Here is a 55777-nt window from a genome sequence, read left to right as displayed (position 1 = left end):
GTCGCCCGGAAGTGCAGCCGCCGCAGCAGCCCGATCGGATGCTCCGCGTACGAGGCCGCCGCCCCGGTCTGGAGGTTGGAACTGGGGCACAGCTCCAGCGGGATGCGCTTGTCCCGCACGTAGGAGGCGAGCCGCCCGAGCCTGACGCTCCCGTCGTCCTTGACCTCGATGTCGTCGATGATGCGCACCCCGTGCCCCAGCCGGTCGGCGCCGCACCACTGGAGGGCCTGCCAGATGGAGGGCAGCCCGAAGGCCTCACCGGCGTGGATGGTGAAGTGATTGTTCTCGCGTTTGAGGTACTCGAAGGCGTCGAGGTGCCGGGTGGGCGGGAACCCGGCCTCGGCGCCCGCGATGTCGAAGCCGACCACGCCCAGGTCCCGGTAACGGTTGGCGAGTTCGGCGATCTCCAGGGAGCGGGCCGCGTGCCGCATGGCGGTGAGCAGGGCGCCGACCCGGATGCGGTGGCCCTTGGCCCGGGCCGACCGCTCCCCTTCCCGGAAGCCCTCGTTGACGGCCTCCACGACCTGTTCGAGGCTCAGTCCGCCTTCGAGGTGCTGCTCGGGGGCGTAGCGCACCTCGGCGTAGACGACGCCGTCCTCGGCCAGGTCCTCGGCGCACTCGGCGGCGACCCTGACCAGCGCCTCTCGCGTCTGCATGACACCGACGGTGTGCGAGAAGGTCTCCAGATACCGCTCCAGGGAACCGGAGTCGGCCGCCTCCCGGAACCAGATGCCCAGCTTCTCGGGGTCGGTCTCGGGGAGTTGGGACCAGCCCGCGGCACGGGCGAGTTCGACGACGGTCCCGGGACGCAGACCGCCGTCGAGGTGGTCGTGCAGCAGAACCTTGGGCGCCCGGCGGATCTGGTCCGAGCTCGGGGTGGTGCCGATCCGGTCAGTCTGGCTCGTCATTTCCGCACCTTAACGCCTACGCGCGTAGATCGGCGGCGGCGCACCCGCGCCGATACGTAACGGTGACCGCACGGACCGGTGGCGTACACCACGTCTTCTGACACTGTTCTGTCATGGCACAGCAAGCGACGCCGGTCCGCACGCCCCGGCTGGGGCGTCCACTCGGTCAGGAGACGGCTTCGGTGAGCGGGGTGGTGCTGCTGCTGCCCGGCGGCGAGGAGACCTCCTCACGAAGACCCTCGCCCATGCTCGCGGCCGCCTCCGTAAGGGCGTTGGGGCGCCGTCTGACCCGCGCGGGCCGGGACGAGGGCCTGGCCGCGCACGTCGTCCACTACCGCTGGCGCGGCTGGAACGGGAGCGAGGCGCATCTGGCGCGCGACGCCACCTGGGCCGCGGACGAGGCCGTACGGCGCTACGGGGACGTCTCCGTCTGCCTCGTCGGCGTCGACATGGGGGGCCGGGCCGCGCTGCACGCGGGTGGCCACGAGGCCGTCAACTCCGTGCTGGCCATCGCCCCTTGGCTGCCCGAGGAGGATGCCGCCGCGACACCCGAACCGGTGAAACAGCTCGCCGGGCGCCGGGTGCTGATCGTGCACGGCACGAACGACGAACGCACCGACCCCGAACTCTCCTTCCGGCTGGCGGCGCGGGCCAAGAAGGCGAACCGTGACGTGTGCCGGTTCGAAGTGCACGCGGACGGACACGGGTTGCACCAGTACCGGGAGGAAGTCCACTCGCTGGCCGAGGACTTCGTGATGGGGACACTGTTCGGGCGGACGTTCTCCCGGCCGGTCGAGGACGCCCTGGCGGCCCCGCCCCCGCTGGGTCTGCGGATGCCGCTGGCCGCCGGGTTCGGCAGGTCGCTGCGCCGCTGAGGCGGACGGCGGCACACGGCGCCCGGATCGTCCGACGGCGGTGCCGGCTCGGCGCGGATCGTCGGTCCGGGCCGGGAGACCGCGCCCGCTCGGCACCGGTCGGCCGCCTGGGCCGGGGAGCGGCGCCCGCCCACCCGCGCCCGCTCCGCGCCGACCGGTCACCGGGCGCCGGACCTGGGACGCGGGACGCCGGACGCGGCGAGGGGTCGGACCGGGTCGGGTGGCGGGAGGCGTTCCCGGGTGTCGGACGCCGGACGCGGGCCGCGGTCAGTCGGGGAGCAGGCTGCCGCGGCGGGAGAGCAGGAACTTCTTGAAGGCGGCCACCGGCGCGGTGTCCGGATGGCCGTCCAGCCAGGCCACGCCGATCTCGCGGACCGCGCGCGGGGCGGTCACCGTCAGCTCCACCACCCCCGGGCGGGCGACCGCGGGCGGCGGCAGCAGCGCGACCCCCAGACCCGCCGCGACCAGACCCCGCAGCGTCTCCGCCTCCTCGCCCTCGAACGCGATCCGGGGCTTGAACCCGGCCTCCTGACAGAGGTCGTCGGTGATGCGGCGCAGGCCGTAGCCGGGTTCGAGGGTGACGAAGGTGTCCTCGGCGGCCTCGGCCAGGCGGATCCGGCGACGGGACGCCAGCCGGTGGTCGGCGGGCACGACCAGCCGCAGTTTCTGTTCGTCGAGGCGGCGGGCGACCAGGTCGGGGGCGTCCGGCACGGGCGAGGTCAGACACAGGTCCAGTTCGCCCGCGCGCAGCTTCTCCAGCATCGCCTCGCCGTAGTTCTGGACGAGGCTGAAACGGACCCGGGGGTGATCGGCGCGGAAGGCGTGCAGCAGTCCCGGCACCGTCTCCGCCCCCATGGTGTGCAGAAAGCCGAAGGCGACCTTGCCGGTGGCGGGGTCGGCGTCGGCGCGGACCTCGTCGGCGGCGCGCTCGACCTCCGCGAGGGCGCGCTCCACGGAGGCGAGGAAGGTGCGCCCGGCGGGGGTGAGGGAGACCGTACGGCCGCGGCGGGCGAACAGTTCCACCCCCAGGTCCTGTTCGAGCCGGACCATGGCCCGGGACAGGGTGGACTGCGGGACCTGCATCTCCTGGGCGGCGCGGGTGACGTGCTCGGTGCGGGCCACGCCGGCGAAATGGGCCAGGCGCGGGGCGAGCAACGCGACGATGGCGTCCCTGCCGCCCCTGTCTTTTGTGTCACTGCCCGGTGACAGTCGCTCCTGTGACCTCAGCTCATGCACCATGGGAACGATTATGACGATTCCGTGCATTGGACGGATGAGAAGGGGGTGCCTAGCTTCGAGGTATGTCTCCCGCCAGTACCGGGGCGTCCACCGTCGTGGCCGCCGTCCCACCCGTCTCCGTCCCCGACTCGCGCATCGCCCCCGGCAGCCCCGGCTACCGCCGGATGAGCCTCGCGCTCTTCCTCGCCGGCGTCGCCACCTTCGCCCTCCTGTACTGCACCCAGGCCCTGCTGCCCCTGATCTCCGGCGAGTTCGGCGCCACGGCGAGCCAGGCGAGCTGGACGGTGGCCGCGGCGACCGGCGGACTCGCGCTGTTCGTGCTGCCGATGAGCGCCCTGTCCGAGCGGTTCGGCCGCCGTACGGTGATGACGGCGTCGCTGGCGGTCGCGGTGACGGTAGGGATCCTGGTCCCCTTCGCCCCCTCGCTGGGCTGGCTGGTGGTGCTGCGCGGGCTCCAGGGCGCGGCACTGGCCGGACTTCCGGCGTCGGCGACGGCGTACCTGGCGGAGGAGGTACGCCCCCGGGCCCTGGTCACCGCGATCGGCCTGTTCGTCGCGGGCAACAGCGTCGGCGGGATGAGCGGCCGGGTGATCACCGGCTGGGTCGCGCAGGAGTGGGGCTGGCGCGTCGCCGTCGGCGTGGTCGGCTTGCTCGCGGTGGGCTGCGCGGTGGCCTTCCGGCTGCTGCTGCCCGCCCCGCGGCACTTCACGCCGGGTTCCCTGCGCCCGCGCCTGCTGCTGAGCACGGTCCGCGACCACCTCGCCAACCCGCTGCTGCGCCGCCTGTACGCGATCGGCGCGCTGTTCATGACGGTCTTCGGCGGTGTGTACACGGTCATCGGCTACCGCCTGACCGAGGCCCCCTTCTCGCTCCCGCAGGGCATCGTCGGCTCGATCTTCCTGGTCTACCTGGTCGGCACGGTGTCGGCGTCGACGGCGGGCCGCCTGGTGGGCCGTCTGGGCCGGCGCGGCGCCCTGTACCTGGCCGGCGGCACCACGGCGGCGGGCCTGCTGCTGACCCTGGCCGACACGCTCCCGCTGGTCCTGGCGGGCCTGGTGCTGATCACGACGGGCTTCTTCGCCGGTCACGCGGTGGCGTCCTCGGCGGTCAGCAGCACGGCCACCACCGGCCGCGCCCAGGCCTCGGCCCTCTACCAGTCCGCCTACTACGTCGGCTCCAGCGCGGGAAGCATGGCCGGCGCCGCGGCCTACCACGCGGGCGGCTGGGCCGCGACGGTCTGCGTCGGCGTCCTGGCGGTGCTCGGCGTCGTGACGATCACGCTCCTCGGCACCCGGGCGGCCCGGCTCCAGCCCGCCCCGGCCTGATCCGCCGCCGGTCCCGGGGCGCGACCCGCACCGGGTCGCGCCCCGCCGCCGTTCGAGCCCGACTGGGCCGACCAGGTCTTTTGTCCAGTCCAGGCGTCTTTGTCAGTGGGCTGCGGTAGCTTCCGGAGTGCTGGGGCGCACAGGCGCGTGACAGAACGGCCACAGGGGTGGGTGGACCATGAGTGACGGTACGGCTACGGCGGAGAGCCTCGACATCAGGCTGGAGAGGCACCGCACCGAGCTGACGGGCTACTGCTACCGGATGCTCGGCTCCGCCTTCGAGGCGGAGGACGCGGTGCAGGACACGATGGTCCGCGCCTGGCGCAGCTACGCGAAGTTCGAGGGCCGCTCCAGCCTCCGCTCCTGGCTGTACCGCATCGCGACCAACGTCTGCCTGGACATGCTGTCCGCGGGCAACAAGCGCGCCCGTCCCATGGACCTGACGGAGTCGACGCCGCTGGCCCGGGCGGCGCTCTCGCCCCGCCCGGACCACACCTGGCTGGAGCCGATGCCGGACGCCCGGGTGCTGCCGGCCGTACAGGACCCTGCGGAGGCGGCGGTGGCGAAGGAGTCGGTGCGGCTCGCCTTCATGGCGGCTCTGCAGAACCTCCCGCCGAAGCAGCGGGCGGTGCTGATCCTGCGCGAGGTGCTGGCCTGGCGGGCGAGCGAGGTCGCCGAACTGCTCGACACGACGGTCGCCTCGGTCAACAGCGCGCTGCAACGGGCCCGCGCGACCCTCGCCGAGCGCGAGCGGTCCGGCGCGGACGCGGCCGTCTCCGACCCGCTGGACGAGGAGCAGCAGAAGCTCCTGGAGCGCTACGTGGCGGCGTTCGAGGGGTACGACATGACGGCGCTGACCGCCCTGCTGCACGAGGACGCCATCATGACGATGCCGCCGTTCGACCTGTGGCTGACCGGGCACGACGACATCACGGGCTTCATGACGACGCTGGGCGCGTCCTGCGCGGGTTCGCGCCTGCTGCCGGTCGAGGTGAACGGCCTGCCGGGCTTCGCCCACTACAAGCCGGACCCCGAGGCCGGCGGGTTCACGCCCTGGTCGATCCAGGTCCTGGAGATCTCAGGCGGCCGGCTCACCGGGTTCCACTTCTTCCTCGACACGAAGCGGTGGTTCCCGCTGTTCGGGCTGCCCCTCCACCTCGAAGCGGAGACCGACCAGGTGCAGGAGGGCGTGTAGCGCCGGATCGGGGGCCCGCAGCCGTATGCGGCCCCCGGCCCGCCGGGCGGCAAGCTCCAGCCGCGCCAGCAGGTCCACGGCGCCGAGCCCGGGTGGGCCCAGCCCGCCGACGTCGACGACGGCGACACGGGCCGGGCAGGCCCGTACAGCCGCCCGTACGTCGTCGCACAGCCCCGCGACGCCCTCCCGGGTGACGGGACCGACCGGCACGTATACAGCGGGTGTCATGGCGTCCACGTGCGGTAGACCGGGCGGCGGGCCGTAACTCATCGCGTCGTACCGCGCCCGGCCGTGCCCCGCCGTACGGATCACATTGACCTTGTGGAGGCCGCCGCCGGAGAGTTCGCTGTATGCCCCACATATCGTCTCGGCCGACCCCGTCCACGCAGCCCGCACCACCCGTTCTTCACTCCCCTCTCCCGCCTCCGCCGCCCGCCCGGCCACTGTCCGTGGCGGGGTCCGTCGAGGGGGTCCCGTGCAGGGGGTGCTGAGCGGCTTCGCGGTCATCGCGATCGTCATCTGCGTCGGCTACGTCCTGGGGCGGGGCGGCCATCTCGGGGAGCACGGCCGCGAGGTGCTGACCAAGCTGGCCTTCCACGTGGCCTCCCCGGCCCTGCTGTTCACCATGCTGGCCCGCGCCGACCTGTCGGTGATCTTCTCCAGCAGGCTCCTGGTCACGGCGCTGAGCACGGCCGCGGTGGCCGGTGTCTTCGTCGCGGTGGGGGTCGTACGGCGCTGGGGCGTCGGCCGGACCACGATCGGCGCGCTGTGCTCCAGCTACGTCAACTCCGGCAACCTGGGCATCCCCATCGCCGTGTACGTGCTGGGCGACGCCTCGCTGGTGGCGCCGGTGCTGCTGTTCCAGCTGATCGGTGTCACGCCCGTCGCGCTGACGATCCTGGACCTGTCGGGCGGGGGCGCCAAGGGCCCGCTGTGGCAACGGCTGCTCACCCCGCTGCGCAATCCGATCGCGGTCGGCTCGCTCGCCGGGGTCACCGTCTCGGCGACCGGGCTGAGCATCCCCGGCCCGGTGATGGACCCGCTCACCCTGATCGGCAACATGTCGGTGCCCGCGGTCCTGCTCGCCTTCGGCATCTCGCTGTGCGGCAGCACCCTGCCGGGCCGGGGCCCCGACCGGTTCCCGGTGCTGCTGTCGGTCGCGCTGAAATCGGTGGGCCAGCCGGCCGCGGCCTGGGCGCTGGCCTCGGGCGTCTTCGGTCTGCACGGAGCACGGCTGCTCGACGTGGTGGTGACCTCGGCCCTGCCCGCCGCCCAGAACCTCTTCACCTACGCCTCCAGCTACGGCGTGGGCGAGCGCCTGGCCCGGGACTCGATCCTGCTGTCGACGATGCTGTCGGTACCGGTCCTGGTGGCCGTGGCGGCGCTGCTGGGGTGAGGGGTTCAGGCGACGGGGAACTCGGTGGTGTCGAGTTCAAGGTCGAAGGGCTCCGGCAACGAGATCGTGGCGCCGAACTTACCGGCGCGCAGGACACGGTAAACCGCACCCTGCGGCTCCCCGTACAACGTGATCGTCGGGCCTCCTGGAGCCCAACTGTCGATGAGGAGGTACAACGGGACTCCCGCCTGTGCATACCCCGCAGCCTTCTTGATCCGATCACTACTCGCGTTCGACTTCGAGGTGATCTCCACGATGAGTTCGGCTGCGACCGCCGGAACGTAGTTGCCCGCATGCGCGCGGAGCACTTCCTTCGGTGCCACCGCAATGTCGGGGATGTAGAGCCCACCGCGTGAGGGCACTGCCGCGCCCAGCGTCTGGTAGATGCCCCACGTCTTGGGAATCACCTCGTACAGGCTGCGCTGCACAAGGTCGGCAATATCGTTGTGGGAGTTGGACGGCGGTGGTGCCACGGTGACGATCCCCTCGATGATCTCCACCTTGCAGCCCTCGGGCGCGTCCGTCTCCTGCCAGATCCGGACGAGGTCGTCCCATTCACGGCCGTCGGCCGTCGAGTGGTCGACGGTGAGTGCGCTCATGGCGATCTCCTATCGATGCGTCACCGAGTCCAGCATGCCGAACGGGACCGGCGCAGGTCCACCGATCCCGTTCACCCGAAGGAGGAAACCGCAGGTCAGGCGATACGTTCCAGCACGACCGGCGCCGCCGTGAACGGCGTGCCGGCCGCGGCGACGTCGTACGAGCCCTCGACCGCCTCCAGCGCGTACTCGAAGCGCTCGGGCGTGTCCGTGTGCAGGGTCAGCAGGGGCTGGCCCGCGGTGACCGTGTCGCCGGGCTTGGCGTGCAGCTCGACGCCCGCGCCCGCCTGCACCGGGTCCTCCTTGCGGGCGCGTCCGGCGCCCAGGCGCCAGGCGGCGACACCGATGTCGTAGGCGTCGAGGCGGGTCAGCACGCCCGAGGAGGCGGCCGTGACGACGTGCTGCTCCTTCGAGGTGGGCAGCGGGGCGTCCGGGTCGCCGCCCTGGGCCGCGATCATGCGGCGCCAGACGTCCATCGCCGAGCCGTCGGCCAGGGCCTTCGCCGGGTCGGCGTCCTTCACGCCCGCCGCGTCGAGCATCTCGCGGGCCAGCGCGAGGGTGAGCTCGACGACGTCCGCCGGGCCGCCGCCCGCCAGGACCTCCACCGACTCGCGGACCTCCAGCGCGTTGCCCGCGGTCAGGCCGAGCGGGGTCGACATGTCCGTCAGCAGCGCGACCGTCTTCACGCCGTGGTCGGTGCCCAGGCCCACCATGGTGGAGGCCAGTTCCCGGGCGTCCTCGATCGTCTTCATGAAGGCGCCGGTACCGACCTTGACGTCCAGGACCAGGGAGCCGGTGCCCTCGGCGATCTTCTTCGACATGATCGAGGAGGCGATCAGCGGGATCGCCTCGACCGTGCCGGTGACGTCGCGCAGCGCGTAGAGCTTCTTGTCGGCGGGCGCGAGGCCGTCGCCCGCCGCGCAGATCACCGCGCCGGTGGTGTCCAGGACGTGCAGCATCTCCTCGTTGGAGAGCAGCGCCCGCCAGCCGGGGATCGACTCCAGCTTGTCGAGGGTGCCGCCGGTGTGGCCGAGACCGCGGCCGGAGAGCTGGGGCACGGCCGCGCCGCAGGCCGCCACCAGCGGGGCCAGCGGCAGGGTGATCTTGTCGCCGACGCCGCCCGTGGAGTGCTTGTCGGCGGTCGGCCGGGAGAGGGAGGAGAACTCCATGCGCTCGCCGGAGGCGATCATCGCCGCGGTCCAGCGGGCGATCTCACGGCGGTTCATGCCGTTGAGCAGGATCGCCATGTTGAGGGCGGCCATCTGGTAGTCGGCGACCTCGCCGCGCGTGTACGCGTCGATGACCCAGTCGATCTGCTCGTCGCCGAGCTCGCCGCGGTCCCGCTTGGTACGGATGACGGAGATGGCGTCCATGGCCATGGCTTTCCTTCCGGGGATTGCGAAGAGCGCGGCCCCTCTGCGCTGGTCAGAGGGGCCGCACGGGAGTTACTTGGTGAGGTGGTCCGGGCCGAAGGCCTGCGGCAGCATCTCCGCGAGCGGCAGGATCCCCGCCGGGGTCTCCAGCAGGAGATCCGCCCCGCCGAACTCGTACAGCAACTGTCGGCAGCGGCCGCACGGGACGAGGATGTCGCCCTTGCCGTCCACGCACGTGAAGTGCGTCAGCCGTCCGCCCCCGGTGCGCTGCAACTCCGAGACCAGTCCGCACTCGGCGCACAGCCCGAGCCCGTACGAGGCGTTCTCGACGTTGCAGCCGGAGACCGTGCGGCCGTCGTCGACCAGGGCGGCGACGCCGACCGGGTAGCCGGAGTACGGGGCGTAGGCGTGGGACATGGCGTCCCGGGCCTGCGCGCGCAGCGCCTCCCAGTCGACGTCGGTGGACGGGGTCACTTGCCCTGTCCCTTCCGGTACGGCAGGCCGTCCGCCTTCGGCATCCTGAGGCTCTGCGCGGACAGCGAGAGCACCAGCAGCGTGACGATGTACGGGGTCGCCGTGACGAGCTGGCGCGGGACCTCGTCGGTGGAGGTGTACCAGAGGAACATCAGGGCCGCGATCACCGCGGTGACGACGGCCGGGACGTACTTCTTCTTCCAGGCCAGGTAGGCCGCGCCGAACACCAGCAGGATCGCGAGCAGCAGGATCAGCGCGTGGACGTTGGTCGTGCCGCCGCGCAGGTTGAGGCTGTCGGTGTAGCCGAACAGGCCCGCGCCGAGGGCGAGGCCGCCCGGCATCCAGTTGCCGAAGATCATCGCCGCGAGGCCGATGTAGCCGCGGCCGGCCGTCTGGCCGTCCAGGTACACGTTCGACGCGACGATCGACAGGAAGGCGCCGCCGAGACCGGCGAAGCCGCCGGAGATGATGACGGCGATGTACTTGTACTTGTAGACGTTGACGCCGAGGGACTCGGCCGCCACCGGGTTCTCGCCGCAGGAGCGCAGGCGCAGGCCGAACGCGGTGCGCCACAGCACCCACCAGGTGATCGGCACGAGCGCGACGGCGACGACGGTGAGCGGCGACAGGTCGGTGATCAGACCGCCGATCAGGCCGGCGATGTCCGAGACCAGGAACCAGTGCTTCTCGTTGAGCGTGGTCAGCCAGTCGGACAGGCCGGGGATGTCGAAGGTGCCCAGCGAGTCGATCGGCGGGGACTGCTTGGCGGAGCCCTGCGGAGCGCCCTCGAAGGTGAACTTCGACAGGTAGCGGGTGGTGCCGAGCGCCAGGATGTTCACGGCCACACCGGAGACGATGTGGTTGACGTTGAAGGTCACGGTGGCGATGGCGTGCAGGACGGCGCCGAGCGCGCCGCCGACGATGCCGAAGGCCACACCGACCCACGGGCCCCACTGGTAGCCGGCCCAGGCGCCGAACCAGGTGCCGAGGATCATCATGCCCTCGAGGCCGATGTTGACGACGCCCGCGCGCTCGGCCCACAGACCGCCGAGACCGGCCAGGCCGATCGGCACGGCCAGCCGCAGGGCGGTGGACATCTGGCCGGTGGAGGTGATGCCGTCCGCGCCGGTGATCAGCCGGACGATCGAGGTCAGGACCAGCACGCCCGCGATGACCAGCAGGAGTACGGGCAGCGACATGCGGCGGCCGGACTTGCCGGGCTTCGCCTGCGGCTTCTTGGCGATGGTCGCGGTGGACATCAGGCCGCCACCTTCCTGTTGGTGTTCTGGGCGGCCGCGGCGAGCTCGGCGCCGACCCGCTTCTGCTGGCGGCGCAGACCCCACTGCCGTACGGCCTCGTACGAGATGACGACCGCGAAGACGATCAGGCCCTGCATGATCGTGGCGATCTCCTTCGGGTACGCCTCCGGGGTCGCGTAGTCGAGGACGGGCGAGGCCTTGTCGAGGAAGGCCCACAGCAGGGCGGCGAACGCGATGCCGCCCGGGTTGTTGCGGCCCAGCAGCGCGATGCCGATGGCGGTGAAGCCGAGGCCGGCCGGGAAGCTCAGGCTGTAGGTGTGGGTGTCGCCGAGCAGCAGCGGCAGACCGGACAGGCCCGCCACCGCGCCGGAGATCAGCATGGAGACCAGCACCATGCGCTTGGCGCTGACGCCGGAGGCGGCGGCGGCCGTCTCCGAGGCGCCGGTGGCGCGCAGGTCGAAGCCGAAGCGGGTGCGGTTGAGGACCAGCCAGTACAGGACGCCCAGCAGGATCGCGAGGAAGACCAGGCCGTAGATCTCACCGACGTCGGCGCCGAGGTTGATGCCCGGGAACCAGCCGGACTCGTGCATGACGCCGGTCGTCATGTTGTTGCCGACCTGTACGCCCCACACGTCCTTCTGGGTGAGGTAGACGATGAGGCTGGTGGCGATGGCGTTCAGCATGATCGTCGCGACGACCTCGCTGACGCCCCGGGTGACCTTCAGGACGCCCGCGATGCCCGCCCAGAAGGCGCCGGTGCACATGGCGACCAGCAGGAGCAGCGGGATCTGGAGGGCGCTCGGCAGCGCGATGTTCGCGCCGACGACGGCGGTCATCACGGCGGCCAGGCGGTACTGGCCGTCGACGCCGATGTTGAACAGGTTCATCCGGAAGCCGAGCGCCACACCGATGGCGGCGATGTAGTACAGGGACGCCTGGTTGACGATCAGGACCTGGATGTCCGAGTACGGCAGCTGCTGGAGCATCAGCGTGTACGGCTCGATCGGGTTCTTGCCCGAGGCGAGCAGGACGATCGAGGTCAGCGCGACCGCCAGGACGAGCGCGATGACCGGGCCGGCCACCGCGAGGAGCACGCGCTCCTTGTCGAACTTCTTCATCGGGCCTCGTCCTCCGGACCGGCAGCTTCCTCGGTGGTTTCCACGGTCTCCGCGGCTCCCAGGGACTTCGTGGTGTCCACGGGCTTCGTGGTCTCCACGTGTTCCAGATGGCCGGACGCGGCACCGGTCATCGCCGAGCCGAGCTCCTCCGGCGTGATCGTGGCGGGATCCGCGTCGGCGACCAGCCTGCCGTCGTAGATCACCCGCAGGGTGTCCGACAGGCCGATCAGTTCGTCCAGGTCCGCGGAGATCAGCAGCACGGCCAGGCCCTCGCGGCGGGCCTCGCGGATGCGGTCCCAGATCTGCGCCTGCGCGCCGACGTCCACACCGCGGGTGGGGTGGGCGGCGATCAGGAACTTGGGGTTGTGGCTCATCTCGCGGCCGACGATCAGCTTCTGCTGGTTGCCGCCGGACAGGGAGGCGGCGGTGACGTCGATGCCGGGGGTGCGGACGTCGTACTCCTCGACGATCCTGCGGGTGTCGGCCTGGGCGCCCTTCGGGTCCAGCCAGAAGCCCTTGGCGTTGGGCTTCTCGGTGACGTGGCCGAGGATACGGTTCTCCCAGAGCGGGGCCTCCAGGAGCAGGCCCTGGCGGTGGCGGTCCTCGGGGATGTAGCCGACGCCCGACTCACGGCGCCTGCGGGTCGGCCACGGCGTGATGTCCTGGTCGAGGAAGTGCACGGAACCGGAGTCGGCGTTCTTCAGGCCGATCAGGGCGTCGATCAGCTCGGTCTGCCCGTTGCCCTCGACACCGGCGATGCCCATGACCTCGCCGGCGCGGATGGCGAAGGAGACGTCGTCGAGGACGCGCTTGGCCGCGCCGGGGGAGGTGGCCTCGGTGAGGACGTCGGCGCCGCCCGGGGCGCCGGACGAACCGACCGTGCCGGTCTCGGGCTGCGCGCCGACCTCGCCGAGGGAGGCGCCGCCGCTCGCGTACACGGTGAGGTTGCGCACCTCCAGGACGACCCGGTCGGTGACGGTCGACTCGGCCGTCTCGGGGGTGGGCAGCTCGCTGCCGACCATCATCTCGGCCAGCTGGCGCGGGGTGGTCTCGGCGGGGACGGCCGTGCCGACGGTGGTACCGCGGCGGATGACGGTGATGTCGTCGGCCACCGACAGCACCTCGCCGAGCTTGTGCGAGATGAAGATGACCGAGAGGCCCTCGGACTTGAGTTCGCGCAGGTTGTCGAAGAGAGCGTCGACCTCCTGCGGGACGAGCACGGCGGTCGGCTCGTCGAGGATCAGCGTGGTGGCGCCGCGGTAGAGGACCTTGAGGATCTCCACCCGCTGGCGGTCGGCGACGCCGAGGTCCTCGACCAGGGCGTCCGGGCGTACGCCCAGTCCGTACCGGTCGGAGATCTCCTTGATCTTCTTACGGGCGTTGCCGCCGATGCCGTACAGCTTCTCGCTGCCCAGCACCACGTTCTCCAGCACGGTCAGGTTGTCGGCCAGCATGAAGTGCTGGTGGACCATGCCGATACCGCGGGTGATGGCGTCGGCGGGGCTGCCGAAGGCGACCTGCTCGCCGTCGATCTCGATGGTGCCCTCGTCCGGCTTCTGCATGCCGTAGAGGATCTTCATCAGCGTCGACTTGCCGGCGCCGTTCTCGCCCACCAGGGCGTGCACGGTGCCCTTGCGGACCGTCAGGTGGATGTCGTGGTTGGCGACGACACCGGGGAATCGCTTGGTGATCCCCGTCAGCTCGACCGCGACTGTCGACGGAGCGGTGAGCGGAGGGCTGCTGGACGCGTCGATGGCGCACTCTCCTTGGGAAAGGGGTCGCTCTACGCGCGTAGCGTCCCCGCTTTAAATAGTGCCCGGACCTGATCGTTCATGTTTCACTCACGATCCGTTCCGAGCATTCTGCCGCGCGAACGGGGCGCGGGGGGACATCCTCCCCGCACCCCGTTCCGTGGCCGTAACGCTGCCATTACAGCGTCCTTTTGGCCATGTCTACGACAGGCCTACCAGCGCAGGTTCAGGAGGTCTTGACGGTGATGCTGCCGGACTTGATGGCTTCCTCGGCCTTCTTCACCGCGTCCTGGATGGCGGCGTTGCTCTCGAACGCGGGGTTCGAGTGCGACAGGCTCACGCCACCGTTCTCCAGGCTGCCGCGGACCACACCGGTCTCCGGCTTGCCGTCGTGGACGGACTTGGCCAGGTCGTAGACCGCGCCCTCGACGTTCTTCATGGCGGAGGTCAGGATCGAGTCCTTGTACTTCGCCAGCGCGTCCTGCTTGTACTGGTCGGAGTCGACGCCGATGGCCCAGATCTTGTGCTCGTTGGCGGCCTTGATGACGCCCTGGCCGGACAGACCGGCGGCGGCGTAGACGACGTCGGCGCCCGCGTCGATCTGGCCGTTGGCCGCGTTCTCACCCTTGTCGGGGCTGGAGAAGCCACCCTCCTGCGCGGTCTCGGTCAGGTACTGCTCCTTGACCGTGACGCCCTTCTTGGTGTCCTCGACGCCCTGCTTGAAGCCGGCGCCGAACTTGTGGATCAGCGGGACGTCCACGCCGCCGATGAAGCCGACGGTGTTGGTCTTGGTGGCCTTGGCGGCGGCGACGCCGGCCAGGTAGGAGGCCTGCTCCTCGTGGAAGACCAGGTCGGCGACGTTGTCGGCCTTGATGGTCTCGTCGTCGACGATGCCGAAGGTGGTCTTCGGGTACTTCGCCGCGACCTCCTTGACGGCCGGCGCGTAGGCGAAGCCGACACCGATGACCGGGTTGTAGCCCTTCTTGGCCAGCGTCTCCAGGCGCTGCACCTTGTCCGCGTCGGACTCGCCGTCCTGCGGCTCCACGGCCGTGCTCTTGAAGCCGAACTCCTTGTCGGCCTTCTCCAGGCCGGCGGTGGCGGCGTCGTTGAAGGACTGGTCGCCCTTGCCGCCGACGTCGTACGCCAGGGCCAGGCCCAGGTTCTTGTCGCCGCCGGAGGACGAGGACGAGGACGAGCTTCCGCAGGCGGAAACAGTGACGGCAAGAGCTGCGGTTGCAACGCCTGCAACCGCGATACGGGACACCCGGCGCATGGAACTTGACTCCTTTGTGCAAGCGCCCAAACCAGGCGCTGGTTCCGCCGCAGCGTAACGCGCGTAGACCAGACGAGAAAACCCCTTCTGTCCGGTCCGTTACCGAGCTGTGGCCACAGACGTAACCCAGACTACGGACAGCAGCGCGCCCCTTGCGGGAGGCAAGGGGCGCACGGGTTTCGCGGATGCTCTCCGGAGCGTACGGGTCACTGTCCGCAGACCGGATCCCGCCGTTCCGCCACGACGCCCGTCACTGTCGCGTCGCGTACTGCCGCGTACGGTTACTCCGTCTTGACGGTGACCGTGCCGGCGATGATGTCCGCCTTGGCCTTGTCGACGGCGGCGACGACGTCGGTCATCGCCTTGTACTTCGGGTTGGTGTCGGCGAAGCCGACACCGCCGGACTTCAGGTCGCCACGCACCTCACCGTTGAGCGGCTTGCCCTCGACGACGGACTTGGCCAGGTCGTAGACCGCGCCACCGACGTTCTTCAGGGCCGAGCCGAGGATGTAGTCCTTGTACTTGGCCAGCGCCGCCTGCGCGTACTGGTCGGAGTCGACACCGATGGCCCACACCTTGTGCTCGGCCGCGGCCTTGATCACACCCTGGCCGGACAGACCGGCCGCCTGGTAGACGACGTCGGCGCCGGCCTCGATCTGGCCGTTGGCCGCGTTCTCGCCCTTGTCGGGGCTGGAGAAGCCGCCCTCCGCGGGCGTCTGGGTGAGGTACTGCGACTCGATCTTGATGTTCGGGTTGACGGACTTGGCGCCCTGGTCGAACCCGGCCTCGAACTTGTGGATCAGCGGGATGTCCACGCCGCCGATGAAGCCGATGTGGTTCTTCTTGGTGGCCTTGGCCGCGGCCACGCCCGCCAGGTAGGAGGCCTGCTCCTCGTGGAAGACCATGTCGGCGACGTTGGCGGACTTGATGGTGGCGTCGTCGATGATGCCGAAGGTGACCTTCGGGTACTTCGCGGCGGCCTCCTTCACGGCCGGCGCGTAGGCGAAGCCGACACCGATGATCGGGTTGTAGCCCTGCTTGGCGAGCGTCTCCAGGCGCTGGATCTTGTCCGCGTCGGACTCGCCGTCCTGCGGCTCGACGTCCTGGCCGCCGATCTTGAACTCGGTCTTGGCCTTCTCGAAACCGGCGAAGGCGGCGTCGTTGAAGGACTGGTCGCCCTTGCCGCCGATGTCGTACGCGAGGCCGATGCCCTTGGCCGAGTACTTGCCGGACTCGGAGTCACCGCCGCCGGCCGAGTCGGTGCTGGACTTGCCGCAGCCGACCGCCGCGAGTGCGAGGACCGTGACGGCCACCGCTGCTTGGGAGAACCTGGTCCTCCGAGATATCAGACGCACAGCAAGCACCCTTCATCCCCACGGCACCGTCGCCGGCCCGCTACCCCTTGCGCCGCCACAGGTGGCGATTCCGGCGCACAGTAACGCGCGTAGAAGGGGAGGGGAACGGGGTTCCTCGCGGCCGTTATCGATTCGTGCCGCCGACGGGCCGCATCCGGGCGCCGCCGGTTACATCCGGATAACTCAAGCGGACGAAGGGGCACATGACGGGCGCCCCTCCCTGGCATCACGTCAGACGCCCGCCGGACCAAGGCAATCGCGTCCCGGGCACCCGCCCGGCCGAGCCGATTACCGCCCCGGGCGCCCGCCGCGCCTGGCCGGTCGCCGTGCCGGGTGCCTGCCGTGCCGGGCGCCCACCAAGCCGGGCCGATCGCCGTGCCGGGTGCCCGTCGGGCCAGGGCCGATCGCCGGCCCCCGCGCCCACCAAGCCGGCCCCACGCGGAGCGGGGTGCCTGCCGGTCCCGGCCGGTCCGCGCCCCGGCGGTGCCTGGTCGGCTCAGTTCGCCGCGTCCAGCAGTACGGCGGCGGTGAACAGTTCCACCCCGACCGTGATCGCGGACTCGTCGGCGTCGAAATCGCCCTGGTGCAGGTCGCGCACCGTGCGCTCGCCGGGCGTGCGCACGCCGAGGCGCGCGAGGGCCCCCGGCACCCGTTCGAGGTACCAGGAGAAGTCCTCCCCGCCGAGGCTCTGCTCGGTGCTCTCCACGGTCTCCGCTCCCCGGCGCATGGTCATGGCGTCCCGCAGCAGCTCGACGACCACCGGGTCGTTCACCACGGGCGGGACCCCGCGCACATAGGTGATCTCCGACTTGGCCCGGTGCAGATTGGCGACCTCGTCGATCGCGGCGACCACGACGTCGGGTGCCTGCCGCCACGCCTCGATGTCCAGGCAGCGCACGGTGCCGGAGAGCTCGGCGTGCTGCGGGATGACGTTCGGGGCGTGGCCGGACTCGATCCGCCCCCAGGTCACGGCCATCCCGCTACGGGTGTCCACCCGGCGGGCGACGATCGCGGGCACGTCGGTGGCGACCCGGGCCGCGGCGGTGACCAGGTCGGTGGTCAGGTGCGGCCGCGCGGTGTGGCCGCCGGGGCCGTTCAGCGCGATCTCCAGCCGGTCGCAGGCCGAGGTGATGGGCCCCGGCCGCAGCCCGATCCGCCCGGCGTCGACCCGGGGGTCGCAGTGCACGGCGAGGATCTGCCGCACGCCCTCCAGCGCGCCGTCCTCGATGGCGTCGAGGGCGCCGCCCGGCAGCACCTCCTCGGCGGGCTGGAAGATCAGCCGCACGGGCCGGGGCAGCAGGCCGCGCTCGTGCAGCTCGGCCAGGACGAGCCCGGCGCCCAGTACGACGGTCGTGTGCACGTCGTGCCCGCAGGCGTGCGCCCGGTCGGGCACGGTGGAGCGGTAGGCGCACTCGGTCTTCGCGTCCGGGATGGGCAGGGCGTCGATGTCGGCGCGCAGGGCCAACAGGCCGGGACCGTCCGCCGGCGCCTCGCCGTCCACGCCGATGTCGCAGACGAGCCCGGTCCCGACGGCGAGCACCCGGGGCCGCAGACCGGCCTGCTCCAGCCGCTCCTTGATCGCCGCCGTGGTGCGGAACTCCTGGTTGCCGAGCTCGGGATGCATGTGCAGGTCGCGCCGGAAGGCGACGAGCTCGGCACGCAGTGCCTCGGGCAGCGCACCGGGGAGCACGGCATCGGCGGTGATATCGGCCTCGGACTCTCGGGACATCAATTGGTTCACCCTCTGAAGGGTAGGTCTCCGGGGCGGTCAACTGCCCCTCGAACAACAAAACTTCAGCCCGTTAGGGGAAGAAAAACTGGCCGTCGGACGCATAGGCGTCGATTCAGGTGGGTAGACTCGCCCGCTTTTCCGGACGGGCGTCGCACCCGGCCACTCTTCAGGCATACCATGCCCCGCCGTACGTACGCCGTTCTGTTCACCCGTCGGAACGGAAACCGGGACGCGCCCGACCCCGCCCCGACCGGGTCCCCCGCCGGGTCCTCCCCCGCCCCGACCGGCCCTGCGACGGGCTCGGCCATCCGGCGGACGCCCTGCCGGTGCGCTCGGTAACCTCCGGGCATGTGACCCACCCCGAGAGCGGTGACCTCGCCGCGCCCTTCATATCCGCGACCCGGACCTCGTACGACGCCATCGCCGAGGACTACGCCGACCGATTCGCGGACCACCTGATCGCACTCCCTGTCGAACGTTCCCTCCTGACCGCCTTCGCCGAGCTCGTACGGGAGCGGGGCACGGCGCCCGTGGCCGACCTCGGCAGCGGGCCCGGCCACGTCACGGCCCGGCTGCACGCCATGGGTGTGCCGGTCTTCGGGGTCGACGTGTCCCCGCGGATGGTGGAGCTGGCCCGCGCGGCGCACCCCGCGCTCCGCTTCCACGTGGGGTCGATGACCTCGCTGGACCTGCCGGACGCGACCCTCGGCGGGGTGCTCGCCCTCTACTCGATCATCCATGTCCCGGACGATCACCTGCCGACGGTGTTCTCCGAGTTCCACCGGGTGCTGGCGCCGGGCGGCCAGGTGCTGCTGGGGTTCCAGTGGCACGAGGAGGAGCGCGGACTGCATCTCGCGGAGCGCTTCGGCCACGCGATCTCGCTGGACTACCACTGGCGCACCCCGGACACCGTGGCCGACCTCCTCGTGAAGGCCGGTTTCCGGCTCCGGGCCCGCCTGCTGCGCGAGCCCGACGGTGAGGAGAGGCTCCCGCGGGCGTTCCTGCTCGCCCACAAGCCCGAAGGGGCATGACCGACTGGGCCCGCGAGCCCGAGGGGCATGACGGCCGAGGCCCGCGCACCGGGGTGCGCGGGCCTCGGCCGGCCGGCCGCCGTGGACGGGCACGGGCCGGGCCGGCCGTCGTGGGGCGGGCGCGTGCGGGGCGGTCACCCCGTACGTTCCTGCCGCGTGGCTACTGCGGGCTCGCCGCGGACACCCGGGTGACGTCCCGCGCCGTGCCCGTGACCCCCGAGAGGAAGCCCTGGGCGCGGGGCGAGGCGTTCTCCGTCAGCCAGCCGGGGTCGATGTCGCAGACCGCGACCCGGACCTCCGTACCGGCCAGCGCCAGCGGCAGGGTGTGCACGACCGTCGACGGGAAGCTGAGTATCGTCCGCCCGATCGGTCCGCGCCGGGCGATCAGTTCGAGCGGGAGTTCGGGGCGGACGATCTCCAGTCCCGTCTCCCCCGCCAGCCGGTGCAGCTTCTCCGTGCTCTCGCGGCGGTGCGCGAAGTAGCGCGTCGCCCCGTGCGCCCTGGCCAGGGCGCCCACCGCGCTCACGTACCGGTCCGCGTCGACCACGCCGGTCTCCACCAGCGAGGTGCCGACCAGGTCCGCGCCCTTGGCGACCCGGGGCGGGCCGAAGCGGGAACGGGTCCAGGCGAAGGCGTTCTGAGTGATCGTCACGCCCTCGGGCGCCTCCTCTATGGGCATCGAGGAGAAGATCTCCACCCGGCGGCCGTCGCCCGGGGTCAGCCGGCGCCGGGCCGAGGACGACACCGGCCCGAACAGCACGTCGCGCGGGCCGGGGCGGCCCCCCTTGCGGTGCCAGCGCACCAGCCGCTCGCCCCGGGCGAGCTGGGCGACGAACTCCATCGTCGCCGTGCCGTCGTCCACCACGACCAGGTCCCGGGCCCGGGTGATGGTCAGCAGCAGCTGCACGTAACGGGAGAACGGGTCCCCCATCACCACTCGTTCCGCTCCGCGCAGCAGCCCGGACAGGCCGCCGATGGTGCGGAAGGGCGCGGCCGCACCGCCCCGCGCCTCCTCCCAGCGGACCTCGTGACCGTCCTCGCGGGCCAGCTCCGCCATCCGGCGCAGCTGACCGCGGGTCATCGGGTCCATCGGGGACAGGACGACGAGGGTGAACCCCGCGCCGGACCGCTCCGGGCCGCCCAGCCCGTGCGCATGCGCCCATTCGAGCACGTTCAGCAGCTGAACCGGGCTCTCCACGAAGGCGAGCGTGTGGGGGGTGCCGGTGGTCCCGGCGCGAGGGTTCATCGACGTACGACCGTCCCGTAAGCCACTCGGAGTCGGACTGGGGGCCGAGCTCGTGCTCAGACCGAGACCGGCTCGCCCGCGGCGGCGGCGATCTCCGCCTCGGCTACGACACCGGTGACGCGGCGCAGCTTCTTCATCGGGCCGAGCTCGGAGTCGTAGACCTTCTTGACGCCGTCGCCGAGGGAGGCCTCGATGGTGCGGATGTCGCGGACGAGGCGGGTCAGACCCTGCGGCTCCACGGAGGCGGCCTGGTCGGAGCCCCACATGGCGCGGTCGAGGGTGATGTGACGCTCGACGAAGGTGGCGCCGAGGGCGACCGCGGCGAGCGTGGTCTGCAGGCCCGTCTCGTGGCCGGAGTAGCCGATCGGGACGTTCGGGTACTCCTGCTGGAGGGTGTTGATGACGCGGAGGTTGAGCTCCTCGGCCTTCGCCGGGTAGGTCGAGGTGGCGTGGCAGAGCAGGATGTTGTCCGAGCCGAGGACCTCGACCGCGTGGCGGATCTGGCGCGGGGTGGACATGCCGGTGGAGAGGATGACCGTGCGGCCGGTGGCGCGCAGCGCGCGCAGCAGCTCGTCGTCCGTCAGGGAGGCGGAGGCCACCTTGTGGGCGGGGACGTCGAACTTCTCCAGGAAGGCGACGGCCTCGGTGTCCCACGGGGAGGCGAACCAGTCGATGCCCTTCTCCTTGGAGTACTCGTCGATCTGGCGGTACTCGTCCTCGCCGAACTCCACGCGGTGGCGGTAGTCGATGTAGGTCATCCGGCCCCAGGGGGTGTCGCGCTCGATGTCCCACTGGTCGCGCGGGGTGCAGATCTCCGGGGTGCGCTTCTGGAACTTGACGGCGTCGCAGCCGGCCTCGGCGGCGGCGTCGATGAGCTTGAACGCGTTCTCCAGCTCGCCGTTGTGGTTGATGCCGATCTCACCGACGACGTAGACGGGCCGGCCGGGGCCGGCGGTCTTGGAACCGAACGTGCGCAGACGGGAGTTGGTGCTCATGGCAGAGATGTCCTTACTGGGGGAGGGAGTCGAGAGAGGGGCCGAGGATCCAGCTGGCGATCTCTCGGATCGCGCCGTCGCCACCGGGGAGAGTGGTGACCGCGCGTGCGGCGCCGCGCACGACGTCGTGGGCGCTCGCGACCGCCACGGGCCAGCCCACGAGGGCGAAGCACGGGAGGTCATTGACGTCGTTGCCGACGTAGAGCACGCGCTCGGGCGCGATGCCCTGCTCCTCGCACCACTGCTTCAGTGCGAGGTCCTTGCGGTCGATGCCGTGCAGCACCGGGAGCTTGAGCTTCCGGGCCCGGGCGGCGACGACCGGGTTCTGTTCCGTGGACAGGATCAGCATCTTCAGGCCGCTCCTGCGAAGGGCCGCGATGCCGAGTCCGTCCCCGCGGTGCACGGAGACGAACTCCCGTCCGTCGGAGTCGATCAGCACCCGGTCGTCGGTCTGGGTGCCGTCGAAGTCGAGGACGACCGCGTCGATGTCGTCGGCGGTCGGCAGCGGACCGGGGAGGTCCGCGTCGAAGAGGGGGGCCAGGGCGCGGGCGCGGGCGAGATCGTGCGGGTCGTCGATCTCCAGCACCCGGGCCGGGTCGGTGCGCACCAGTTCGGTGCGGCCGAAGAAGCGGTGCCGGTGCGCGCGGAAGCCGGTGGCCTCCATCGCGTAGGCGGCGCCGGTCTCCAGCAGGTCCTGGGGGCGGTCCTGGCGGCGCGGGCGGAAGGACTTGTCGTGGTTGACGCCGTAGCCGCCCTCGGTGACGGCCGGGTCGGCGACCTTGGTGCCGCCGCCGACCTCGCCGGCGCGCCCGCTCTCGCCGACGCGCCCGCTCTCGTCGGCGCGTCCGGTCTCGACGACGGCCGGCTCGTCGGCCGCGTCCCGCCAGATGAAGCCGTGGAACGGTGCCACGGTGACCGCCGTGTCGGCGCCGTGCTCGACGACCGCGCCGGCCACGCCGTCGATGTCCTCGCGGAGGATGAAGGGGCTGGTGCACTGCACGAGGAGCACCGCGTCGACCCGGGAGCCGTGCAGGGCCTCGTGGGCGTCCATGGCGTGCAGGACGGCGGCCTCGGAGGTGGCGGTGTCGCCGGCGATGGCGGCGGGCCGCAGCACGACCTCGGCGCCGGCCTGCCGGGCGGCGGCGGCGATGGCGTGGTCGTCGGTGGAGACGACGACGTCGGTCACCAGCCGGGAGGCACGGCACTCGCGCACCGCGCGGGCCACCAGCGGGACGCCGCCGACGGCCGCGAGGTTCTTCGCGGGCACGCCCTTGGAGCCGCCGCGCGCGGGGATCACCGCGAGCACCCGGCGCACCGAAGCGCCTTGGCCCGCTTCCGGGTTGGACATGGGTTCCACTCCTTGGGCTGTTGTCTCGGCGGCGCTCACAGCTCGCCCATCCGCCGGATCACGGGGGCGACGCGCTGCACTCCGTGGCGGTAGGCGCCGCGCGCCGCCCGGCGCACGATCTGCCGGACCGCTCCCGGTTCCTTGTCGGCGGCCGGGGCGCCGGGCAGCGGGGCGCCGTCGGGGCCGAGGTGGTGGCGGGCGAGGATGCCGGGCAGGTATCCGGGCGCGGTCTCGGGTGTGTAGTACGGGGCCAGCGGCGGCAGTCCGCCGGGGCGTTCGAGGAGCTCGGTGATCCGCTCTCGGGCCGCGTCGAAGGCGGTGGCGTAGGAGCCGGGTCCGGCGGGGGTGCCCGCGGGCGCGACGCCCTGGCGGGCGACCCACTCCTCGTCGGGCACCGGCCGGTGGCCGGCGTCGAGCTGGTCCCAGGAGGCGAGCAGGCCGGAGCCGACGAAGTGGTGGTTGCCGTGCATCTCGCGCACGCCCAGGTCGGTCAGGACGACGGTCGGGATGCGGCGGTGCAGGGCCTCCAGGGCGGCCGTCGAGCTGACCGTGACCAGCAGGTCGGTGCGGTCCAGGACCTCGCCCATGTGCCCGTACACCAGGCGGAAGTTGGGCGGCGGGTCGGCCTTCTGCACCAGCTTCTGGTACGGCAGTTCCTCGATGTGCGTGGTGTGCTCGCCCGGCTTGGAGCGCAGCTTCAGCAGCACCTCGCGCCCGGGGTGCTTGCGGGCGTGCCGGATCAGCCGCTCCAGCAGGTACGTACGGTCCTTGCGGCTGGCCGGGACGGACGGCTGGGCGGCGAAGACGACGGTGTAGGGCCTGCTCCCCTGCTGCGCGGCCGGGTCGGGCTCGCCGGTGTAGGGCGCTCCGCCGAGGAACGGCAGGGCGACCTCCGTGACGGACGAGGCGTCGGCGCCGACCCCCTCGTAGACCGCGCGGAACCGGTCCGCGTCCTGCCGGGAGTTGGCCAGCACGAGATCGGCGCCGTGGCGCAGCAGCAGGCCGTCGGCGAGCTTCTCGTAGACGACACCGACGTAGCCGGTGACGACGACGGGGCGCTCGGCGCGCTCGGCCCAGACGTGTCGCAGGCCGTGCAGCATCGCCTGCACACCGCCGCCGACCAGCGCGAGGACGAGGACGTCGTAGGATTCCTCGCCCATCGCGCGCAGGAACTCGGCGGCGGTCACCTCGCGGAGCGAGTCGGCGTGGACGCCGACCTCCTGGAGCTGGCGGGCGGTGGGGGTGGCTCGGCCCCGCAGAAGGTAGCCGTCCAGGCGGATGTCCGTTTCATCCCCTTCAGCAGGAACGGTACGCTTCGCGGTGAGCGCACCCCATTTCCATCGGGTGTCGGAATCCGCGAGTACGGCGACTCGCAGGGCGTTCGTTGCACTTGCTGGCACGTCGTCGACCGTAGGAAGGCATTCCTAGGATCCGCCCAACCCGAAAGCAACAAAGGGTTAACAGCACATCGACGAATGGGGTTCTCGGGCTCTCCGGTCACTCATGAAGACCTGGTTCACGGGTTCGCCACACGTAGTTCACCTGACATCAAACCAACGGTAAAGACGGGTGCCGGGCGGCCCTCTAACGTCACTCCCGTGGTCAAGCTCTCCGTCATCGTGCCGTTCTACAACGTGCAGCAATACGCGCCGGACACTCTCAAAAGCCTTCAGGCGAACACTCGTGGAGACTTCGAATTCATTCTCGTCGACGACTGTTCGCGTGACGGGACCCCGGACATCCTCGCGCGCGCGGAGCGCGAGCTGCCGGGGGCGGTGTTCGTCAGACACGAGCAGAACGGGGGACTCGCGACCGCGCGCAACACCGGGATCGACCGCGCGCGCGGCCGGTACCTGACCTTCCTGGACGGCGACGACTGGCTCGCACCCGGCTACTACGACCGCCTGGTCGCCGCCATGGAGGAGCTGGACTGCGACTTCCTGCGCACCGACCATGTCCAGTGCACCGGCCGGGCGCGCACGGTGCACCGGGTGCCGCACGGCCGGCGGGGCGTGGTGATGGAGCCCCGCGCGGCGATCCTGCCGGCCGACCGGTCCACGTCGGTCGACTACGCGTACGCGTGGGCGGGCATCTACCACCGCCGGCTCGTCGACCGCGGACTGCTGCACTTCACCCACGGACTGCGCACGGCCGAGGACCGCCCCTGGATCTGGAAACTCCACCGGGAGGCGGAGTCCTTCGCCACGGTGAACCTGATGGGCGTCTTCTACCGGCGCGGAGTCGCCTCCTCGCTCACCCAGATCGGCGATGTCCGACAACTCGATTTCATTCGGGCGTTCGATCAGGTAATCGAGGAAACGGCACTCGATCCCGAGGCGGATAGGCTGCTGCCGAAAGCAGTGCGCACCTATTGCGCGATCATGGCTCATCATCTCGGATCAATCGAGAGGTTCGAACCCGCCGTGGCTCGAAAATTGCGCTCCCTGAGCTCCGCCGCCCTGAAGCGAATGCCGCAGGACGTGCTCGCGGAAGTGATGGACACGATGGACTCCCAGCGCGCGAGCCGGCTGCGCCGACTGCGCCGCAGGCCCGTGTCCGCCCGGACGGTGGCCGCCTGATGCCCCGCACCACCCGCATCTTCTGCGCGTCCACGCTGTACGGCGCCGCGACCCTGGCCGCCGCGCTGGACGCCGGGCTGTTCGAACCGACCGACCGGCGACTGCTGCTCGTCACCAACAACGCGGCCAACCCCGAGACCACGCCCGCCGTCGACGAGATGCCGGGCTTCGCGCGGATCGCCGAGCGCTTCGACCGGGTGCTGTCCTGGAACGAGACGATCGCGCCGTTCCACCCCGGCGGCTGGAGCCCGCGCGGCGACGACATCCCCATGTGGGAGCGGTACGTACGGCTCCAGTGGGGGCTCGGCGACGACGAGGTCCGGCTGGCCGTCGAGTCCGTGCAGGTCAATCCCTCGCTCGCGGTGTGCCAGCTGTTCACCGGCGCCCCCGTCGACGTCTACGCGGACGGCCTCATAAGCTATGGCCCCACCCGGGACAAGATCGATCCGCTGGTCGGCACCCGGATCGGGCGGCTGCTGCACCTCGATCTCGTACCGGGACTGACCCCGCTGCTGCTCACCGAGTTCGACGTCAGGCCCGAACTGGTGCCGGGCGAGGCGTTCCTCAAGGTGCTGGGCGAGCTGGCGCAGGACGAGACCGGGCTGCCGGACGCCGACGGGCAGCCAGCGCTGCTGCTGGGCCAGTACCTCAGCGCGCTCGGCATCCTCGACGACGCCGAGGAGGAGCAGCTCCACCTGGGCATGGTCCGCGGCGCCGTCGCGCTCGGGCACCGCAGGCTGGTGTTCAAACCGCACCCCATCGCGCCCGCCCGCTGGTCGCGGCTGCTCCAGGACGAGGCGGCCCGGCTCGGCGCCGAACTCACCCTGCTGGAACGGCCGGTGCTCGCCGAGGTGGTGTTCCAGCGGACGCGGCCCGCGCTCGTCGTCGGCTGCTTCTCCACCGCGCTGCTGACGGCCGCGGGGCTGTACGGCATCCCGGTGGCCCGCGCCGGCACCGACGGCGTACTGGCCCGGCTCACGCCCTACCAGAACAGCAACCGGGTGCCGGTCACCCTGGTCGACACGCTGCTGCCCGACCTCGCCGACCGGGCGGCGGTGGAGAGCTGGACGATGCCGTCGCCGGAGCGGGTGGAACAGCTCGCGGCACTGCTCAAGGCGGTCGGGTTCGCCATGCAGCCCAGGATCTACCCCGGGCTGCGCGGCGCCGCCGAGGACTACCTCTCCCGGCACCTGGACACGCGCACCTGGCGCTACTTCAAGCGCCGCCGGCTGACCGCGCTGGCCCTGCCCGGCGCCGTGCCCGCGCAGCTCGCCTTCATCCCGCGCAACGCGACCGTGCGCCGCCTGGCGCGCCGGGCCAGGGCCCTGTCCCGGCGCTGAGCGCCCCGCCCTCCGTCGCACCGCGTCACCCCCGTTCCTCCACAGGACCGGGGGCGGCGCGCTTTCTCTTAACCCCGGCGTCAACCTGACGCCTGTTCATTCATCTGTGCGACATGTGTCCGATGCCTCGGTGTCAGCGCTGAATCCCCTGTCATACGTCAGTACTTCGTACCGTCCGGTCATCGACGACCACCACGACGATGGACACGACCCTGCCGAGAAAGGCCCCAGGATGAATGCGGCTGACCAGGCCCTGGCCCCCACGAGCCCGGCGCCGGCGCCCACCGTGCGAGTACGGGAACCCGAGAAGGCTCCCGCCGCCGCACCCCGCCCACGCGCCGCCGACCGGCTGCGCGCCCTGGACGGGCTGCGGCTGCTGGCCGCGCTGATGGTGTGCATGTACCACTTCGCGGGCAAGAACGGACCCGTCGCCGAGTCCTGGCACCAGTCGCCCGGCCTGAAGTTCCCGACCCTGTCCCTGGCCGCGACCTACGGCAGCCTGGGTGTGCAGTTCTTCTTCGTCATCAGCGGCTTCGTGATCTGCATGAGCAGCTGGGGCCGCTCCATGGGCGACTTCTTCCGCTCCCGGGTCGCCCGGCTCTACCCCGCGTACTGGGTGGCGATCGTCCTGATCACCGCGGCGGCGTGCGTCATGCCCGTCGTCGTCCACCCGCTGCGCTCCGACGAGATCCTGGTCAACTTCACGATGCTCCAGCAGCCGATGGGCGTGAACCGGGTGCTGGGCGTCGACTGGACGCTCTGGGTCGAGGTCCGCTTCTACGCGATGTTCGCCCTGTTCGTGGTCTGGCGGGGCGTCACCTACCGCCGGGTGGTGCTGTTCTGCTGCCTGTGGACCCTGGCCGGTGTCTTCGCCCGGGTCGCCGACATGCCGCTCACCGACGAACTGGTGATGCGTGACCACGCCCCCTTCTTCATCGGCGGCCTGGCGCTCTACCTGATCCACCGCTACGGCAACGACCTGCTGCTGTGGGGCATCGTGATCACGTCGTTCCTGCTCGGCCAGCGCTACTCGGTGACCGCCCTGTGGCACCCGGGCATGGAGGGCGACTTCCACCGCAACCCGTACGTCATCCAGGCGATCGTCTTCCTCGCCTTCGCGGCGGTGGCGGTGGTGGCGGTGGGCTGGACGAGCTGGGCGAACTGGCGCTGGCTGACCGTCGCGGGGGCGCTGACCTACCCCTTCTACCTGGTGCACGAGCACCTGGGCTGGTTCTTCATCCGGGTGCTGAACCGCGGCCTCGGCCTGCCGCCGTACGCGACGATCGTCATCAGCGTGCTGAGCCTGCTGGGCATCGCCTGGCTGATCCACCGGCTGGTGGAGAAGCCGTTCGGGCCCCGGCTGAAGCGGGCGCTGGTGGTGCGGCGGCCGCAGCTCGGCAAGTGACCCGGGCGCACCGCGCGAGAAGGGCCGGGCCCCGTTCCTCCGGAGGAACGGGGCCCGGCCCTTCGGCGGTTCACGGCCGCCGGGCGGATCAGGACGACTGGGCCGCCCGGATCCGTCGTACGACCCTGCGCACGGTCGGGTTGCGGCGCAGCGCCTCCGCCCGGACCGGGCTGCCGCCGGGCAGGCGCAGCGTGGTCAGCCGGCGCTTCTTGAAGTACCGCTGGTGCTCGGCGAGGTTGGCGGTCAGCCAGGCGGCCGCCTCCTCGTGCAGGCCGGGGTACTTGCGGGACTGCATGCAGTAGCCGACGGTGTGCACCAGCGGGGCGAGGCGCTCGCTCAGCGCGGCCAGTTCGAGCGGGGCGCCGAGGGTCTCGCGCTCCGCGTCGGGCAGGGCCGCGTCGATGATGGTGAGCGGGACGCGGTTGCTGTTCTCGTACGGCGTGATGCGTTCGAGGAGGAGCTCCGTGCCGACCCGGGCGACGGGGATGTCGTAGAAGGCGGCGGCGGTCATCAGGGCGGTGGAGAAGCAGCCGATGACGAGCCGGGGCTTCAGGAAGGCGAAGACGGTCTCGGCCAGGACGGGCTCGGCGAGGACCGCGAGCCGTACGCCGAGTTCCTCGGCCACCGCCTCCAGGGACCTGCTGTAGACGGCGGGCGCGCTGGGGTGCGGCTTGAACAGGACGCTCTCGTGGCCCGCCCGGGCGGCGGCCCGCAGCATCCGGACGTGCAGCTCCTCCTCCTCGCCCTGGGTGATCAGGTCGATCGCGGAGAGGTACTGGCCGAGCAGCACGGCCGTGGGGCGGTCGCCCTCGGGCAGCCGCTCGGCGAGGATGCCGGCGCCGTCCTCGCCTGTCCGGGCCAGTACGTCGACGATGGCCTCGTTGGGGATCGGCTCGGGCTCGACGCCGTACTCGGACAGCAGCATCGGGCGCAGTCCGGGGATGAGGTCGAGGTGGAGCACCCGGGCGATCCGGCTGTTCATGCCGTGCGGGATGCGGTTGCGGGTGGGCCCGTAGGTCATCAGGCCGTCCGCGTACACATGGATCGGGCTGTCGGCGAAGATGTCGGCGACCGCGCGGGAGGGGTTGGCCTGGATGGACTCGCAGGCGATCTCGACCTCCTCGTCGCCGAGGTTCCAGGCCAGGCGTACGGCCTTCTCCCACAGCTGGGCGTCCTGGGCGCGCGGCGACCAGCCGACCGGGTGGTGCGGGGCGATGAACTCGTTCCAGGAGCGCACCTCGTCGAACTCGGGGCGCAGCTTCTCGAACCCGGCCATCCGGTCCAGCGGGGTGCCGACCTCGGGCACGGCGGCGGTGTTGCTCACGACCAGGATGCGCCGGTGGGCGGCGCGCGGGCCGAAGAGGCCGGCGCGGATCGCCGCGGTGACGGTGGCGGCGGCGTACTGCGTGGCCGAGAAGAAGATCTGTGTCCTGCCGCTCATGCCGCGACTCCCTTCATACCGCCGCGTATGCGCCGCAGCGTGTGCACGCGTTCCTCGCCCATGCCGACGAGTGCCTCGTTGAGTTCCGCCTCCGTCATCCGGCCCAGCGCCTCGGCCGCCAGCTGCCGCAGCCTGGCGTGCACGCTGCGCTCGAACCGGCCCCGGTCCAGCAGCTGGTGGGCGATGACGACGCAGTAGTTGCGCAGGGCCTTCTTCCGCAGCCGGGCCGCCTCGGGGTCGTCGGCGAGTTCGGCCAGGACGAGGTCGAAGGAGCGGAAGAAGTCGAGCTGGCGGACGTCACCGATCTGGGTCAGCGAGCTGGCGATGCCACGGCGGTAGAAGACCCCGCGCAGGCTGGCGACGGCGTAGGACTCGGCCCTGCGGTGCAGGTCCCAGATCCAGGGGCGGTCCTCGGCGGTGCGCAGCCCGTCGTGGAAGCGCAGCAGGCCCTTGTCGAGCAGTCGGCGGTGGTAGATGCCGGCCCAGGCGTACGGGTAGTCGACCATCGTCGTGTCGTCGACGGGGAGGATGGAGCTGCGCGGGTCGAGCGGGGTGTGCCGGCGGCCCTCGGGGGCCCGGTGGATCTGCCGTTCGAGACCGAAGACCTGGACGTGGTCGGTGCGCACGAAGTCGACGTCGTGCCGTTCGATCTGGTGCACGAGGTCGCTCAGATAGCCGGGGGCGAGCCAGTCGTCGCCGTCCAGGAAGGTGAGGTAGCGGCCCTCGGACGCGTCGATCCCGGTGTTGCGCGCGGTGGCCAGTCCGCCGTTCTGCTCGTGCCGGATCACCCTGCTGTTCTTCAGCCGCTTCGTCAGCGCCAGCAGCGCCTCGTAGGTCTGGTCCTTGGTGGACCGGTCCTCGACGAACAGGAACTCGAACGTGTCGTCGGCGTTGTTGGCAAGGCTGGCCACGGTCTCCGGGACGTACGCCTCGATATTGAAACAAGGCACGATCACGGACAGTTTGGGGGGGTGCTGAGGCACGCGGACACCTGGGCTCTCTCTGGGGCAGACCCCTGCGACCGTAAGAGATGTTCGATGCCGGACATCAACCCCTCGGCCACTATCAGGTGAACGCGAGGTAGCTACACGACCTCCCTTTTCCACAGGGCCGCCCCGCCCCCGATCGGACACGTATGCTCCGCGCTCAGGTGTTCGATAATTCGGGGATCTGGGGGACTGTGTGCTCAAGACGGTGTTTCGAAGCGGGGCACTTCCGGCAGCGGAACGGTTTGCCGGGTTCGACGAATTCCTGAACAACTGCGTGCACCCACTGCGGGTGACCAGCCCGGACCCGGAACGCTTCCGTGCCACGGCACGGGCCGTGGACCTCGGAGCGGTGACCCTCACCGAGCTGACCGCGCTGCCGTCCGTCCTGCGGCGCACCACCCGGTCGATCCGCCGCTCCGACCCCGAGCTGTACTCGGTGGTCTTTCCCCGCCAGGGCGTCCTGAACGTGCGGCAGGCGGGCCGGGACGCGTTGCTGACCGAACACGACTTCGCGCTCTGTGACAGTTCGCGTCCGTTCAGCTTACGGATCTCCGCCCCGGGGACGGCGACGCTGATCAGCGCCCGAGTGCCTCGCGCGCTGCTGCCGCTCCCCGCCAGGCAGGTCGACCGGCTGCTGGGGACGCGATTGCCGGGCGACGAGGGGATCGGCGCGCTGCTCACCCAGTTCCTCGACGACATGACCGCCGGCCCCGCACACCCCCCGAGCGCCGACGTGGCACGACTGGGCGCGGTGGCCCTGGACCTGCTGGCCGCCACCCTCGCGCACCACCTCGACACCGGCCCCCGGCAGGAGGACGAGTCCGGTCGGCGGGCCCTGCTCCTGGACATCGACGCCTATATCCGCGACCACCTGCCCGAGCCGCACCTGTCACCGCGGTCCGTGGCCGACGCCCACCACATCTCCGTCAGCTATCTGCACCGCATCTTCCGCGCCCGGGACACCACGGTCACCGCGCTCATCCGCAGCCGCCGTCTGGAACGGGCCCACCTCGACCTCACCGACCGACGGCTGCGGGACGTACCGGTGCACCGCATAGCGGCCCGATGGGGCTTCAAGGACCACTCCGCCTTCACCCGCGCCTTCCGCACGGCCTACGGCATCGCCCCCAGTGACCTGCGCGAACCGGCCCTCGGCCGGTCGGCCGCGCCGCCCGATCCGGCGCCCTCCGAGGGGTGCGCGGGGTGCGCGGGGTGCGCGGGGTGCGCGCACCGGGGCTGAGATCTCTGCGGAACAGGAGAGTCCATGGGGGGATCCATCACCGTGCCCGGCCGCTGCGCCGCCGGACGGAAGGTCGACGGGGACGACGGGGACGACGGAGGCGATCGCCGGGAAGAGCTGCGAAGTCTTGAACTCGGCGGGACGTCGGTGTGGTCGGTCGAGGTCGCCCGCCGTCCGGTGGTCCTGCGTCTGACCCCGCACCCCGACCGGCCGCCCGCCCGTCGGTGCTACCACGTGACCCTCCTCCTGGAGGGGGAGGCGGTCGTCGTCCACGAGGGAGGCGAGACGGCCCTGCGGGCGGGCGACTTCTACTGCGCCGACGACTCACGGCCGCGCGAGCTGCGGGCCGGCCCGCTCAGAGCGGTCGGGATCGATGTCCCGCAGGCACTGCTGCCCCTGCCGCGGGACGAGGCGGACCGTGCGCTGGGGCGCCGTGCGGCGAGCCGGGACGGCACCGACGCCCTCCTGGTCCGGTTCCTCACCCAACTCGCCCGGAGAACCGATGACTTCCGGCCCTCGGACGGGCCGCGGCTGGGAACGGTCCTGAGCGGACTGGTCGCGGTGCTGTTCGCCCGGGTCGCGCGGTCCGGCCACGCGCCGCCGTCACGTCCCGAGCCGGGGGCCCTGACCCCGCGCATCGCGCGTTACGTCCAGCAGAACCTGGCGGACCCCGAGTTGAGTCCGCGCTCGATCGCCGCCGCGCACGGCATCTCCCCCAGCTACCTCCACCGGCTCTTCCAGAGCGAGCAGGAGACCGTCGCCGCCCTGATCCGCCGTCAGCGCCTCGAACGCGCCCGCTTCGACCTCGCCGACCCGGCCCAGGACACCACCCCCGTCCGTGTCGTCGCCGCCCGCTGGGGCTTCGCGCGGGCCACCGACTTCGCCCGTGCCTTCCGGGCCGCGTACGGGGTGACGCCCACCGAGTACCGCCGGCACTCCCGCGCCCTCGGTGGACGCATTGCCACATGAGTGTGCACTGAGCGCCAAGGCATCAGGCGTCACAGCCCGCCATGCTGATGATCGGGAAGGCGGCAGGGCCGGTCCGACACGCGCCGCCGACCTCCCGTTCTCCACCATCGGCTCTCCCGGAAGAGGTTGTCGTGAAGAAACTCCGTCTCGCCACGGTCGCCGCCGGCGCACTGATCGCCGGCGCGGGCCTCCTGGCCCCCACCTCCGCGCAGGCCGCGTCCACCTACTGGACTTTCAAGAACGTCCAGTTCGGCACCTGCCTCACCGCGGGGGACAGCGGCTCGGCGTACTCCACCACATGCGTCGGCAGCAACCGTCAGCAGTGGGACTGGGTCGGCGACGGCCACGGCAGCTTCCACATGCTCAAGAACCGGGAGACCGGCAAGTGCCTGAGGACCGACACCGTCTCCAACGTCAATGCGGTCTGGACCAGCACCTGCGACACCGACGCCTACTACGAGTGGTGGTACTACAACGGTGACGACCGGGTCCTCTACGTCCAGCCCGGCGGCGTCAACTACCTGAGCACGAGCAGCACCGTCAAGGACGCGGTCTACAGCCAAGGCCTCGACCTGAGCAACCTGAACCTCTTCAAGTGGACCGGCACCCACGACTGATCCGGGAGCCTCACCCGATCCCGAACCGGGCGTCGATGCCCGCCACGATGACGGCCAGGCCTTCCTCGAAGTGCCGGTCGTAGTCCTCGAACATCAGCGCGCCCGCCTGTGCCGACAGTGGGAAGTCGGCCATCAGGCGGGCGCGTTCCGTCATGTCGTAGCCCTCGCGGCGCTCGCCCGGCATGGGCTGGACGCCTTGTTCCTCGGTGACGAACCCGATGGTGTACAGGTACACGGTGGACAGGGCGCGGGCGGCCTGGGCGGGGGTGAAGCCCGCCGCCGTGAACAGCCGCAGGCTCTCCTCCATCTGCTCGGCGTGCTCGATGCCGGTGAAGCGCGAGCCGCTGTAGACCTTCGCTCCGTCGCGATAGCCGAGCAGGGCGGCGCGCAGGCCGCGGCCGGACATGAGCATCCGCTCCTGCCAGCTGTCCTCGGGGTCGAGGGACATCCCCGCGACCATCCTGCGGTACATCTCCGTCGCCATCTCGTCGAGCAGCGCCTGCTTGTCCTTGAAGTGCCAGTACAGAGCCGGCGCCTTCACGTTCAGCTCGCCCGCGATGGCGCGCAGGGTCAGCCCCTCCAGGCCCACCTCGTTCAGGAGCTTCAGGGCGGTGTCCGCCACCCGTCGGCGGTCGAGGGGGGCGCGTCGTTCCGTACTCACGCTGCACAGCTTGACACCTTAACGGCATTAAGGCACTCTCCCGTCAGAGGAACTTAACAACGTTAAGGAGCGGTCATGGCAGTGGACACCGACGTTCTGATCGTCGGCGCGGGCCCCACCGGCCTCGCCCTCGGCATCGATCTCGCGCGGCGGGGCGTGGACGCGCTCGTCGTCGAGCGGGGCGAGGGGCTCGCGCCGGGATCGCGCGGCAAGGGACTCCAGCCGCGCACCAGGGAGGTCTTCGACGACCTCGGCGTCCTCGACGCGATCCATGCGGCGGGTGGCGACTATCCGGTCGGGATGATCTGGCAGGACGGCCGACGGGTCGGCGAGCACCGGATGTTCGACCCGGCCGAGGCGACCGACGACTCCCCGTACAACGCACCGTGGATGGTGCCGCAGTGGCGCACCCAGGAAATCCTCCGCGCGCGACTGGAGGAGCTCGGCGGACGGGTCGCCTTCGGTCGCGAGGCCGTCGCCCTCGCCCAGGACGAGGACGGGGTGACCGTGGAGTTCGCCTCCGGCGGACCGGTCCGCGCGCGGTACGCCGTCGCCGCCGACGGCGGCCGCTCGGCGGTGCGGCGCGCGCTCGGGATCGCCATGACCGGCGAGACCGTCGACCCGGACCCGATCCTCGTCGCGGACGTGCGGATCACCGGGCTGGACCGCGACAACTGGCATGTGTTCCCGCCCGCCGAGGGCACCGGCGGCTTTCTGGCGGTCTGCCCGCTGGCCGGGACGGAGGACTTCCAGGCGGTGGCGCAGTTCACGGAGGGCACGGAGGTCGATCTGTCCCTCGACGGCGTCCGCAAGACCGTCGCCGCCCGCTCCCACCTCTCGCCCGAGGCCGTGACCGAAGTGCGCTGGGCCTCGGACTTCCAGCCGCGGGCCGCGCTGGCGGACCGCTTCCGCGCCGGGCGGGTCTTCCTCGCGGGGGACGCGGCGCACGTCCATTCACCGGCCGGCGGCCAGGGCCTCAACACCAGTGTCCAGGACGCCTACAACCTGGGCTGGAAGCTCGGCGCGGTGCTGCGCGGCGAGGCGCCCGAGGCCCTCCTCGACACCTATGAGGAGGAGCGCCGCCCCATCGCCGCAGATGTCCTCGGCCTGTCCACGAAGATCCACCGCGACGAGGTCCGGCGCGGCAAGGAGACCCGTCAGCTCGGTCTCGGCTACCGCGACCGCTCCCTCACGGTGGAGACCCGTACGGGCCTGCCGGAGGAGGCCCTGCGGGCGGGCGACCGCGCCCCCGACGCGGCCGTGGACGGCGCACGTCTCTTCGACGTGTTCCGGGGGCCGCACTGGACCCTGCTGACCGTCGGTACGGACGCGGAGCCGTCGGCGCTCCCCGGTGTCCGCACCGCGCGGATCGAGCCCGACGAGCGGTACGGGACCGGCGTCTTCCTGGTCCGCCCCGACGGTTACGTGGGCTGGGCGGGCGCCGACCCGAAGGGCCTTCAGGAGTACGCGGCCCAGGTGGGCCTGAGCACGGTTTAGCTACGCGCTGGCGAGCGTGAGCTTGACGGCGAAGCCGAGGAAGAGGGCGCCCGCGGCGGTCGTGGCGCCCGCGGAGAGCCGCCTGCGACGGCGGAAGGCCTCCGCGAGACGCGTACCGCTGAAGATCAGCGCCGTCAGATAGAGGACGCTCGCGGCCTGGGCGAAGGCGCCGAGCACGACGAACGAGAGGGCCGGGTAGGCGTAGCCCGGGTCGACGAACTGCACGAAGAAGGCGACGAAGAACAGGATCGCCTTCGGGTTGAACAGGCTGATCACCAGCGCCCGCCGGAACGGCCGCTCCCCCGCCACCGCCTCGGGCTCCGCGCTCCCGGCGACCGGGTCCCGCCGGCTCCGCCACATCGTCCGCGCGGCACGCAGCATCCCGACCGCCAGCCAGGTCAGATAGCCCGCACCGGCGTACTTCACGATGCTGAACAGCACGGCGTTCGCCTGGAGCAGCGACGCCACACCGGCGGCCGACAGGGTCATCAGCACGGTGTCCCCGCACCACACGCCCGCGGCGGCGGTGTACCCGGTCCGCACACCCCGGCGGGCGGCGACGGACAGCACGTACAGCGAGTTCGGCCCCGGCAGCAGGACGATCAGGACAAGGCCCGCGAGATAGGTGGGAAGGTCGATAACACCAAGCATGAGAGGGAGTGTCGCACGGCAGTACGACATCGTGTCCAGGTGTCTCGCGGGTCAGTCACCGTCGAGGAGGGTGTCCACCGGGAGGTCCGGTACGAGCCCGACGGAGGCGGGCACCGGGACGCTCCGACCTCGCTGGAAGCGCTCGGGTGCCGGGTACTTGCCGTCGACCGGATCCTGGTGCGGCAGGACCTCGTCGTGCCTGCGGTCGACGACGAGGTAGACGGGGACTCCGGCCTCGGCGCAGCACTCGGCCTCGGGGCCGAGGTCGTCGGACCAGTTCGATCTTTTCAGGGGGACTTTCCCCGAGCGTGGCCGGGGCCGTGCGGGTTCCGCCCTCGATCGCCCGTACGAGGGAATCGCCCGGCTCAGAAGGTGTCCGACGGTACGTACGTGCCCCAGATGTCGCGCAGGGCGTTGCAGACCTCGCCGACCGTCGCGCGGGCGCGCAGGGCGTCCTTCATCGGGTACAGGACGTTGTCCGTGCCCGCGGCGGCCTTCTTCAGGGCGGCCAGGGCGGTGTCGACCGCGCCCCGGTCGCGCTCGGCACGGAGCCGGGCGAGGCGTTCGGCCTGCCGGGCCTCGATGGCCGGGTCGACGCGCAGCGGCTCGTACGGCTCCTCCTCGTCGAGCCGGAAGCGGTTGACGCCGACCACCACGCGTTCACCCGCGTCCGTCTCCTGCGCGATCCGGTACGCGTTGCGCTCGATCTCGCCCTTCTGGAAGCCGTGCTCGATCGCCGCGACCGCTCCGCCGAGCTCCTCGACCTTCCGCATCAGCTCCAGCACCGCCCCCTCCAGGTCGTCCGTCATCCGCTCGACGGCGTACGACCCCGCGAACGGGTCCACCGTCGCGGTCACGTCCGTCTCGTGGGCCAGCACCTGCTGGGTGCGCAGGGCGAGGCGCGCGCTCTTGTCCGTGGGCAGCGCGATCGCCTCGTCGAAGGAGTTCGTGTGCAGGGACTGGGTGCCGCCCAGCACGGCCGCCAGGCCCTGGACCGCGACCCGGACCAGGTTCACCTCGGGCTGCTGGGCCGTCAGCTGCACCCCGGCGGTCTGGGTGTGGAAGCGCAGCGTCAGCGACCTGGGGTCCTTCGCGCCGAACTCCTCCCGCATGACCCGGGCCCAGACCCGGCGGGCCGCGCGGAACTTCGCCACCTCCTCCAGGAGCGTCGTACGGGCCACGAAGAAGAAGGAGAGCCGGGGCGCGAAGTCGTCGACGTCCATGCCGGCCGCGAGTGCCGTACGGACGTACTCGATGCCGTCCGCGAGGGTGAACGCGATCTCCTGCGCGGGCGACGCGCCCGCCTCGGCCATGTGGTAGCCGGAGATCGAGATCGTGTTCCACTTCGGGATCGCGGCCCGGCAGTACGCGAAGATGTCCGCGGTCAGCCGCAGCGACGGCTTCGGCGGGAAGATGTACGTCCCGCGCGCGATGTACTCCTTCAGCACGTCGTTCTGGATCGTGCCGGTCAGCCGGTCCGCGCCGACGCCCTGTTCCTCCGCGACCAGTTCGTACAGGAGCAGCAGCATGGCCGCGGGCGCGTTGATGGTCATCGACGTCGACACCGTGTCCAGCGGGATCCCGTCGAACAGCACCCGCATGTCGTCCACCGAGTCGATGGCCACGCCCACCTTGCCGACCTCGCCGTGCGCGATCGGCGCGTCGGAGTCGTGGCCCATCTGGGTGGGCAGGTCGAACGCCACCGACAGTCCCGTCGTACCGTTCGCGATGAGCTGCTTGTAGCGGGCGTTGGACTCGGTCGCCGTGCCGAACCCCGCGTACTGGCGCATCGTCCACGGACGGCCGGTGTACATCGACGGGTAGACGCCACGGGTGTAGGGGTACGACCCCGGATCGCCCAGCTGCCGCGCGGGATCCCAGCCCGTCACCGCCTCCGGGCCGTAGACGGGTTCGATGGGCAGTCCGGACTCCGAGTCACGTGCCATGGAATCCACCATGCCGTGCCGTTCGCGCGCCGTCATCCGCGGGGAGCATCTCCGGTGACACCGTGCGCACTCCGCGCGCCGCGCGGGGCGGGCGGCGCGGGGGGCCAGTGAGACGACGGGGGGCCGTGATGCGTAGTACGGGCATGAGGAGCTCGGGGAGCTCGAGGACCATGGGCGGACGCGGCGCCACGGACCGGAAGAGACGTTTCGCCGCCGGGTCGGCCGGGACCGACCGCACCACCGGGACCGCCGGAACCGCCCGGTCCGCCGGGGCCACCAGGTCCGTCGTGGTAGCCGCCGCGGCCCTGACCGCGCTGGCGACGGTGTGCGGCTGCACGATGCAGCCCGCCGACGGGGACGGCAAGCACCGCTCCCCCGTCCACATCAGCGTCACCGGCACGGCGGGCCCCGGCGAAGCCACCGGCACGCCGGGCGCCTCCCCTGCGCCCGCCGGCTCCGGCAGCCGGCCGGGCCCGGGATCCGGCACGCCCTCCGCCGCCCCCGCGGTGCTCTGGGAGCGCGGGGACAGCGGACCGGCCGTCCGCGAACTCCAGGCGCGGCTGCGCCAGGTCGCCTGGCTCTTCGACGGACCGACGGGTACGTACGACGATCTCACCGAGGAGGCGGTCCGCGGCTTCCAGGGCAAGCGCGGCCTGCCGCGGACCGGCCGGGTGGACACCGTCACCTGGCGGCGGCTGCGGGACATGACCCACGAACCCGGCCGGTGGGAGCTCTACCTGATGGGCGGGCAGCCGGCCGCCGCGCCCGACCCGCGCTGTCTGACCGGCCGGGTGCTGTGCGTGAGCAAGTCGAGCCGCACCCTGCGCTGGATGATCGACGGCCGGACCGTCTCGACCATGTCGGTCCGGTTCGGCTCCCAGTACACCCCCACCCGGGAAGGCGTGTTCCGCGTCTACTGGAAGTCCCGCCACCATGTGTCGACGCTCTACGACTCCCCGATGCCGTACGCCATGTTCTTCAGCGGCGGACAAGCGGTGCACTACTCCTACGACTTCGCCGCCCGCGGCTACGCCGGTGCTTCGCACGGCTGTGTGAACGTGCGCGACGAGGCGGCGATCGCCCGGCTGTTCGCGCAGGTGAGAAGTGGCGACAAGGTCGTCGTGTACTGGTGACGACGCCGGGCGCGGGAGAGGGAGAGGATTTGGGGCGCGGGCGGGACCGGGGGAACGTGTCCCGCCCGCGCCAGGTGCACGTGCCGTAGGTACGGGGGGAACCCCGGCTCCGTGCGACGGCCGATGACCAGTCGGCTCACTTATCACTGCGTCAGGGCCGCCGAAAATGTCACACCTGTTGCCGAAAAACTTGAGCACGGAGTAAAATCGCAGGTCAGCGGGCTGTTCCGGGAACGGTGAAGAGGGCGGGCTCAGACGGTGAGGTGCGCCCGGGGCCGCGAGAAGGCGCGCGGGCAGCCGGCGTTCCCGGCGTGCTTCGCGCTCTTCGGGTTCTGCGGGCCCTTCGCGTTCTTCAGGTTCTGCGGGCTCTTCGGGCTCTTCCACGAGCCGCGGGCGAGGGTCTGGGACAGGGACGGCGTCAGCAGGCCGAGGGCACCGTCGCGCGGGCCGTCGCCGCCGCCGCGGACCGCGCCCCGGTCGTCGCCCTGCTCGCCCCGGCTGTCCTTGTCACCCTTGTCGCCCTGCTCGCCGCTGCCGTCGCGGGCCGTTCCGTCCGAGTCGTCCTGGGAGCCCGGACCTCCCTCGGCGTTGCCGTCCTGACCGGAGTTCAGGGAGTCGCCGAGCAGCACCTTGCAGTACTTCCACACACGCGGGGAACCGCCCGCGACCTTCTCCAGGGCGCGTCTGCGCTCGTCGCCCGGGTCCCGGCCGGCGCGCATGTCCCGGCAGGCCGCGGCGACCCCGCTCCACGCGGAGCCGGAACCGGAGCCGGCGGCGGCCCGGTCGTCCCGGCCGCCGCTCTCGGTGGCGTCGTCGGTGCCCCGGTTCTTGCGGCCGCCGGGCGAGGCGCTCGTACGGTCGTCGGGGGTCGCCACTCCGCTGGTGCCGCCCATGATGTCGCCCGGCACGGGCGGTACGGGCGGGCCGTCGGGGCTCGCGGCGGCCGAGACGGAGGCCGCCGGGCCGGGTTCGACACCGCCGAACGGCGCGGGCAGGACTCCGGTTCCGGCCGCCACGGCGACCCCGCCGACCATTCCGGCGGCCAGCGCGGCGGACAGACCCAGGCGGACCGGGCGGCCCCAGCGGAACCGGCCGGCGGTCGGAGCCGCGCGGCCGAGACGGACGAGTCCGGCGTCGGCGGAGCGAGCCGCGACGGGGCGACCGCGGCGGCCGACGGCCGGCCGCTCGGCCCCACGGGCGCCGCGCGCGGCCCGGAAGGCGGCCACCGCGGCGGCCTCCCCGGGAAGTTCGGTGCTGTCCGGCGCGGTTGCCGCCGTGGTCAGGGCGCCGAGAGCCTCGGCGAGCTGTCCGGCCCGGTCCCGGGCCGTGGCGTCGACAGCGGGGGCCGGCTGCTCCCCGCGCAGCAAGCGCTCCGCCGCTTCGCGGTCCAGCCACCTGTACTGCTCGTCGGCCATCACATGTCCTTCTGCGTCCGCGCGCGTGGATGCGTCACACCGGCGGACGTCACCGCGCGGGCGCGCGGTTCTCGCTGGGACGGCAGGGCGTCGAGCCCGCCGGCCGATTCCGGATCGGAGCCGAGGAGTTCGGCGAGCCGCTTCAGACCGCGGTGCGCGGCCGTGCGGACGGCCCCCGGCCGCTTGCCCAGCGTCTCGGCGGCGCTCTTGGCGTCGAGGCCCACGACCACCCGCAGGACGACCGCCTCGGCCTGGTCCTGCGGCAGCCGGGCGATGAGGGAGAAGGCGCGACCGGTGGCCAGGGCCTCCATGGCCTCGCCCGCGGTGTCGGACGCGGCGGGCTTCGCGGTCAGTTCGGTCTCGTCGCCGCCTGTCGCGGGGCGCCGTCCGCGCATCCGTATGTGGTCCAGGGCCCGGTTGCGCGCTATCCGCGCGGCCCAGCCGCGGAAGCGGTCCGCGTCGCCGGTGAACCGCTCCAGGTCGCGGGCGATCTGCAGCCACGCCTCGGAGGCGACGTCCTCGGCGTCGAGGTCACCGACCAGTGTCCGTACGTATCCGAGCAGCCGCGGGTGCACCGTGCGGTACACAGTCCGGAACGCGGTCTCGTCCCCGTCCTGCGCAGCAAGCACCGCGGCCGTCAGCTCCGCGTCGTCCCCCAGCACCGCGCCCCTTTTGCGCCTCGGCCGACACCGCTCTCGCGGGCCGTGCTCTCGCCGTCGTGGTTGCTCGATCGATGGCCGTCGATGGTTACGGTCACAGGCCCCGTGGTGGTCAGGCAGTCCGCCGCTGTCAGCAGTACGGCGCGAAAGGCACGTTACGGCGTGAAACCGCTGCTCGTCCACGTCGGTAGAACATGCAACTAACTCGTGACTCTGCGGGTGTGACAGAAAACGCACTCTTGGCGCTGTAGGAAATACGGGCCGCCGCGCGGCCCGTGCCGCGCGACGGCCGGGGCCTCTCCTGTGGGGGGTGGCGGCCCCGGCCGTTGCCTTGGCGGCAGATCCGAGGCCCGCGAGTCGCCCCGCGCGCGGAAAGCGATTGCCCGGGACAGTGACTGCTCAGGGCCGTGATCGTCCAGGACCGCGCGCCTTCGAGGCGGTGTCTGCTCAGCGCAGCGGCCGTGGCCGCCAGTCGTCCCGGCGCCGGGTCCGCCTCGGCGGCGCGGTCAGGTCGCGTACGGCGAGGAAGGCGGCGACGGCGCGCTTCTCGGACTCGGCGTCGGTCTCCTCCTCGCGCAGCACGACGGCGAGCACTTCCGTCAGGCGGGCGGCCCGGCCGGACAGCGCCTCGTCCCCCGGAGCGCCGCCCGTGCCGACGCCCGTCCCCACATGGCTCATTCCGTCCCCTCACCGGTCGTTCCGCCGTCGCGCCGCACGGGGCCGCCACGCGCCCCGCGGACCCGTCCCCGCGCCCCCTCGCGGATCCGTCCTCGCACCGCCGCGCGGATCCGTCCCCGCGCCGCCGTCCCCGTGCTCGTCCGGGTCTTCGCGGGGCGGCCGCAGGGCGCCCTCATGTCGACTCCCCCAGCGTCCGGGGCCCGTCATCCGTCACACCCGCGGACTGCGCGCCGTCCACGCCCAGTTCACGGGCGATCCGGCGCAGGCCCCGGTGCGCGGCGGTACGGACCGCGCCGGGGCGCTTGCCGAGGATCCGGGCAGCGGCCGGACCGTCGAGACCCACCACGACCCGCAGCAGCACGGCCTCGGCCTGGTCGGGCGGCAGGGCGCGGATGAGGGCGAGGGCGCGCTCGGTGGAGAGGGACTCCAGGGCCTGGTCGTCAGTGTTGTGAGGGCCCGGCAGGTCCAGTACGTCCGGTTCGAGGGCCGCCGCCACGGGCCGTACCCGGCGGCGCCGCAGATGGTCGAGCGCCCGGTGCCGGGCGATGGTCGCGGTCCAGCCGCGGAACCCCGCCCCGTCCCCCGCGAACCTCCCGAGGTCACGGGCGATCTCCAGCCACGCGTCGGCGGCCACGTCCTCGGCGTCGTCACCGACCAGCCCGCGCAGATACCCGAGCAGCCCCGGCTGCACGATCCGGTACGCCGCCGCGAACGCGCTCTCGTCTCCCTGCTGGGCCAGCGCGACCGCCGCGCCCAACTCCCCGTCGTACGCCTGCGCGCGCCGGGGTTCGCCTCCCTGGCCCAAGACAGTCCTCGTCCATGCCGAGTCCGTGGCCGCGGTCCACGGCCGCCTCGCCTGCCGGAGCCGCCGCGTGGAGTGGCTCCACGGGCATCTGCGTCTGTCCTGGCGGAAGTGTCACAGCGCGCCGGACGGGCGGCCCGAGCGCCGGGACGGCCCCGCCCGCGCACCCGTCAGCCGCTCACCCGCCCGCGCCGCGTGCCGCCGTCGCGTCCTGGCACAGCAGCCGCAGCGAACCCTGGCCCGTGAAACACCGGCGGGCCTCGTCGATCGGGTCCCACAGCCGGCCGTCCGGGGTGCGGATCCGGTACTCGCCGCCCGACGCCCACCACTCCGCGCCGGTCTGCCGGACGATCACCTCGCCCGCGTACGCGCCGAAGCCCCGCAGCACCCCCTCCACCGCGGCGTACGGGGTGCCCTCGCGCCCGATCTCCTCGATCATCCGGTCGACCCGCCACAGGCTCGGCGCCCCGTAGTCGAGGCGCAGCCGCGCGCCCTCGCGCATGGCGCTCACCACGTCCGCCGCCCACCGCACCGGCCGGTTCGCGGCGTGGGGCCTGGTCCCCCGCGGTGCGGCGTCCGTCGTCAGCTGGCTCGTCAGATAGCTCGTCACATCGAGAAGAGCGAGGTCAGCGGCGTTTTCGTCACCCGTTTCCGAGGCGATCGGGCAACCGGCGCAGGACCGCCCCACCTTCCCCGCACAACGCACACAGGACGCGCTCAGGACGCGCTCAGGACGCGCTCAGGAACGAGCCCTGGCTCCCTGCGCGCCGCGGGCCCGCCGCGACACCACCGCGCGCAGCACCCGCCGCCCCTCCGTGCACACGTCCAGCGCCGGGCGCAGTCCGCCCGCGCCGTGCTCGGCGAGCAGTTCCAGGACGCTGATCTGGCGGCGCAGTTCGGCGGCGACGAGCGGCGGCACGCCCGCCGGGCGGCCCTCGGCGGGCGTCTCGCCCGCGCGGATGCGGTCGAGGGCGTCGGCCGGGGAGGTGTCCTCGGCCGGGTCGAGGATCCCGTGGATCCGCAGCGAGGCCACCGAGCAGGCGTCCGCCCACTCCCGCATCTCGGCGGTGGTCCGCCCGGCCGGGGCGGCGGCCAGCATCCGGTGGGCGAGGAGAGCGGCCGCGTTCTCCTCGGACTCCTCCGGCGCCGCGAGCTTGCCGCGCACCTGCTCCAGCGACTCGCCCCAGTCGCCGCCGGAACGGTCCGTCAGGCTGCCCCACAGCGGCCGCAGAACCTCGTCGTCACCGCCCAGCAGCGGCACACACCGATCCAAACAAGCCAGCCCGCTCGCGGTCAGCCCACGGTCGTCGGCCTGACCGATGAGGTCCACCAGGCTCATTCACATCTCCCTTGTCGGGGCGCCATTCCTTACGGAGCCCGCATGTCCCCTTACTGCGTGCGACCACCCCGGTGTGTCACAGGGGTCGGCCCGTCGATCCGGTCGAGCAGCGAAAGCAGGGGGGTTTTCAGCCAAAGGGACCACAGGAGCCACAGGAACACAAGGGGTCACTTGAAGATCACTGAGAATCACTGGACCCGTGGAGGCCGCCGAAGCCACCGGCCTCCGAGGCGGCGAGCACCGACCGGGGCCCGGACGCCCGCACCCCCGGGCTCATCCCAGCCGGGCCGCCAGCGCGGTGAACTGCGGCCAGGTCAGAGCGGGTTTGCCCGGGTCCCACAGTTTCTGGACGGTCGCCCGCAGCGGCATCCGGACACCTGACGCGACCTGGTCCTGGGTCTGGGAGTTCGCGAGGTCGCACCAGACCGCGAAGGAACCGCCGAGGATCTGGTCGTCGTACTTCGCCGGCACGGCCGCCGTCTTGCGCAGGACGCGCGGGTCCCACTGCTCGTAGATCCGCTTGCCCGTCGGATAGACGAAGGTGTTCGGCTCGCCGAGCACGTAGTAGAGGAACTCGTCGTTGTAGTTGAGCACCTTGCGGCCCGCGCCCAGGTAGTCCTCCGGCGGCCGGGCGCCGATCTCCTTGCCGGTCCAGTAGGCGACCTGGAGGTCCTTGGCGGGCTGTACGGACGCGTGGCGGAAGAAGCCGTCGTTCCAGACCCGCATCGTGCGGCCGTGGGCGCGGACGGTGTCGGCGCGGTCGTCGAGCCAGCCGGTGGTGAGGTCGGCGACGGTGCCGGAGGAGCCGTACTTCGCCCTGGCCGCGGTGGCCAGCTGCGGATAGGCGGCCTCCGGGTCCGCCGCCGTCAGCGCCTGGTACTCGTCGCCGCCGAGGTGCCACTGACCGCCGGGGAACAGGCCGGCGTACTCGCCGAGCAGGTCGTCGACGAGGCCGGCGGAGTCGTCCTTCGCGATGTCGATCGCGCCGCGGGTGGCCACGCCCTGCGCGTTGCGCAGCTGGAGGTCGGGGTGGGCGGCGATGGCGGCGCCCAGGTGGCCGGGCGAGTCGATCTCCGGGACGACCGTGATGTGCCGGCTCCGCGCGAGCGCGACGATCCGCCCGACCTCCGCCTTCGTCAGGTGCTGGGCGGACACGATCTCCGGGTGGGTCGCCGACTCGATCCGGAAGCCCTGGTCGTCGGAGAAGTGCAGCCCGAGCTCGTTGTACTTGAGGTCGCCCAGCTCGCGCACCCGGTCCTCGATCCAGGCCGCGGTGAAGTGCTTGCGCGCGATGTCCAGCATGAACCCGCGCAGCGGCTTGGCCGGCTCGTCGTGCACGACGCCCTCCGGGGCCGTGCCGCCGCCGTGCACCTCCTGCTTGAGGGTGCGGGTGCCGTAGAAGACACCCGCTTCGGCGGGCCCGCTGATGGTCACCCGGCCGCCGCGCACGGTCATGGCGTACGACTCCGGGTCCGCGCCCTCGTCGTCGTTCAGCGCCAGCCGGACGTCCCCGGCGCGCACGTCGTCCTTCTCGCCCCCGTACCTCAGCCCCAGCTCCCCGGCGATCAGCCGCCCCTCGTCGGCCAGCTCGGCGTCGCTGACCACCACGCGGTAGCCGGACCGCGGCTGCCAGCCGGGGCCGCGCGCCGGGGTGTGGGCGCGCACGGCGGGGATGGTCTGCGGGGCCTTGGACAGGGGGTAGGTCTCGGCGGGCGAAGGGCTGGTGCCGGCGGCCTGTCCGGCCGAGGAGGCGGCTCCGGAGTCCCGGTTCACGGAGTCCCCGTCGTCACCGAAGGCCCAGAGTCCGAGCCCGGCGCCGAACGCGGCGACCGCGGCCCCGACCAACAGCGCCCGCCGGCCCGCCCTCTTCTGCGGCGCCCGGCGCCTGCGCTGACCCACGCCTTTCTGCGGCGCCCGGCGCCTGTGCTGACTCACTCCGCCAACCTACGGCCACCGGCGCGCCGAGGCTGTCCACCACACGTTCCGAAACTCTCCCGTCCGGGTGAAAACCGGACATCCGACGGACATGAACCCGACCACTCTCGATACGGTGTCGTCACAACTCTCACAGCATCCCCTGCCGACACACACGTGACGCGAGGACCCACGCTGCCTGCGCACCGCATTCCTCACCGCTCCGGCCGAGTGGCCATACCCACCGTCCCGGAACAGTCCCGCACCCCGCCGCCCCAGCAACCGCTGGAGGGGTTCAACACCGCGCCCGCCGACGACGCCCGCCGACTGCTCCTGGGCTGCCTGCGCAGCCCGCGCTGGGCCAGGCGCGTCGCCGACCACCGCCCCTATCCCGACCTGGAGTCGCTCCTGGCGGCCTGCGACGAGGCGGCGTACGACCTGACCCCGGGGGATCTCGCGGAGGCACTGGCGAGCGAGGCCCTGCCGACCCTGCCGTACGGAACGTACTCGGCAGCCCATACTGCCCTGAACGCGGCCCACGCGGCCTACGAGGCGCGCTTCGGACATGTGTTCGTCATCTGTCTGGACGAGGTGCCCCGGGACGAAACCCCCGACCGCGTACTCGAAGGCATCCGATCACGATTGACAAACGATCCCGAGGAAGAACGGGTGGTCACGGCGGAGGAACTGCGGAACCTGGCCAAGGGAAGGCTGGCCGCCCGCCTCCGGAGCGCGAGGAATCCCGCGCTCGGCTCAAACAGTGTCACATCCGGCGAATAGGACATGATCCCTCGCCACGGCACGCCTGCCAATAGCCCGTACGTGCCCCTTTGCGTGCCAGTTTGATCACACCGGCAGGCCCCGTGTAAGCGCCACGCGCACACGTCGCTACGATGCTGGGGGCCGGTGGACCGTACCCGGCCGGGCCCGACCGACACCGAAGCCGGCAGGCCCTAGTCCCCGCTCCCGGAGGGTTCTTCCGTGCCGGCTGGAACGCTGTACCGCGGCCGGGAAGGAATGTGGTCCTGGGTGGCTCATCGAGTCACCGGCGTCCTCATCTTCTTCTTCCTGTTCGTTCACGTGCTGGACACCGCTCTCGTTCGTGTCTCCCCCGAGGCCTACGACAAGGTCGTAGCCACGTACAAGACCCCGATCGTCGGGCTGCTGGAGTATGGCCTCGTCGCCGCCATCCTCTTCCACGCGCTCAACGGCCTGCGCGTCATCGCCGTCGACTTCTGGTCGAAGGGCCCGCGCTACCAGAAGCAGATGCTCTGGTCCGTCGTCGGCATCTGGGTCGTGCTGATGATCGGGGCGATCTACCCCGTCCTCGGCCACGCCGCTCGTGAACTGTTCGGGAGCTGACGTCGATGTCCACTGCTGAAACCACCGCTTCCGGGATCGGCCCCGTCGAGGGCGCTCCCCTCTTCGACGTCGACAACCCGGCGCCCCTCATCGAGGCCCCGCGCGCTCGCACCAAGAAGACCCCGAAGTCCACGCGGGGCAACTTCGAGATGTACGGCTGGCTGTTCATGCGCCTGTCCGGCATCGTGCTGGTCGTCCTGGTCCTGGGCCACCTGCTGATCCAGCTCGTGCTGGACGGCGGCGTCTCCAAGATCGGCTTCGCCTTCGTGGCCGGCCGCTGGGCCTCGCCGTTCTGGCAGGTCTGGGACCTGCTGATGCTGTGGCTCGCCATGCTCCACGGCGCCAACGGCCTGCGCACGGTCATCAACGACTACGCGGAGCGCGCGAACACCCGGCTGTGGCTCAAGGGCCTGCTCTACACCGCCACGGTGTTCACCATCCTGCTGGGCACGCTGGTGATCTTCACCTTCGACCCGAACATCCGCTAGGCACGGGGCTGAGGCAACCACCATGAAGATCCACAAGTACGACACCGTCATCGTCGGCGCCGGCGGCGCCGGCATGCGCGCCGCCATCGAGTCGACGAAGCGCAGCCGCACCGCCGTGCTGACCAAGCTCTACCCCACCCGCTCCCACACGGGCGCCGCGCAGGGCGGCATGGCCGCCGCGCTCGCCAACGTGGAGGAGGACAACTGGGAGTGGCACACCTTCGACACGGTCAAGGGCGGTGACTACCTGGTCGACCAGGACGCCGCCGAGATCCTGGCGAAGGAGGCCATCGACTCCGTCCTCGACCTGGAGAAGATGGGCCTGCCGTTCAACCGGACCCCGGACGGCACCATCGACCAGCGCCGCTTCGGCGGTCACAGCCGCAACCACGGCGAGGCCCCGGTCCGCCGGTCCTGCTACGCGGCCGACCGCACCGGCCACATGATCCTCCAGACGCTGTACCAGAACTGCGTGAAGGAGGGCGTGGAGTTCTTCAACGAGTTCTACGTCCTCGACCAGCTGATCACCGAGGTCGACGGCGTCAAGAAGTCCGCCGGTGTGGTCGCGTACGAGCTGGCCACCGGCGAGATCCATGTCTTCCAGGCGAAGGCCGTGATCTACGCGTCCGGCGGCACCGGCAAGTTCTTCAAGGTGACCTCCAACGCGCACACCCTGACCGGTGACGGCCAGGCGGCCGTCTACCGCCGCGGTCTGCCGCTGGAGGACATGGAGTTCTTCCAGTTCCACCCGACCGGCATCTGGCGCATGGGCATCCTGCTGACGGAGGGCGCCCGCGGTGAGGGCGGCATCCTGCGCAACAAGGACGGCGAGCGCTTCATGGAGAAGTACGCGCCGGTCATGAAGGACCTCGCGTCCCGTGACGTCGTCTCGCGCTCCATCTACACGGAGATCCGTGAGGGCCGCGGCTGCGGTCCCGAGGGCGACCACGTCTACCTCGACCTCACCCACCTCCCGCCGGAGCAGCTCGACGCCAAGCTCCCGGACATCACGGAGTTCGCGCGCACCTACCTCGGCATCGAGCCCTACACGGACCCGATCCCGATCCAGCCCACCGCGCACTACGCCATGGGCGGCATCCCGACCAACGTCGAGGGTGAGGTCCTGTCGGACAACACCACGGTCGTCCCGGGCCTGTACGCGGCCGGCGAGGTCGCCTGCGTCTCGGTGCACGGCGCGAACCGCCTCGGCACGAACTCCCTGCTGGACATCAACGTGTTCGGCCGCAGGGCGGGCATCGCGGCGGCGGAGTACAGCCAGAAGGCCGACTTCGTCGAGCTCCCGGAGAACCCGGAGTCCCAGGTCGTCGCGCAGATCGAGCGCCTGCGCACCTCCACGGGCACCGAGCGGGTGGCGACGCTGCGCCGCGAGCTCCAGGAGACCATGGACGCGAACGTCATGGTGTTCCGCACCGAGCAGACGATCAAGACGGCGGTCGAGAAGATCGCCGAGCTGCGCGAGCGCTACCGGAACGTGTCGATCCAGGACAAGGGCAAGCGGTTCAACACCGACCTGCTGGAGGCGGTCGAGCTGGGCAACCTGCTCGACCTGGCCGAGGTCATGGCCGTCTCCGCGCTGGCCCGCAAGGAGTCCCGCGGTGGTCACTACCGCGAGGACTACCCGAACCGCGACGACGTCAACTTCATGCGCCACACCATGGCGTACCGCGAGGTGGGCGACGACGGCTCCGAGTCGATCCGTCTCGACTACAAGCCGGTCGTCCAGACCCGCTACCAGCCGATGGAGCGTAAGTACTGATGGCAACCCCCGTTCTGGACAAGGTCGAGGCGGAGTCCGCCGCCTCCCCCTACATCACGGTCACCTTCCGGATCCGCCGCTTCAACCCGGAGATCTCGGCCGAGGCGACCTGGGAAGACTTCCAGCTGGAGATCGACCCCAAGGAGCGGGTCCTCGACGGCCTCCACAAGATCAAGTGGGACGTCGACGGCACCCTCACCTTCCGCCGCTCCTGCGCCCACGGCATCTGCGGCTCGGACGCCATGCGGATCAACGGCAAGAACCGCCTTGCCTGCAAGACGCTGATCAAGGACCTCAACCCCGAGAAGCCGATCACGGTCGAGCCCATCAAGGGCCTGACGGTCCTCAAGGACCTGGTCGTCGACATGGAGCCGTTCTTCCAGGCGTACCGGGACGTCATGCCCTTCCTCATCACGAAGGACACGAACGAGCCGACCCGCGAGCGTCTTCAGACGGCCGAGGACCGCGAGCGCTTCGACGACACCACGAAGTGCATCCTGTGCGCGGCCTGCACGTCGTCGTGCCCGGTCTTCTGGAACGACGGCCAGTACTTCGGTCCGGCGGCCATCGTCAACGCCCACCGCTTCATCTTCGACTCGCGTGACGAGGCCGGCGAGCAGCGGCTGGAGATCCTCAACGACCGCGACGGCGTGTGGCGCTGCCGTACGACCTTCAACTGCACGGACGCCTGCCCGCGCGGTATCGAGGTCACCAAGGCGATCCAGGAAGTGAAGCGGGCGCTGATCACCCGGCGCTTCTGATCTCCTCGTCCGGACCCCGGGGCCCTGTCTCCACTGCGGAGACAGGGCCCCGGGGCGTTTCTCAGAGCTGGCTGAGGATGGTGGGATCGGTGATCGCCAGATCGTCCGCCAGCAGCATCGCCTTGCTGAGGATCACCGCCAGCATCCGGTCGCCCTCGAAGGGCAGATAGCCGGTCTGGGGGCTTGTCGCGGCGGACTTCGGGACGATGCACAGGTACTGGTCGTTCGGGCTCATCAGGATGTTCCCCGAGCCCAGATGGATCTTGTACGTGTGGCGCTCGCCCTTCACGTGCAGGAAGCGCCCCTCCAGGGTGCAGCGGTCGGCTATCGCCAGGCGGGGGATCAGCCGTTCGAGGAGCGCGCGGCGGGTCTGCGCGGTCTCCGTCAGATCGCCGAAGCCGTACGACGTCCAGTACTCCTGGAAGCGGCCGCCGGGGCCGCCGTCCTGCCAGGTCGGGTCGTTGCCGACGCTCGCCACGCCCACGAACAGATCGACGTCGCGCAGCACTTCGGACAGGACGAGCGGGGGGATCTCGGTGAGCGGCAGGGGCTCGACCGGGTCGTCGTCGGGGCCCAGCCACATGCGGTACTCGCCGCCGCAGCAGTGCGCCGAGTTCTCGGGGGCGTCGATCGGGTAGAAGCGCACCTGGTCGGTGCGCAGCCGCAGATAGCTGCCGGACTCGGTGGTGTCGTCGCCGTACTGGCCGTCGCCCTCGATCCAGTACTCGGCGCGCAGTCCCCACCGGGGCAGCTCCCGGCTGGCCGGGGGCGCCTCGTCGTCGACGCAGAGGCGGAGCTTGTTGCGCCAGCCCCTGATCGCGGCCAGGGAGTGGAACTGGTGCTGGCGCACGTAGTGGGCGGCGAAGCGGTTGGAGTAGGTGCCCGTCGCGCGCTCGGCGTCGGTGAGCAGGTACACCTCGCGGTGGGCCTGTTTGAAGGGCTGGGTGATCCCGTGCCGCTCCAGCCAGTCCCGCCAGGCGACGACCTCGGCCGGCTCCTGGCCGACCGGGTGCCACAGGGCGACCTCCGCGCCGCCCGTGACCGGATCGTCGGTGAGGGTTCGCAGCTCGCCGTCCGCGAAGCCGACCGGTGTGCCGTCGACGGTCCACAGCAGCCGGCGGGCCAGGGTGCCGACGAGCGGGTGGTCGAGGTAGCGCTCGCGCCAGGTGCCGTACGCCCAGGTGCGCCGGGCGAGGAGCTGCCGGTCCAGGCGCTCGGCCTGCGCCGAGAGCATCTTGTCGATGTCCTTGACGGCCGCCTTGAGCTCCTTCAGCTCCTCGGCGTGGTCGCGCCGCACGGCGGCGGGCACGCTCTTGACGGCCTTGCCGGTGGCGTTGCGCCAGCTCAGCACGGCGCGGGCGCCCCGGACGTCGACGAGGGCGATGGTCTCGCCGAGGACGCGCAGGGTGTGCCCCACCTCGTCGAGCCCATAGGCCGGGACGGCGAGTTCCTCGATCTCCTCGCGGCTGAGCCCGAGGGCGGCGGCCCGCGCCTCCAGGGCGCCGTCGACGAGCTTCGCCGTGGCCTTGTACGTCACCCGGGTGGCCAGCCGGGCCAGTTCGGCGAGGGCGGACTCGCTCTCGACCCGGGACAGCGCGATCACACCGGCGTTGGCGACCTTCGGGTTGCGCGGGCCGACTCCGGCGACCTTCTTCAGGGAGGTCTCGACGAGCGCGCCGAGGGCCCGGGCGCTGTCCGGATGGGGCGGCAGGAGGGAGACCAGCCAGGCGAGGCCGCGCAGGGCGTCGGCGTTGTAGGGGTCGTAGGCGTCGTTCAGGCTCGCGCCGTAGGCCGGGGCGTCCAGCGGGAAGGTCCGGGGGCGGCCGACGAGCGCGACCCAGGACAGCGCGGCGACGCGGACGCGTTCGGCGCCGAGGGCCTCGATCAGGGCCTGCGCCTGCTTGTCCCACTTGGCGGAGGGCTTGGAGGCGGTGGCGGTCATGAGGTGGGCCAGCAGCGCCTGCCAGTCGGGTCCGGAGGCGTCCTTCATGGCCTGCTCGGCCCATGCCTCGCCGACGTTGAGGACAGGGGGCTCCGGGAATCTCTTCACCAGGTTGCCCAGGGGTGTGACACGGTAGGCGTCCATGGCGGTGCGGCGGACCACCGCGACGACGGCGGGAGACGGCCGGCGTCCGGCCGCCAGCTCGGCCTCGACCAGTTCGTCCAGCCGCGACTCGTACCAGAAGGTGTGCTTCCTGCCGAGTTCTTCGAGCTGCCTCAGCCGCTCCTCGGCGAGCCGGTCGCCGGGCAGGTCCCTGGACACGACGGCGAGCAGGGTCAGCGCGTTGCCCCGGACGACCGAGTCCTCGCCGACCGAGTGGTGGCGCTCCACCAGCGCGTCGGCCAGCCGGGTCCGCTGCTCGACGGACAGGGCGCGCAGCACATCGAGGATCTCGGACCACCCGCCGCCCCAGTATCCGTCGTTGGCCGCGGCGGCCTTGAGGGCGTCGTCGGCGAGCCTGCCCATGTTGTCCTCGTCCGCCTGTCGGCGGATCCGCTGCAACCAGCTCCCGGTGCCTCTCATCGTCATCCCCCCACCAGCGCGACGAGCTTGAGGAAGGTGACCTCGGTGCCCAGGACCAGGTCGATCTCCTCGTCGAGGTCGGTCACCTGACGGTCTCCCACGAGTACCAGGAAGCCGTTGCCCGCGAAGGCCCTGAGCGCCAGCGCGGTCTGCGCCTCCGGGTCTATCCGGCGGGGCGTGCGCAGCGCGTACCCGTTCAGCACCCGCTCGGTGTCCTCGGGCTGCACGAGCCCCTGGAACACCCCCGGCATCCGCGCGTTGTGCTCGGCGACCTCCTGGAAGACCCGCCGCCGGATCAGCTCGCGCAACGCGAGCCGCTCCTCGGCGATCTCGATCCCCCAGCCCGCGCCCCGGTCCCCGCTGGTCGTCTCGTCGACGAACGTCACCATTCCCATGCCGAGGACAGTACGAGCCCCCACTGACAATCGTCCGCCGGGCCCGGATCCGCGGGCCCGCCCCGGCCGTCCGGGGCGCGTGGGGCGGGAGCGGGAGGTGCTTCACCTCAACGGGTGATCACATGTTCGGCCCGCGGTCAGCCCTTCCGCACCGCATCCGGCCCGCCCCTAACCTGACGGGATGTCAGACGACGTGTCATACGAACTTCTCGGACTCGACAACGTGCTGCTGCCCGTCGGGGATCTCGGCGAGGCCGTGAGCTTCTACGGGCGCGCCGGGCTCCCGGCCGCCTTCCGGCTCGACGACGCCGGGATCGCGCTGCTGAAGGTGGGCAAGGAGACCCCGGGCGTACTGCTGCGGCTGGACGAGGCGCTGGACCACCGGCCGCCGCCCTGGGCGTCGCCACGGCTGTGGCTGGAGGTGCCGGACGCCCGCTCGGCCGCCCGTTCGCTGGCCGCCGCCGGCATCACCCCCCTGGAGGAGCCCTTCTCCACCGCCACCGGCTGGACCGTCGAGTTCGCGGATCCCTGGGGCAACGTCATCGGCCTGACCGACTACACCAAACGCCCCGAACTGGCCCGCAGGGCACCGCGGTAGACGGGTCGACAGATCCCCCGGACCCAGCTTGAACATGTTCAAAAAGAGGTCTACATTCGTCCTCGACAGCGTTTTGAACGTGTTCAAGAAGACGTGTTCAATGAAGGGGTGGGGACGGACATGGATCTCACAGTCGTGGCGTACGTCATCTATCTGGTGGTCAGCATCGCGCTGACGATCTGGGTGGCGCGCACGCTCAGCCGCAACGGGCGGGTCTTCCTGGCGGACGTGCTGCACGGGAACGAGAAGCTCGCGGACGCCGTCAACCACCTGCTGGTGGTCGGCTTCTACCTGGTCAACCTCGGCTTCGTCGCGCTGTACCTGAGCGGCGACGACACCATCGCCGACACCCGCGGGGTCTTCGAGGCCCTGTCGACCAAGCTGGGTGTGGTGCTGCTGGTGCTCGGGGTGATGCACCTGGGCAACGTGTACGTGCTCAGCCGGATCCGGCGGCGCGGGGTGCTGGAGCGGGAGCAGGTGCCGCCGGTCGCCCCGCAGGGCTGGGTCGCCCCCACCGCCGGGGCGTGAGCGGCGTGACGGCCGTCGCCGCGGACCGGGACGCCCCGCGCGTCCCGGTCCGCCGGCTCACCGTGCTGTACGACGCGCAGTGCTCGCTGTGCTCCTTCGTACGCGACTGGCTGGTGCGCCAGCGCCAGTTGGTGCCGCTGGAGTTCGTCCCGGCCGCCTCGGCCGAGGCCCGGCGGCGCTTCCCCGGCCTCGACCACCACGCCACACTGGACGACGTGACCGTCGTCGGCGACGGCGGCCAGGTCTACCGGGGCGCGTCCGCCTGGGTCGTCACCCTGTGGGCGCTGCGCGAACACCGGCCGCTCGCCCACCGGCTGAGCACCCCGGCCGGGGCGAGGCTCGCCAAGGGCGCCGTCCTCGCCGCCGCCAGGTGGCGCGGCAGCCAGTGGGGCGGCCGGGCCTACCCGCGCACCGACGGCTGGTCCTACGATCCCGCCCACGGGTGGACGTACGGCGGTCCCGGCTCCCCCGGCTGCGACGACGGCACCTGTCGCACTCGTTAGGCTCTCCTACCGTGCCTGCGAACAACGAGAGCCCCGGCGACGGCGACACGCCCAGCAAGTCCGAGCAGACCCGCGCGCTGATCCTGGAGACGGCGATGCGGCTGTTCCAGGAGCGCGGCTACGACAAGACGACCATGCGGGCCATCGCCCAGGAGGCCGGGGTCTCCGTCGGCAACGCGTACTACTACTTCTCCGGCAAGGAGCACCTGATCCAGGGCTTCTACGACCGCCTCGCCGCCGAGCACCGGGAGGCGGTCCGGGAGATCCTGGACCGGGAGACGAGCCTGGAGGCCCGGCTCGCCGGGGTGCTGCGGACCTGGCTGGACGTCGCCACGCCGTACCACGAGTTCGCGGTGCAGTTCTTCAAGAACGCCGCCGACCCCGACAGCCCGCTCAGCCCCTTCTCCCCGGAGTCGGAGCACGCGCGCGTGGAGGCCATCGGCGTCCACCGGGAGGTGCTCGCGGGCGCGAAGACCAAGGTGGCCCCCGAACTGCGGGACGTGCTGCCGGAGCTGATGTGGCTCTCCCAGATGGGACTCGTCCTGTACTGGATCTTCGACCGGACGGACGGGCGCGAGCGCAGCTACCGGCTCGCCGAGCGCGGCGCCCGTCTCACCGGACGCGGCGTCGCGCTGGCCCGCTTCCGGGTGCTGCGGCCGCTGGTGCTGGAAGTGCACGAGCTGTTCACGGACTTCCTGCCGGGGATGACGAAGGCGCTCCCCGATCCAGCGGCGCGCAAGCCCGCCCCCTGACGCCCGCGGGCCCGGGGCGACGGCCGGTCAGTTCACCGGGTCCATCCTGTCCTCGGTGAGCTCCACGTCGTACACCAGCGGCCCGTCCGCGACCGCCACCTGCCGGGCCCGCGAGCCGTACGCGGCGGCCGCCGTCGCCAGCAGATAGCTGCCGGGGGACGGGACGGAGAGGATGTACGAGCCGTCGGCCAGCGAGGACACCCGGTCCAGGGTCCGGCCGCCCCGGGACACCAGGGTCACCTCCGCGCCCTCGACCGGGTCGCCGTCGGCGGTGCGGACGAAGCCGTGGACCACCGTGGCCGGGCCGTCGTCCCCGGCGTCC

Annotated in this window: 53 protein-coding genes (2 of these 53 only partly in view); 22 read left to right on the top strand and 31 right to left on the bottom strand. The window is 71.6% G+C overall.

What is annotated here, in order from left to right; translation table 11 throughout:
• Positions 1-908: the 5' portion of an adenosine deaminase gene (locus ACZ60B_RS02050; RefSeq protein WP_469383377.1), read on the bottom strand. 256 nt of this gene lie to the left of the window's left edge; 908 of the gene's 1164 nt are visible here — the first part of the coding sequence; the start codon lies at positions 906-908; its stop codon lies off the left edge, out of view.
• Positions 909-1021: 113 nt separating this feature from the next.
• On the opposite strand from ACZ60B_RS02050, the gene ACZ60B_RS02045 reads away from it, so the two are divergent.
• On the top strand, positions 1022-1783 hold the full coding sequence (locus ACZ60B_RS02045) for an alpha/beta hydrolase (protein WP_469383376.1): 762 nt from the start codon (positions 1022-1024) through the stop codon (positions 1781-1783).
• 267 nt (positions 1784-2050) lie between these two features.
• Here ACZ60B_RS02045 and ACZ60B_RS02040 read toward each other — a convergent pair whose 3' ends face one another.
• A complete protein-coding gene (locus ACZ60B_RS02040) occupies positions 2051-3022 on the bottom strand; it encodes a LysR family transcriptional regulator (protein WP_469383375.1) in 972 nt (323 codons plus the stop codon).
• Positions 3023-3084: 62 nt separating this feature from the next.
• Between ACZ60B_RS02040 and ACZ60B_RS02035 the strand changes: the two genes are divergently transcribed.
• Entirely contained in the window at positions 3085-4347 is a 1263-nt protein-coding gene (locus ACZ60B_RS02035) for an MFS transporter (protein WP_469383373.1), read from the top strand.
• Between the two features lie 178 nt (positions 4348-4525).
• Positions 4526-5542, top strand: a complete 1017-nt coding sequence (locus tag ACZ60B_RS02030) for a sigma-70 family RNA polymerase sigma factor (protein WP_469383372.1) — start codon at positions 4526-4528, stop codon at positions 5540-5542.
• Here ACZ60B_RS02030 and ACZ60B_RS02025 read toward each other — a convergent pair.
• Complete coding sequence (locus tag ACZ60B_RS02025) at positions 5426-5812, bottom strand: STAS domain-containing protein (RefSeq protein ID WP_469383559.1); 387 nt, start codon at positions 5810-5812, stop codon at positions 5426-5428. The two genes, ACZ60B_RS02030 and ACZ60B_RS02025, sit on opposite strands and share 117 nt — an antisense overlap.
• 205 nt (positions 5813-6017) lie before the next feature.
• Here ACZ60B_RS02025 and ACZ60B_RS02020 point away from each other — a divergent pair, with 205 nt between their 5' ends.
• A complete protein-coding gene (locus ACZ60B_RS02020; RefSeq protein WP_469383370.1) occupies positions 6018-6938 on the top strand; it encodes an AEC family transporter in 921 nt (306 codons plus the stop codon).
• 5 nt (positions 6939-6943) lie between these two features.
• Here ACZ60B_RS02020 and ACZ60B_RS02015 read toward each other — a convergent pair whose 3' ends face one another.
• From ACZ60B_RS02015 to ACZ60B_RS01975, 9 genes are all read right to left on the bottom strand, one after another.
• Positions 6944-7537, bottom strand: a complete 594-nt coding sequence (locus tag ACZ60B_RS02015; protein ID WP_469383369.1) for a Uma2 family endonuclease — start codon at positions 7535-7537, stop codon at positions 6944-6946.
• A 95-nt stretch (positions 7538-7632) separates the two neighbouring features.
• Entirely contained in the window at positions 7633-8916 is a 1284-nt protein-coding gene (locus tag ACZ60B_RS02010) for a thymidine phosphorylase (RefSeq protein ID WP_469383366.1), read from the bottom strand.
• A 66-nt stretch (positions 8917-8982) separates the two neighbouring features.
• Entirely contained in the window at positions 8983-9384 is a 402-nt protein-coding gene (locus ACZ60B_RS02005; RefSeq protein ID WP_351612571.1) for a cytidine deaminase, read from the bottom strand.
• Complete coding sequence (locus tag ACZ60B_RS02000; protein ID WP_469383364.1) at positions 9381-10643, bottom strand: ABC transporter permease; 1263 nt, start codon at positions 10641-10643, stop codon at positions 9381-9383. Before ACZ60B_RS02000 ends, ACZ60B_RS02005 begins: the two co-directional genes overlap by 4 nt.
• Positions 10643-11761, bottom strand: coding sequence for an ABC transporter permease (locus tag ACZ60B_RS01995; protein ID WP_469383362.1), 1119 nt, complete (start codon positions 11759-11761; stop codon positions 10643-10645). Before ACZ60B_RS01995 ends, ACZ60B_RS02000 begins: the two co-directional genes overlap by 1 nt.
• A complete protein-coding gene (locus ACZ60B_RS01990; RefSeq protein ID WP_469383557.1) occupies positions 11758-13515 on the bottom strand; it encodes an ABC transporter ATP-binding protein in 1758 nt (585 codons plus the stop codon). Before ACZ60B_RS01990 ends, ACZ60B_RS01995 begins: the two co-directional genes overlap by 4 nt.
• A 223-nt stretch (positions 13516-13738) precedes the next feature.
• The gene (locus ACZ60B_RS01985; RefSeq protein ID WP_469383360.1) at positions 13739-14785 is read right to left on the bottom strand and encodes a BMP family lipoprotein; all 1047 of its coding nucleotides are present in this window, start codon (positions 14783-14785) and stop codon (positions 13739-13741) included.
• Positions 14786-15066: 281 nt separating this feature from the next.
• A complete protein-coding gene (locus ACZ60B_RS01980; protein WP_469383359.1) occupies positions 15067-16098 on the bottom strand; it encodes a BMP family lipoprotein in 1032 nt (343 codons plus the stop codon).
• 538 nt (positions 16099-16636) lie between these two features.
• Positions 16637-17869 carry an amidohydrolase gene (locus ACZ60B_RS01975; RefSeq protein WP_469383556.1) on the bottom strand — a complete coding sequence of 411 codons (1233 nt, stop codon included), beginning with the start codon at positions 17867-17869 and terminating at the stop codon, positions 16637-16639.
• A 353-nt stretch (positions 17870-18222) separates the two neighbouring features.
• On the opposite strand from ACZ60B_RS01975, the gene ACZ60B_RS01970 reads away from it, so the two are divergent.
• Positions 18223-18903, top strand: coding sequence for a class I SAM-dependent methyltransferase (locus tag ACZ60B_RS01970; RefSeq protein WP_469383357.1), 681 nt, complete (start codon positions 18223-18225; stop codon positions 18901-18903).
• A gap of 160 nt (positions 18904-19063) precedes the next feature.
• Here the strand turns inward: ACZ60B_RS01970 and ACZ60B_RS01965 are convergent, their stop codons facing one another.
• The 4 genes from ACZ60B_RS01965 to ACZ60B_RS01950 are packed head-to-tail and all read right to left on the bottom strand — an operon-like array spanning position 19064 to position 23892.
• Positions 19064-20149, bottom strand: a complete 1086-nt coding sequence (locus tag ACZ60B_RS01965; RefSeq protein ID WP_469383356.1) for a hypothetical protein — start codon at positions 20147-20149, stop codon at positions 19064-19066.
• Between the two features lie 56 nt (positions 20150-20205).
• Complete coding sequence (locus ACZ60B_RS01960) at positions 20206-21144, bottom strand: N-acetylneuraminate synthase family protein (protein WP_469383354.1); 939 nt, start codon at positions 21142-21144, stop codon at positions 20206-20208.
• Between the two features lie 13 nt (positions 21145-21157).
• Positions 21158-22492 (bottom strand): cytidylyltransferase domain-containing protein, encoded by a 1335-nt coding sequence (locus ACZ60B_RS01955; protein ID WP_469383353.1) that lies wholly within the window; start codon positions 22490-22492, stop codon positions 21158-21160.
• Between the two features lie 35 nt (positions 22493-22527).
• Positions 22528-23892, bottom strand: coding sequence for a DUF6716 putative glycosyltransferase (locus ACZ60B_RS01950; RefSeq protein ID WP_469383352.1), 1365 nt, complete (start codon positions 23890-23892; stop codon positions 22528-22530).
• Between the two features lie 198 nt (positions 23893-24090).
• On the opposite strand from ACZ60B_RS01950, the gene ACZ60B_RS01945 reads away from it, so the two are divergent.
• The 3 genes from ACZ60B_RS01945 (at position 24091) to ACZ60B_RS01935 (ending at position 27816) form a co-directional block, all read left to right on the top strand.
• Entirely contained in the window at positions 24091-25071 is a 981-nt protein-coding gene (locus ACZ60B_RS01945; RefSeq protein ID WP_469383553.1) for a glycosyltransferase family 2 protein, read from the top strand.
• On the top strand, positions 25071-26411 hold the full coding sequence (locus ACZ60B_RS01940; protein WP_469383351.1) for a polysialyltransferase family glycosyltransferase: 1341 nt from the start codon (positions 25071-25073) through the stop codon (positions 26409-26411). The genes ACZ60B_RS01945 and ACZ60B_RS01940 overlap by 1 nt, the downstream gene beginning before the upstream one ends.
• Before the next feature lie 232 nt (positions 26412-26643).
• Positions 26644-27816 carry an acyltransferase family protein gene (locus ACZ60B_RS01935; protein ID WP_469383350.1) on the top strand — a complete coding sequence of 391 codons (1173 nt, stop codon included), beginning with the start codon at positions 26644-26646 and terminating at the stop codon, positions 27814-27816.
• Between the two features lie 88 nt (positions 27817-27904).
• Here the strand turns inward: ACZ60B_RS01935 and ACZ60B_RS01930 are convergent, their stop codons facing one another.
• Together ACZ60B_RS01930 and ACZ60B_RS01925 are read right to left on the bottom strand one after the other, a co-directional pair.
• Complete coding sequence (locus ACZ60B_RS01930; protein ID WP_469383349.1) at positions 27905-29257, bottom strand: polysialyltransferase family glycosyltransferase; 1353 nt, start codon at positions 29255-29257, stop codon at positions 27905-27907.
• Entirely contained in the window at positions 29254-30240 is a 987-nt protein-coding gene (locus ACZ60B_RS01925) for a glycosyltransferase family 2 protein (protein ID WP_469383348.1), read from the bottom strand. The genes ACZ60B_RS01930 and ACZ60B_RS01925 overlap by 4 nt, the downstream gene beginning before the upstream one ends.
• 295 nt (positions 30241-30535) lie before the next feature.
• Between ACZ60B_RS01925 and ACZ60B_RS01920 the strand changes: the two genes are divergently transcribed.
• From ACZ60B_RS01920 to ACZ60B_RS01910, 3 genes are all read left to right on the top strand, one after another.
• Complete coding sequence (locus ACZ60B_RS01920; protein ID WP_469383347.1) at positions 30536-31486, top strand: AraC-like ligand-binding domain-containing protein; 951 nt, start codon at positions 30536-30538, stop codon at positions 31484-31486.
• Between the two features lie 24 nt (positions 31487-31510).
• Positions 31511-32455: a helix-turn-helix domain-containing protein gene (locus ACZ60B_RS01915; protein ID WP_469383346.1), complete on the top strand. Its 945-nt coding sequence runs from the start codon at positions 31511-31513 to the stop codon at positions 32453-32455.
• A gap of 131 nt (positions 32456-32586) precedes the next feature.
• Positions 32587-33072 carry an RICIN domain-containing protein gene (locus ACZ60B_RS01910; RefSeq protein WP_469383345.1) on the top strand — a complete coding sequence of 162 codons (486 nt, stop codon included), beginning with the start codon at positions 32587-32589 and terminating at the stop codon, positions 33070-33072.
• A gap of 10 nt (positions 33073-33082) precedes the next feature.
• Here ACZ60B_RS01910 and ACZ60B_RS01905 read toward each other — a convergent pair whose 3' ends face one another.
• Positions 33083-33733 carry a TetR/AcrR family transcriptional regulator C-terminal domain-containing protein gene (locus tag ACZ60B_RS01905; RefSeq protein ID WP_469383344.1) on the bottom strand — a complete coding sequence of 217 codons (651 nt, stop codon included), beginning with the start codon at positions 33731-33733 and terminating at the stop codon, positions 33083-33085.
• Between the two features lie 81 nt (positions 33734-33814).
• Here ACZ60B_RS01905 and ACZ60B_RS01900 point away from each other — a divergent pair, with 81 nt between their 5' ends.
• Complete coding sequence (locus ACZ60B_RS01900) at positions 33815-35230, top strand: FAD-dependent oxidoreductase (protein WP_469383552.1); 1416 nt, start codon at positions 33815-33817, stop codon at positions 35228-35230.
• Here ACZ60B_RS01900 and leuE read toward each other — a convergent pair whose 3' ends face one another.
• Both leuE and ACZ60B_RS01890 read right to left on the bottom strand, forming a co-directional pair.
• Positions 35231-35881, bottom strand: a complete 651-nt coding sequence (gene leuE / locus ACZ60B_RS01895) for a leucine efflux protein LeuE (protein ID WP_469383343.1) — start codon at positions 35879-35881, stop codon at positions 35231-35233. It lies immediately after the preceding gene.
• Positions 35882-36246: 365 nt separating this feature from the next.
• Positions 36247-37827: an acyl-CoA mutase large subunit family protein gene (locus tag ACZ60B_RS01890; protein WP_469383342.1), complete on the bottom strand. Its 1581-nt coding sequence runs from the start codon at positions 37825-37827 to the stop codon at positions 36247-36249.
• Between the two features lie 338 nt (positions 37828-38165).
• Between ACZ60B_RS01890 and ACZ60B_RS01885 the strand changes: the two genes are divergently transcribed.
• Complete coding sequence (locus tag ACZ60B_RS01885; RefSeq protein ID WP_469383551.1) at positions 38166-38960, top strand: L,D-transpeptidase family protein; 795 nt, start codon at positions 38166-38168, stop codon at positions 38958-38960.
• 251 nt (positions 38961-39211) lie between these two features.
• Here the strand turns inward: ACZ60B_RS01885 and ACZ60B_RS01880 are convergent, their stop codons facing one another.
• The 7 genes from ACZ60B_RS01880 to ACZ60B_RS01850 form a co-directional block, all read right to left on the bottom strand.
• The gene (locus ACZ60B_RS01880; protein ID WP_469383341.1) at positions 39212-40375 is read right to left on the bottom strand and encodes a hypothetical protein; all 1164 of its coding nucleotides are present in this window, start codon (positions 40373-40375) and stop codon (positions 39212-39214) included.
• On the bottom strand, positions 40375-41037 hold the full coding sequence (locus ACZ60B_RS01875) for an RNA polymerase sigma factor (RefSeq protein ID WP_469383340.1): 663 nt from the start codon (positions 41035-41037) through the stop codon (positions 40375-40377). The genes ACZ60B_RS01880 and ACZ60B_RS01875 overlap by 1 nt, the downstream gene beginning before the upstream one ends.
• A 444-nt stretch (positions 41038-41481) precedes the next feature.
• Positions 41482-41712, bottom strand: coding sequence for a hypothetical protein (locus ACZ60B_RS01870; RefSeq protein WP_469383339.1), 231 nt, complete (start codon positions 41710-41712; stop codon positions 41482-41484).
• A 172-nt stretch (positions 41713-41884) separates the two neighbouring features.
• Positions 41885-42517, bottom strand: a complete 633-nt coding sequence (locus ACZ60B_RS01865) for an RNA polymerase sigma factor (RefSeq protein ID WP_469383338.1) — start codon at positions 42515-42517, stop codon at positions 41885-41887.
• Positions 42518-42692: 175 nt separating this feature from the next.
• Positions 42693-43124, bottom strand: coding sequence for a hypothetical protein (locus ACZ60B_RS01860; RefSeq protein WP_469383337.1), 432 nt, complete (start codon positions 43122-43124; stop codon positions 42693-42695).
• A 129-nt stretch (positions 43125-43253) separates the two neighbouring features.
• Positions 43254-43853, bottom strand: a complete 600-nt coding sequence (locus ACZ60B_RS01855) for a hypothetical protein (RefSeq protein ID WP_469383336.1) — start codon at positions 43851-43853, stop codon at positions 43254-43256.
• Between the two features lie 273 nt (positions 43854-44126).
• Complete coding sequence (locus ACZ60B_RS01850) at positions 44127-45698, bottom strand: beta-N-acetylhexosaminidase (RefSeq protein WP_469383550.1); 1572 nt, start codon at positions 45696-45698, stop codon at positions 44127-44129.
• Positions 45699-45944: 246 nt separating this feature from the next.
• On the opposite strand from ACZ60B_RS01850, the gene ACZ60B_RS01845 reads away from it, so the two are divergent.
• The 5 genes from ACZ60B_RS01845 to ACZ60B_RS01825 all read left to right on the top strand — a co-directional run bounded on the left by ACZ60B_RS01845 (position 45945) and on the right by ACZ60B_RS01825 (position 50155).
• Entirely contained in the window at positions 45945-46547 is a 603-nt protein-coding gene (locus tag ACZ60B_RS01845; RefSeq protein ID WP_469383335.1) for a 2-oxo-4-hydroxy-4-carboxy-5-ureidoimidazoline decarboxylase, read from the top strand.
• A 201-nt stretch (positions 46548-46748) separates the two neighbouring features.
• The gene (gene sdhC / locus ACZ60B_RS01840; protein WP_392609515.1) at positions 46749-47129 is read left to right on the top strand and encodes a succinate dehydrogenase, cytochrome b556 subunit; all 381 of its coding nucleotides are present in this window, start codon (positions 46749-46751) and stop codon (positions 47127-47129) included.
• A 5-nt stretch (positions 47130-47134) separates the two neighbouring features.
• Complete coding sequence (locus ACZ60B_RS01835) at positions 47135-47617, top strand: succinate dehydrogenase hydrophobic membrane anchor subunit (protein WP_152893480.1); 483 nt, start codon at positions 47135-47137, stop codon at positions 47615-47617.
• Positions 47618-47639: 22 nt separating this feature from the next.
• Positions 47640-49394 (top strand): succinate dehydrogenase flavoprotein subunit, encoded by a 1755-nt coding sequence (gene sdhA / locus ACZ60B_RS01830; RefSeq protein ID WP_469383334.1) that lies wholly within the window; start codon positions 47640-47642, stop codon positions 49392-49394.
• Positions 49394-50155 carry a succinate dehydrogenase iron-sulfur subunit gene (locus tag ACZ60B_RS01825; protein ID WP_469383333.1) on the top strand — a complete coding sequence of 254 codons (762 nt, stop codon included), beginning with the start codon at positions 49394-49396 and terminating at the stop codon, positions 50153-50155. Before sdhA ends, ACZ60B_RS01825 begins: the two co-directional genes overlap by 1 nt.
• A 61-nt stretch (positions 50156-50216) precedes the next feature.
• On the opposite strand, the gene ACZ60B_RS01820 is transcribed toward ACZ60B_RS01825, so the two are convergent.
• Positions 50217-52685: a DUF4132 domain-containing protein gene (locus ACZ60B_RS01820; protein WP_469383332.1), complete on the bottom strand. Its 2469-nt coding sequence runs from the start codon at positions 52683-52685 to the stop codon at positions 50217-50219.
• Complete coding sequence (locus tag ACZ60B_RS01815) at positions 52682-53074, bottom strand: hypothetical protein (RefSeq protein WP_469383331.1); 393 nt, start codon at positions 53072-53074, stop codon at positions 52682-52684. The genes ACZ60B_RS01820 and ACZ60B_RS01815 overlap by 4 nt, the downstream gene beginning before the upstream one ends.
• A 181-nt stretch (positions 53075-53255) precedes the next feature.
• On the opposite strand from ACZ60B_RS01815, the gene ACZ60B_RS01810 reads away from it, so the two are divergent.
• From ACZ60B_RS01810 to ACZ60B_RS01795, 4 genes are all read left to right on the top strand, one after another.
• Positions 53256-53672 carry a VOC family protein gene (locus ACZ60B_RS01810; protein WP_469383330.1) on the top strand — a complete coding sequence of 139 codons (417 nt, stop codon included), beginning with the start codon at positions 53256-53258 and terminating at the stop codon, positions 53670-53672.
• Between the two features lie 120 nt (positions 53673-53792).
• Positions 53793-54200, top strand: a complete 408-nt coding sequence (locus tag ACZ60B_RS01805; RefSeq protein WP_469383329.1) for a hypothetical protein — start codon at positions 53793-53795, stop codon at positions 54198-54200.
• Complete coding sequence (locus tag ACZ60B_RS01800; RefSeq protein ID WP_469383328.1) at positions 54197-54703, top strand: thiol-disulfide oxidoreductase DCC family protein; 507 nt, start codon at positions 54197-54199, stop codon at positions 54701-54703. The genes ACZ60B_RS01805 and ACZ60B_RS01800 overlap by 4 nt, the downstream gene beginning before the upstream one ends.
• 11 nt (positions 54704-54714) lie before the next feature.
• Complete coding sequence (locus ACZ60B_RS01795; RefSeq protein WP_469383327.1) at positions 54715-55455, top strand: TetR/AcrR family transcriptional regulator; 741 nt, start codon at positions 54715-54717, stop codon at positions 55453-55455.
• Between the two features lie 27 nt (positions 55456-55482).
• On the opposite strand, the gene ACZ60B_RS01790 is transcribed toward ACZ60B_RS01795, so the two are convergent.
• Positions 55483-55777: the 3' end of an MMPL family transporter gene (locus tag ACZ60B_RS01790; protein WP_469383549.1), read on the bottom strand. It continues 2144 nt past the right edge of the window; only the last 295 of its 2439 coding nucleotides appear in the window; its start codon lies off the right edge, out of view — the gene reads right to left on this strand; its stop codon occupies positions 55483-55485.

This window comes from Streptomyces sp. NPDC104096 (assembly GCF_055584385.1).
This window is presented reverse-complemented; position numbering and strand designations above follow the sequence as displayed.

Excerpts from the sequence above, each read along its gene's own strand:
- ACZ60B_RS02015 (WP_469383369.1), bottom strand. The coding sequence starts at position 7,537 with ATGAGCGCACTCACCGTCGACCACTCGACGGCCGACGGCCGTGAATGG.
- ACZ60B_RS01885 (WP_469383551.1), top strand. The coding sequence starts at position 38,166 with ATGCAGCCCGCCGACGGGGACGGCAAGCACCGCTCCCCCGTCCACATC.
- ACZ60B_RS01935 (WP_469383350.1), top strand. The coding sequence starts at position 26,644 with ATGAATGCGGCTGACCAGGCCCTGGCCCCCACGAGCCCGGCGCCGGCG.
- ACZ60B_RS01815 (WP_469383331.1), bottom strand. The coding sequence starts at position 53,074 with ATGGGAATGGTGACGTTCGTCGACGAGACGACCAGCGGGGACCGGGGC.
- ACZ60B_RS01870 (WP_469383339.1), bottom strand. The coding sequence starts at position 41,712 with ATGAGCCATGTGGGGACGGGCGTCGGCACGGGCGGCGCTCCGGGGGAC.
- ACZ60B_RS01940 (WP_469383351.1), top strand. The coding sequence starts at position 25,071 with ATGCCCCGCACCACCCGCATCTTCTGCGCGTCCACGCTGTACGGCGCC.
- ACZ60B_RS02030 (WP_469383372.1), top strand. The coding sequence starts at position 4,526 with ATGAGTGACGGTACGGCTACGGCGGAGAGCCTCGACATCAGGCTGGAG.
- ACZ60B_RS01995 (WP_469383362.1), bottom strand. The coding sequence starts at position 11,761 with ATGAAGAAGTTCGACAAGGAGCGCGTGCTCCTCGCGGTGGCCGGCCCG.
- ACZ60B_RS01880 (WP_469383341.1), bottom strand. The coding sequence starts at position 40,375 with ATGGCCGACGAGCAGTACAGGTGGCTGGACCGCGAAGCGGCGGAGCGC.
- ACZ60B_RS01915 (WP_469383346.1), top strand. The coding sequence starts at position 31,511 with ATGGGGGGATCCATCACCGTGCCCGGCCGCTGCGCCGCCGGACGGAAG.
- ACZ60B_RS01975 (WP_469383556.1), bottom strand. The coding sequence starts at position 17,869 with ATGTCCCGAGAGTCCGAGGCCGATATCACCGCCGATGCCGTGCTCCCC.
- ACZ60B_RS01825 (WP_469383333.1), top strand. The coding sequence starts at position 49,394 with ATGGCAACCCCCGTTCTGGACAAGGTCGAGGCGGAGTCCGCCGCCTCC.
- ACZ60B_RS02000 (WP_469383364.1), bottom strand. The coding sequence starts at position 10,643 with ATGTCCACCGCGACCATCGCCAAGAAGCCGCAGGCGAAGCCCGGCAAG.
- ACZ60B_RS02025 (WP_469383559.1), bottom strand. The coding sequence starts at position 5,812 with ATGAGTTACGGCCCGCCGCCCGGTCTACCGCACGTGGACGCCATGACA.
- ACZ60B_RS01835 (WP_152893480.1), top strand. The coding sequence starts at position 47,135 with ATGTCCACTGCTGAAACCACCGCTTCCGGGATCGGCCCCGTCGAGGGC.
- sdhA (WP_469383334.1), top strand. The coding sequence starts at position 47,640 with ATGAAGATCCACAAGTACGACACCGTCATCGTCGGCGCCGGCGGCGCC.
- ACZ60B_RS02045 (WP_469383376.1), top strand. The coding sequence starts at position 1,022 with ATGGCACAGCAAGCGACGCCGGTCCGCACGCCCCGGCTGGGGCGTCCA.
- ACZ60B_RS01965 (WP_469383356.1), bottom strand. The coding sequence starts at position 20,149 with ATGAACCCTCGCGCCGGGACCACCGGCACCCCCCACACGCTCGCCTTC.
- ACZ60B_RS01930 (WP_469383349.1), bottom strand. The coding sequence starts at position 29,257 with ATGAGCGGCAGGACACAGATCTTCTTCTCGGCCACGCAGTACGCCGCC.
- ACZ60B_RS01805 (WP_469383329.1), top strand. The coding sequence starts at position 53,793 with ATGGATCTCACAGTCGTGGCGTACGTCATCTATCTGGTGGTCAGCATC.
- ACZ60B_RS01820 (WP_469383332.1), bottom strand. The coding sequence starts at position 52,685 with ATGACGATGAGAGGCACCGGGAGCTGGTTGCAGCGGATCCGCCGACAG.
- ACZ60B_RS01985 (WP_469383360.1), bottom strand. The coding sequence starts at position 14,785 with ATGCGCCGGGTGTCCCGTATCGCGGTTGCAGGCGTTGCAACCGCAGCT.
- ACZ60B_RS01960 (WP_469383354.1), bottom strand. The coding sequence starts at position 21,144 with ATGAGCACCAACTCCCGTCTGCGCACGTTCGGTTCCAAGACCGCCGGC.
- ACZ60B_RS02035 (WP_469383373.1), top strand. The coding sequence starts at position 3,085 with ATGTCTCCCGCCAGTACCGGGGCGTCCACCGTCGTGGCCGCCGTCCCA.
- ACZ60B_RS01955 (WP_469383353.1), bottom strand. The coding sequence starts at position 22,492 with ATGTCCAACCCGGAAGCGGGCCAAGGCGCTTCGGTGCGCCGGGTGCTC.
- ACZ60B_RS01810 (WP_469383330.1), top strand. The coding sequence starts at position 53,256 with ATGTCAGACGACGTGTCATACGAACTTCTCGGACTCGACAACGTGCTG.
- ACZ60B_RS02040 (WP_469383375.1), bottom strand. The coding sequence starts at position 3,022 with ATGGTGCATGAGCTGAGGTCACAGGAGCGACTGTCACCGGGCAGTGAC.
- leuE (WP_469383343.1), bottom strand. The coding sequence starts at position 35,881 with ATGCTTGGTGTTATCGACCTTCCCACCTATCTCGCGGGCCTTGTCCTG.
- ACZ60B_RS01855 (WP_469383336.1), bottom strand. The coding sequence starts at position 43,853 with ATGAGCCTGGTGGACCTCATCGGTCAGGCCGACGACCGTGGGCTGACC.
- ACZ60B_RS01890 (WP_469383342.1), bottom strand. The coding sequence starts at position 37,827 with ATGGCACGTGACTCGGAGTCCGGACTGCCCATCGAACCCGTCTACGGC.
- ACZ60B_RS02010 (WP_469383366.1), bottom strand. The coding sequence starts at position 8,916 with ATGGCCATGGACGCCATCTCCGTCATCCGTACCAAGCGGGACCGCGGC.